This is a genomic window from Arhodomonas aquaeolei DSM 8974, assembly GCF_000374645.1.
Taxonomy (GTDB): domain Bacteria; phylum Pseudomonadota; class Gammaproteobacteria; order Nitrococcales; family Nitrococcaceae; genus Arhodomonas; species Arhodomonas aquaeolei.
Genome location: NZ_KB894801.1, coordinates 166,665 through 224,335 on the forward strand (window position 1 = coordinate 166,665; position 57,671 = coordinate 224,335).

The 57,671-nt window shown below is 68.9% G+C and carries 48 protein-coding genes (2 of these 48 cut by a window edge); 17 read left to right on the forward strand and 31 right to left on the reverse strand.

Annotation, left to right across the window (positions count from 1 at the left end; translation table 11 throughout):
* Both xerD and C516_RS0103095 read right to left on the reverse strand, forming a co-directional pair.
* Nucleotides 1–62 carry the start of a site-specific tyrosine recombinase XerD gene (gene xerD, locus C516_RS0103090; RefSeq protein ID WP_425386804.1) on the reverse strand. It extends 871 nt beyond the left edge of the window, so only the first 62 of its 933 coding nucleotides appear in the window; the start codon lies at nucleotides 60–62; its stop codon lies beyond the left edge, outside the window.
* A complete protein-coding gene (locus C516_RS0103095; RefSeq protein WP_018716901.1) occupies nucleotides 59–832 on the reverse strand; it encodes a slipin family protein in 774 nt (257 codons plus the stop codon). Before C516_RS0103095 ends, xerD begins: the two co-directional genes overlap by 4 nt.
* A 216-nt stretch (nucleotides 833–1,048) precedes the next feature.
* Between C516_RS0103095 and rlmM the strand changes: the two genes are divergently transcribed.
* Entirely contained in the window at nucleotides 1,049–2,116 is a 1,068-nt protein-coding gene (gene rlmM, locus C516_RS0103100; protein WP_018716902.1) for a 23S rRNA (cytidine(2498)-2'-O)-methyltransferase RlmM, read from the forward strand.
* Here the strand turns inward: rlmM and C516_RS0103105 are convergent.
* A complete protein-coding gene (locus tag C516_RS0103105; protein WP_018716903.1) occupies nucleotides 2,108–3,916 on the reverse strand; it encodes a cation:proton antiporter in 1,809 nt (602 codons plus the stop codon). The two genes, rlmM and C516_RS0103105, sit on opposite strands and share 9 nt — an antisense overlap.
* 316 nt (nucleotides 3,917–4,232) lie before the next feature.
* Between C516_RS0103105 and hisC the strand changes: the two genes are divergently transcribed.
* The 3 genes from hisC to C516_RS20315 all read left to right on the forward strand — a co-directional run bounded on the left by hisC (nucleotide 4,233) and on the right by C516_RS20315 (nucleotide 8,672).
* A complete protein-coding gene (hisC, locus tag C516_RS0103110; protein ID WP_018716904.1) occupies nucleotides 4,233–5,312 on the forward strand; it encodes a histidinol-phosphate transaminase in 1,080 nt (359 codons plus the stop codon).
* A 92-nt stretch (nucleotides 5,313–5,404) separates the two neighbouring features.
* The gene (locus C516_RS0103115) at nucleotides 5,405–7,843 is read left to right on the forward strand and encodes a Lon protease family protein (protein ID WP_018716905.1); all 2,439 of its coding nucleotides are present in this window, start codon (nucleotides 5,405–5,407) and stop codon (nucleotides 7,841–7,843) included.
* Nucleotides 7,833–8,672, forward strand: coding sequence for a universal stress protein (locus C516_RS20315; RefSeq protein ID WP_018716906.1), 840 nt, complete (start codon nucleotides 7,833–7,835; stop codon nucleotides 8,670–8,672). Before C516_RS0103115 ends, C516_RS20315 begins: the two co-directional genes overlap by 11 nt.
* Here the strand turns inward: C516_RS20315 and C516_RS0103125 are convergent, their stop codons facing one another.
* From C516_RS0103125 to ccoN, 10 genes are all read right to left on the reverse strand, one after another.
* Nucleotides 8,673–9,386, reverse strand: coding sequence for a sulfite exporter TauE/SafE family protein (locus C516_RS0103125; protein WP_018716907.1), 714 nt, complete (start codon nucleotides 9,384–9,386; stop codon nucleotides 8,673–8,675).
* Nucleotides 9,383–9,634 carry a cbb3-type cytochrome oxidase assembly protein CcoS gene (gene ccoS / locus C516_RS0103130; protein WP_018716908.1) on the reverse strand — a complete coding sequence of 84 codons (252 nt, stop codon included), beginning with the start codon at nucleotides 9,632–9,634 and terminating at the stop codon, nucleotides 9,383–9,385. Before ccoS ends, C516_RS0103125 begins: the two co-directional genes overlap by 4 nt.
* Nucleotides 9,635–9,653: 19 nt before the next feature.
* Nucleotides 9,654–12,083, reverse strand: coding sequence for a heavy metal translocating P-type ATPase (locus tag C516_RS0103135; RefSeq protein WP_084594056.1), 2,430 nt, complete (start codon nucleotides 12,081–12,083; stop codon nucleotides 9,654–9,656).
* 10 nt (nucleotides 12,084–12,093) lie between these two features.
* Nucleotides 12,094–12,606: a FixH family protein gene (locus C516_RS20320; RefSeq protein ID WP_018716910.1), complete on the reverse strand. Its 513-nt coding sequence runs from the start codon at nucleotides 12,604–12,606 to the stop codon at nucleotides 12,094–12,096.
* Nucleotides 12,607–12,624: 18 nt separating this feature from the next.
* Nucleotides 12,625–13,983 carry a cytochrome c oxidase accessory protein CcoG gene (gene ccoG, locus C516_RS0103145; RefSeq protein WP_018716911.1) on the reverse strand — a complete coding sequence of 453 codons (1,359 nt, stop codon included), beginning with the start codon at nucleotides 13,981–13,983 and terminating at the stop codon, nucleotides 12,625–12,627.
* Between the two features lie 84 nt (nucleotides 13,984–14,067).
* Nucleotides 14,068–14,358 (reverse strand): hypothetical protein, encoded by a 291-nt coding sequence (locus C516_RS0103150; protein WP_018716912.1) that lies wholly within the window; start codon nucleotides 14,356–14,358, stop codon nucleotides 14,068–14,070.
* Nucleotides 14,351–15,268 carry a cytochrome-c oxidase, cbb3-type subunit III gene (ccoP, locus tag C516_RS0103155; RefSeq protein WP_018716913.1) on the reverse strand — a complete coding sequence of 306 codons (918 nt, stop codon included), beginning with the start codon at nucleotides 15,266–15,268 and terminating at the stop codon, nucleotides 14,351–14,353. Before ccoP ends, C516_RS0103150 begins: the two co-directional genes overlap by 8 nt.
* On the reverse strand, nucleotides 15,265–15,435 hold the full coding sequence (locus C516_RS0103160) for a CcoQ/FixQ family Cbb3-type cytochrome c oxidase assembly chaperone (RefSeq protein ID WP_018716914.1): 171 nt from the start codon (nucleotides 15,433–15,435) through the stop codon (nucleotides 15,265–15,267). The genes ccoP and C516_RS0103160 overlap by 4 nt, the downstream gene beginning before the upstream one ends.
* 13 nt (nucleotides 15,436–15,448) lie before the next feature.
* The gene (gene ccoO / locus C516_RS0103165; RefSeq protein ID WP_018716915.1) at nucleotides 15,449–16,054 is read right to left on the reverse strand and encodes a cytochrome-c oxidase, cbb3-type subunit II; all 606 of its coding nucleotides are present in this window, start codon (nucleotides 16,052–16,054) and stop codon (nucleotides 15,449–15,451) included.
* Between the two features lie 12 nt (nucleotides 16,055–16,066).
* Nucleotides 16,067–17,488 carry a cytochrome-c oxidase, cbb3-type subunit I gene (gene ccoN, locus C516_RS0103170; protein ID WP_018716916.1) on the reverse strand — a complete coding sequence of 474 codons (1,422 nt, stop codon included), beginning with the start codon at nucleotides 17,486–17,488 and terminating at the stop codon, nucleotides 16,067–16,069.
* 369 nt (nucleotides 17,489–17,857) lie between these two features.
* Here ccoN and C516_RS0103175 point away from each other — a divergent pair, with 369 nt between their 5' ends.
* The 3 genes from C516_RS0103175 (at nucleotide 17,858) to C516_RS0103185 (ending at nucleotide 22,276) form a co-directional block, all read left to right on the forward strand.
* The gene (locus C516_RS0103175; RefSeq protein WP_018716917.1) at nucleotides 17,858–18,439 is read left to right on the forward strand and encodes an LOG family protein; all 582 of its coding nucleotides are present in this window, start codon (nucleotides 17,858–17,860) and stop codon (nucleotides 18,437–18,439) included.
* Nucleotides 18,415–20,514: a tRNA(Met) cytidine acetyltransferase TmcA gene (locus C516_RS18410; protein ID WP_156831107.1), complete on the forward strand. Its 2,100-nt coding sequence runs from the start codon at nucleotides 18,415–18,417 to the stop codon at nucleotides 20,512–20,514. The genes C516_RS0103175 and C516_RS18410 overlap by 25 nt, the downstream gene beginning before the upstream one ends.
* A gap of 109 nt (nucleotides 20,515–20,623) precedes the next feature.
* A complete protein-coding gene (locus tag C516_RS0103185) occupies nucleotides 20,624–22,276 on the forward strand; it encodes an FMN-binding glutamate synthase family protein (RefSeq protein ID WP_018716919.1) in 1,653 nt (550 codons plus the stop codon).
* A gap of 13 nt (nucleotides 22,277–22,289) precedes the next feature.
* Here the strand turns inward: C516_RS0103185 and C516_RS0103190 are convergent, their stop codons facing one another.
* Complete coding sequence (locus C516_RS0103190) at nucleotides 22,290–23,348, reverse strand: phospholipase A (RefSeq protein ID WP_018716920.1); 1,059 nt, start codon at nucleotides 23,346–23,348, stop codon at nucleotides 22,290–22,292.
* A gap of 161 nt (nucleotides 23,349–23,509) precedes the next feature.
* Between C516_RS0103190 and C516_RS0103195 the strand changes: the two genes are divergently transcribed.
* Entirely contained in the window at nucleotides 23,510–24,139 is a 630-nt protein-coding gene (locus tag C516_RS0103195) for a class II aldolase/adducin family protein (protein ID WP_018716921.1), read from the forward strand.
* A gap of 31 nt (nucleotides 24,140–24,170) precedes the next feature.
* Nucleotides 24,171–29,690: an excinuclease ABC subunit UvrA gene (gene uvrA, locus C516_RS0103200; RefSeq protein WP_018716922.1), complete on the forward strand. Its 5,520-nt coding sequence runs from the start codon at nucleotides 24,171–24,173 to the stop codon at nucleotides 29,688–29,690.
* Between the two features lie 83 nt (nucleotides 29,691–29,773).
* On the opposite strand, the gene C516_RS0103205 is transcribed toward uvrA, so the two are convergent.
* The 3 genes from C516_RS0103205 to C516_RS0103215 form a co-directional block, all read right to left on the reverse strand.
* Entirely contained in the window at nucleotides 29,774–30,223 is a 450-nt protein-coding gene (locus tag C516_RS0103205) for an Hsp20/alpha crystallin family protein (RefSeq protein WP_018716923.1), read from the reverse strand.
* A gap of 153 nt (nucleotides 30,224–30,376) precedes the next feature.
* Nucleotides 30,377–31,057, reverse strand: coding sequence for a tRNA (adenosine(37)-N6)-threonylcarbamoyltransferase complex dimerization subunit type 1 TsaB (gene tsaB / locus C516_RS0103210; protein WP_018716924.1), 681 nt, complete (start codon nucleotides 31,055–31,057; stop codon nucleotides 30,377–30,379).
* Nucleotides 31,054–32,385 carry an MFS transporter gene (locus C516_RS0103215; protein ID WP_018716925.1) on the reverse strand — a complete coding sequence of 444 codons (1,332 nt, stop codon included), beginning with the start codon at nucleotides 32,383–32,385 and terminating at the stop codon, nucleotides 31,054–31,056. Before C516_RS0103215 ends, tsaB begins: the two co-directional genes overlap by 4 nt.
* 669 nt (nucleotides 32,386–33,054) lie before the next feature.
* Between C516_RS0103215 and ectA the strand changes: the two genes are divergently transcribed.
* The 4 genes from ectA to thpD all read left to right on the forward strand — a co-directional run bounded on the left by ectA (nucleotide 33,055) and on the right by thpD (nucleotide 36,594).
* Nucleotides 33,055–33,585: a diaminobutyrate acetyltransferase gene (gene ectA / locus C516_RS0103220; RefSeq protein ID WP_018716926.1), complete on the forward strand. Its 531-nt coding sequence runs from the start codon at nucleotides 33,055–33,057 to the stop codon at nucleotides 33,583–33,585.
* 20 nt (nucleotides 33,586–33,605) lie between these two features.
* On the forward strand, nucleotides 33,606–34,880 hold the full coding sequence (ectB, locus tag C516_RS0103225) for a diaminobutyrate--2-oxoglutarate transaminase (RefSeq protein ID WP_018716927.1): 1,275 nt from the start codon (nucleotides 33,606–33,608) through the stop codon (nucleotides 34,878–34,880).
* A 112-nt stretch (nucleotides 34,881–34,992) separates the two neighbouring features.
* Nucleotides 34,993–35,382, forward strand: coding sequence for an ectoine synthase (locus tag C516_RS0103230; RefSeq protein ID WP_018716928.1), 390 nt, complete (start codon nucleotides 34,993–34,995; stop codon nucleotides 35,380–35,382).
* A gap of 303 nt (nucleotides 35,383–35,685) precedes the next feature.
* A complete protein-coding gene (gene thpD / locus C516_RS0103235; RefSeq protein WP_018716929.1) occupies nucleotides 35,686–36,594 on the forward strand; it encodes an ectoine hydroxylase in 909 nt (302 codons plus the stop codon).
* An 18-nt stretch (nucleotides 36,595–36,612) separates the two neighbouring features.
* Here the strand turns inward: thpD and C516_RS0103240 are convergent, their stop codons facing one another.
* The 3 genes from C516_RS0103240 to rraA form a co-directional block, all read right to left on the reverse strand.
* A complete protein-coding gene (locus C516_RS0103240; protein ID WP_018716930.1) occupies nucleotides 36,613–37,017 on the reverse strand; it encodes an RNA-binding S4 domain-containing protein in 405 nt (134 codons plus the stop codon).
* Nucleotides 37,018–37,077: 60 nt separating this feature from the next.
* Nucleotides 37,078–37,518: a CBS domain-containing protein gene (locus tag C516_RS0103245; protein WP_026320900.1), complete on the reverse strand. Its 441-nt coding sequence runs from the start codon at nucleotides 37,516–37,518 to the stop codon at nucleotides 37,078–37,080.
* A 98-nt stretch (nucleotides 37,519–37,616) separates the two neighbouring features.
* Nucleotides 37,617–38,096, reverse strand: a complete 480-nt coding sequence (rraA, locus tag C516_RS0103250) for a ribonuclease E activity regulator RraA (protein ID WP_018716932.1) — start codon at nucleotides 38,094–38,096, stop codon at nucleotides 37,617–37,619.
* Nucleotides 38,097–38,219: 123 nt separating this feature from the next.
* On the opposite strand from rraA, the gene C516_RS0103255 reads away from it, so the two are divergent.
* Nucleotides 38,220–38,975: a UDP-2,3-diacylglucosamine diphosphatase gene (locus C516_RS0103255; protein WP_018716933.1), complete on the forward strand. Its 756-nt coding sequence runs from the start codon at nucleotides 38,220–38,222 to the stop codon at nucleotides 38,973–38,975.
* Here C516_RS0103255 and C516_RS0103260 read toward each other — a convergent pair.
* From C516_RS0103260 to proV, 5 genes are all read right to left on the reverse strand, one after another.
* Nucleotides 38,949–41,699: a DUF349 domain-containing protein gene (locus tag C516_RS0103260; protein ID WP_018716934.1), complete on the reverse strand. Its 2,751-nt coding sequence runs from the start codon at nucleotides 41,697–41,699 to the stop codon at nucleotides 38,949–38,951. The genes C516_RS0103255 and C516_RS0103260 overlap by 27 nt on opposite strands.
* A 62-nt stretch (nucleotides 41,700–41,761) precedes the next feature.
* Nucleotides 41,762–42,037 (reverse strand): Lrp/AsnC family transcriptional regulator, encoded by a 276-nt coding sequence (locus C516_RS0103265; protein ID WP_018716935.1) that lies wholly within the window; start codon nucleotides 42,035–42,037, stop codon nucleotides 41,762–41,764.
* Between the two features lie 182 nt (nucleotides 42,038–42,219).
* Nucleotides 42,220–43,104 carry a glycine betaine ABC transporter substrate-binding protein gene (locus C516_RS0103270; protein WP_018716936.1) on the reverse strand — a complete coding sequence of 295 codons (885 nt, stop codon included), beginning with the start codon at nucleotides 43,102–43,104 and terminating at the stop codon, nucleotides 42,220–42,222.
* Between the two features lie 81 nt (nucleotides 43,105–43,185).
* Nucleotides 43,186–44,034 carry an ABC transporter permease gene (locus C516_RS0103275; protein WP_018716937.1) on the reverse strand — a complete coding sequence of 283 codons (849 nt, stop codon included), beginning with the start codon at nucleotides 44,032–44,034 and terminating at the stop codon, nucleotides 43,186–43,188.
* Nucleotides 44,035–44,040: 6 nt separating this feature from the next.
* Nucleotides 44,041–45,234, reverse strand: coding sequence for a glycine betaine/L-proline ABC transporter ATP-binding protein ProV (gene proV, locus C516_RS0103280; RefSeq protein ID WP_018716938.1), 1,194 nt, complete (start codon nucleotides 45,232–45,234; stop codon nucleotides 44,041–44,043).
* 330 nt (nucleotides 45,235–45,564) lie between these two features.
* Between proV and rlmKL the strand changes: the two genes are divergently transcribed.
* The 3 genes from rlmKL (at nucleotide 45,565) to C516_RS0103295 (ending at nucleotide 50,071) form a co-directional block, all read left to right on the forward strand.
* A complete protein-coding gene (gene rlmKL, locus C516_RS0103285) occupies nucleotides 45,565–47,718 on the forward strand; it encodes a bifunctional 23S rRNA (guanine(2069)-N(7))-methyltransferase RlmK/23S rRNA (guanine(2445)-N(2))-methyltransferase RlmL (protein ID WP_018716939.1) in 2,154 nt (717 codons plus the stop codon).
* A gap of 231 nt (nucleotides 47,719–47,949) precedes the next feature.
* Nucleotides 47,950–48,381, forward strand: coding sequence for a universal stress protein (locus C516_RS0103290; RefSeq protein ID WP_018716940.1), 432 nt, complete (start codon nucleotides 47,950–47,952; stop codon nucleotides 48,379–48,381).
* 46 nt (nucleotides 48,382–48,427) lie between these two features.
* Entirely contained in the window at nucleotides 48,428–50,071 is a 1,644-nt protein-coding gene (locus C516_RS0103295) for a BCCT family transporter (protein WP_018716941.1), read from the forward strand.
* A 109-nt stretch (nucleotides 50,072–50,180) separates the two neighbouring features.
* Here C516_RS0103295 and C516_RS0103300 read toward each other — a convergent pair whose 3' ends face one another.
* From C516_RS0103300 to purF, 6 genes are all read right to left on the reverse strand, one after another.
* Nucleotides 50,181–50,909, reverse strand: coding sequence for a 3'-5' exonuclease (locus C516_RS0103300; protein WP_018716942.1), 729 nt, complete (start codon nucleotides 50,907–50,909; stop codon nucleotides 50,181–50,183).
* A gap of 3 nt (nucleotides 50,910–50,912) precedes the next feature.
* The gene (locus C516_RS0103305) at nucleotides 50,913–52,817 is read right to left on the reverse strand and encodes a DUF294 nucleotidyltransferase-like domain-containing protein (protein ID WP_018716943.1); all 1,905 of its coding nucleotides are present in this window, start codon (nucleotides 52,815–52,817) and stop codon (nucleotides 50,913–50,915) included.
* A gap of 103 nt (nucleotides 52,818–52,920) precedes the next feature.
* Nucleotides 52,921–53,751: a ferritin-like domain-containing protein gene (locus tag C516_RS0103310; RefSeq protein ID WP_156831109.1), complete on the reverse strand. Its 831-nt coding sequence runs from the start codon at nucleotides 53,749–53,751 to the stop codon at nucleotides 52,921–52,923.
* Nucleotides 53,748–54,977: a glycerate kinase type-2 family protein gene (locus C516_RS18415; RefSeq protein ID WP_040409168.1), complete on the reverse strand. Its 1,230-nt coding sequence runs from the start codon at nucleotides 54,975–54,977 to the stop codon at nucleotides 53,748–53,750. Before C516_RS18415 ends, C516_RS0103310 begins: the two co-directional genes overlap by 4 nt.
* The gene (locus tag C516_RS0103320; protein ID WP_018716946.1) at nucleotides 54,974–56,173 is read right to left on the reverse strand and encodes an O-succinylhomoserine sulfhydrylase; all 1,200 of its coding nucleotides are present in this window, start codon (nucleotides 56,171–56,173) and stop codon (nucleotides 54,974–54,976) included. The genes C516_RS18415 and C516_RS0103320 overlap by 4 nt, the downstream gene beginning before the upstream one ends.
* 207 nt (nucleotides 56,174–56,380) lie before the next feature.
* Nucleotides 56,381–57,671 carry the 3' portion of an amidophosphoribosyltransferase gene (gene purF / locus C516_RS0103325; RefSeq protein WP_018716947.1) on the reverse strand. It continues 230 nt past the right edge of the window, so the window shows 1,291 of its 1,521 coding nt (coding positions 231–1,521); its start codon lies off the right edge, out of view; the stop codon is at nucleotides 56,381–56,383.

The following is a 57,671-nucleotide window of genomic DNA, read 5'->3' on the forward strand; positions in this document are numbered from 1 at the left end:
ATCCGTGTGGCGTCCCCGCCGCCTTCGCCCGCCGTGTCCGACGCCGGTGCCGGTGCCATCACGACGCGCTATCGTTTCCCGGCGGCTTGAACGGCACCCCGCCGAAGACGCTGCGGAGTCCGTCCAGGGGGAGCGGGATCACCGTGCTCTGGCTCTGCGCCGAGATGTCCGAGAGCGTCTGGAGGTAGCGCAGCTGCAGGGCCTCCGGCTGGGTGGCGATGCGCGCCGCGGCGGCGACCAGCTGCTCGGCGGCCTGGTTCTCGCCCTCGGCGTTGATGATCTTCGCTCGCCGGTTGCGCTCCGCCTCGGCCTGCCGGGCGATGGCACGGATCATGGATTCGTCGATGTCCACGTGCTTGATCTCGACATTGGCAACCTTGATGCCCCAGGCGTCCGTCTGCTCGTCGAGGATCTCCTGGATGTCCGCGTTGAGCTTCTCGCGTTCGGCGAGCATCTCGTCGAGCTCGTGCTGGCCGAGTACCGAGCGCAGCGTGGTCTGGGCGAGCTGGCTGGTCGCGGCGAAGAAGTCCTCGACGTAGATCACCGCACGCTCCGGGTCGACCACCCGGAAGTAGAGTACGGCGTTGACCTTCACGGAGACGTTGTCCCGGGAGATGACGTCCTGGCTGGGTACGTCCATGGTGATCAGGCGCAGATCCACCTTCACCGCCTGCTGGATGACCGGGAAGACGAGCCGCAGACCGGGGCCCTTGACCTTCCAGAAACGGCCGAGCATGAACACGACGCCGCGCTCATACTCCCTGAACACGCGGAACGCGGAGATCACCACCGCGAGCACGATGGCGATTGCAATCAGCACGGGGATACCCATCGAGGCCTCCTTGACGGCATGGGCGTCGCTAGTGGTTCCGGCGGTCGTCTCCCTCCCGAGCGATTCGGATGCCGGACCGCACTGCTCACCGCACAGATAGCGCTGCTACACTGCGCGACTCGCATGCGGCCCTGAGGCACACGGTACGCTCGCCGCGGGACGCCGCCTCTGGGAAGATTAGTTCCTTCGCCGGCCGAAGCATAGCCACTGCACCCGATGACGGATACCACCTTTCTGCTCTACGTCCGCCCCGGTTTCGAGGGCGATCTCGCCGCGGAGCTCACCGATATGAGCGCCCGGATCGAGGCACCGGGCTACTGCGAGGCGCGGCCGGACACCGGCTTCGTGCTGTTTCACGCCGTGGACGCCGACGCGGCAGAGCGACTGTGGACCGCCCTGGACTGGCGCCGGCTGATCTTCGCGCGGCAGTGGCTGCGCCTTCATGCCACCATAACCGGCCTGCCCGGGAACGACCGTGCCGGTCCCATCGCCGAGGCGGCTGAGGATCTCCAGGCCGTCGGCGAGGTCTGGCTGGAATACCCGGACACCAACGCCGGCAAGGCGCTCTCCCGCCTGTGCCGCGGCCTGCGCGGGCCGCTTCAGCGTGCGCTGCGGGCACAGGGGGTGCGTACGGGCGTCGAGGGTGCGCCGCGGCTGCATGTCTTCCTCACCGAGGACCCGGCCCTGAGCGCCCGCGTCGCGCTCTCCCGGCCCGGGGACAGTGCGCCTTGGCCCCTGGGTATCCCCCGTCTGAGAATGCCCCGGGACGCGCCGTCGCGTTCCACCCTCAAGCTCGACGAGGCGATCCAGTCCCTGATGCGAGACGATGAGCGGGCCCGCTGGCTGCGCTCCGGCGCGCGCGCCGTCGATCTGGGTGCCGCCCCCGGCGGCTGGAGCTGGCAGCTCGCCCGCCGCGGGCTGCACGTGACCGCCGTGGACAACGGGCCAATGGCGCCGTCGCTGCTCGCCGACGGCATGGTCGAGCACGTTCGTGCCGACGGCTTCCGCTACCGCCCGGAGCGGGCCGTGGACTGGGTCGTCTGCGACATCGTCGAGCAGCCCCACCGCGTCGCCGCGCTGATGGCGGCGTGGCTGGACCGGGGCGACGCGCAGGCCGCGATCTTCAACCTCAAACTGCCGATGAAACGCCGCTATCAGGCGGTCACCGAGGCCCTCGCCACGCTGCGCGGCGGCGCCGGCCGCGAGCGGGACATCGCGGTGAAGCACCTCTATCACGACCGCGAGGAGGTCACCGTGCGCGTGCTCCCGGCACGCTCAATCTGATGCCTCGCCGTCCTCGACCAGCGAGAGCACCGACCACTCCGGTCGGGGCTCGGGATCGTCATCGCCGGTGAACACGTGGAGCGTGCCCGCCGGGTCCAGGACGCACAGGGGTGTCGCCCCGCCACCGTGGTGTTCGCGGTACGCCGCCCAGTCGAACTGCTCCGTGAGCCCGGTCACGTGCACACTCGCCCCGTGGCCGATCAGGCTGGCCAGGCGCCCGTAGGTGGCGTCCGCGCCGAACAGCGTGTTGTCGTGACGGTGCCGCTGACGCAGCGGCCCCGGCAGGCGCACGTCGCGCTCCCCCGGCGGCAGGCGGAATACCCGGTGGTGCCCCAGCTCCTTGGCAAAGTGCAGGCTCGCCAGGGTGTTGAGATCGCTGCGCGGGGACAGACCGAACAGGAAGCCGATCCCGGTCATGCTCAGATGCCGTTCCGCGTGCTCCGAGGTGGGGTTGCCATAGTACACGTCGAGCCCCTGCATGCGCGCGTCCTGGACGTTGTCCCAGTTGGCGTCCGCCAGGCGCACGGGCACATCCGCCGCGGCAAGCCCTGCGGCCACCATCCGGGCGACCCGGTTCGCGCCAACGATGAGCACACCCCGCGGCGCGGGCTCGCGGAGGTCCAGCCAGCCGGCGAGCGGCCGGGCCGTCGTGCTCTGGAGCACGACGGTGAACACGATCACCAGGAAGGTGAGGGGCACCAGCAGCTCAGCCCCCGCCACACCGGCGGCCTGCAGCCGCAGGGCGAACACCGCCGAGACCGCCGCGGCGACGATCCCGCGCGGCGCGATCCACGCGAGCAGCGCCCGCTCCCGCCAGTCCAGCGGCGTGCCGGCCGTGCTCACGAGCACGTTCAGCGGCCGCCCGATGAGCTGCATTACCAGCAGGACGCCCGCCGCGCCCCAGCCAAGGGCCGCCAGTGCCGACGGGTCCAGGCGGGCGGCAAGGAGGATGAACAGGCCCGAGATCAGGAGCACGCTCAGCGACTCCTTGAAGTTCAGGATATCGTCCAGCGGGACGCGGGGCATGTTCGCGAGCCAGATCCCCATCACCGTCACCGATAGCAGACCCGCCTCGTGGTGGATGCGGTTGCTGACGAAGTACACCGCGAACACCGCAACCAGCACGCCGACATTGTGGAGATAATCCGGCAGCCAGTACTCGCGAAGCGCGATCCCCAGGGCATGGCCGGCGAGCGCACCCGCAACGGTGCCGACCACGAGGACCGCCGCGAAGGTGAGCACCGTGGCCCCGAGGCTGCGCTCGCCGGCGCTCGCGAGGATGAACTCGAAGGCGAGTACCGCTATCAGCGCACCGATGGGATCGATCACGATCCCCTCCCAGCGCAGCACGTTGCCCACCCGCTCCCTGGGGCGGACGCTGCGCAGCAGGGGCACGATCACCGTCGGCCCGGTCACGACGGTGATGGCCCCGAAGAGCACCGCCATGGACCACGGCAGGGCCGTCAGCCACCACGCCGCGAGTGCCGTGCTCGCCCAGGTGATCGCCACCCCGACCGTGAGCAGCCGGTTGACCGGCCCTCCGAGACCGCGGATCTCGTGCCGGCGCAGGGTCAGGCCGCCCTCGAAGAGGATCACGGCCACCGCCAGGGAGATGATCGGGAAGAGCAGCTCACCGAACAGCGCATCGGGATCGATCCAGCCCAGCGCTCCCGGGCCGGCCAGCAGTCCGGCCGCGAGCAGGAAGAGGATCGCCGGCAGCTGCATGCGCCACGCCAGCCACTGGGCCAGGACCCCAAGCACCCCGATTCCCACCAGGGCCGCCGTGATGGTCTCGCTCATGCCGCATCTCCCCCGTGTCCGGCAACCGTTCGTGGCGCCGTTCCCCCGGATTAATGGTGGCCGGTCACCATGAGGGCGCAGGATGTATCCCCTCCTGCCCGGCCCCGGTAGGCGACAGTCCCATGTCCTTGGAGCTGTCGTGGGCGTGTCCCCCGATGCAGTGTACCGGAGCGCCGGCCATGGAGGTGACCCCGGGGCGGTGCCGCCGCGCCCTCACCGCGGACACCGCGTCCCTGAGCGGGCGCTCCCCCGCCCTGTCCTGGCCGTGCGGCGATCTAGTAAGCTGAACACCTGACCATCAGACAGTGCAGGGACGATGAGCTACGAACGCGACAACATCCGCCGGATGGCGGGCTACACGCCGGGGGAACAGCCGCAGAACCCCGACGCGGTGAAGCTCAACACCAACGAGAACCCTTACCCGCCGAGCCCGGCGGTGATGCGCGCACTCGCGGAAACGCCGGCGGACGCACTGCGGCGTTACCCCTCGCCCACGAGCGCGGCGTTCCGCCGTGCTGCCGCACGACAGCACGGCGTGGAACCGGAGCAGATCGTCGCGACCAATGGCGGTGACGAGCTGCTTCGGCTGGCGATCACGACGTTCGTCAATCCGGGCAGCCCGGTGGGTGTCGCCGAGCCGAGCTACTCCCTGTATCCCGTGCTTGCGGGGATTCACGGCTCGCCGGTGGTCCGCGTGGCCCTCGGCGAGGACTGGCGCCCGACGCCGGACTTCGCCGAGCGTATGAACCGCGAGCGCGTGCCACTGACCTTCCTGGTCAACCCGCATGCCCCGTCCGGCACGCTGCTGGACCCGGACGCCATCGCCACGCTGGCACGCAGCCTCGCCGGCGTGCTGGTGATCGATGAGGCCTACGTCGACTTCGTCGATCCCTCGCACGGGCACGACGTGATCGCGCTGACCCGCAGGCACGATAACCTCCTGATCCTGCGCACCCTGAGCAAGGGCTACTCGCTGGCCGGAATCCGGTTCGGCTACGGGATCGGCGCGCCCGGGCTGATCGAGCCCATCGCCGCCAAGACCCGGGACAGCTACAGTGTGGACGCCGTGGCGGAGCGCCTCGCGGTCGCGGCCCTGGAGGACCAGGCATATGCCACCTCCACCTGGGAGGCGGTCCGCGGCGAACGCGCGCGCCTCGCCTTACGGCTGGAGGGGCTGGGACTGAGCTGCGCGGCGAGCGAGTCGAACTTCGTCCTGGCACGGGTGCCCGAGGGGTTCGCCGGCGGTGCCTCGGCCGTGTACCGCTATCTGCGCGACCAGGGGATCTTCGTGCGCTACTTCGACCAGCCACGGCTGCGCGAGAGCCTGCGTATCACCGTCGGCACGCCGGAGCAGAATGACACCCTGCTGCGCGCCCTCGCCCGTATGAATCGCTGAGCGCCCCGGGGCCGGACTGGACACCGGTCCGGAGGCGCGCTAGACAGGGTGGCGACAGTTACCGGTATCGCATCACGCGAGGGAACCGCCGCATGACCATAACTCCACTCACCGCCGACCAGGTGTACCAGCGCTGCGACCCCGCGGCGCTGGATTTCGACACCACCGACGAGCTCCGGGGCGCAGGCACCATCATCGGCCAGGAGCGGGCCATCGAGGCGCTCAGGCTCGGCACCGGCGTGCGCAACAACGGCTTCAACCTGTTCGTACTCGGTCCCGGCGGCGTCGGCAAGCACGAGGTCGTCTCGCAGTTCCTGCACGAGCGGGCCTCCGGCGAGGCCACGCCGCCCGACTGGTGCCTCGTCCACGACTTCAATACCGGCAACCGGCCGCGTCTGATCCGACTGCCCCCCGGCGACGGCCGCCGCCTGTGCAAGGTCATCGAGGACCTGGTCCAGGAACTGCGCACCGCGTTGCCGGCCGCGTTCGAGAGCGACGAGTTCCAGCGCCGCATGCGCGAGCTGCAGCAGGAGATGGGTCAGCGCCACCAGCAGGCCTTTCGCGAGATCCAGGAGGCGGCGGACCAGCAGGGTATCGCCCTGCTCCAGACCCAGAACGGCTTTACCTTCGCGCCCAAGGACGAGAATGGCGAGGTCATGGATCCGGAGCGTTTCCGGGAGCTGCCGGAGGAGCGGCGCGAGGCCATCGAGAAGGCCGTGGGCGAGCTCCAGGAACGGCTCCAGGCCGTCATCCAGCAGATGCCGCGCTGGCGCAAGGAGGCCCAGGAGAAGATCCGCTCGCTCCACGAGGAGATGGCGGTATTCGCCGTCGGCCACCTGCTGGAGGACCTGCACGGGAAATGGGCGGACTATCCCGGTGTGATCGGGCACCTCGACGCGATCCGCGAGGACGTCACCGCCAACGTCGAGGCCCTGATCGGCCAGGGCGGTGAACAGGGCCAGTCGCTGCAGGCGTTCTTCCGGCGCTATGAGGTGAACCTGCTCGTCGACAACGCGGAGCAGCAGGGCGCGCGGGTTGTCTACGAGGACATGCCGAGCCACCAGCGGCTCGTCGGCCGCGTCGAGCACCAGGTCCACCAGGGCGCGCTGGTCACCGACCACCACCTCGTGCGCGCCGGCGCGCTGCACCGCGCCAACGGCGGCTACCTGATCCTCGACGCACGCAAGGTCCTGACCCAGCCGCTGGCCTGGGAAAGCCTCAAACGGGCACTGTTTTCCCGGCGGGTGCATACGGAGCCGCCGGAGCAGTACTTCAGCCTGATCAGCACGGTCACGCTGGAGCCCGAACCGATGCCGCTGGACGTCAAGGTGATCCTGCTCGGTGAGCGCAGCCTCTACTACCTGCTCACTGCCTACGATCCGGACTTCGCCGAGCTGTTCAAGATCGAGGCGGATTTCGAGGAGGACCTCGCACGCACCGACGAGAGCATCCACGACTACGCGAGGCTCGTCGCTACCCTGGCGGGCGAGCGCGAGGTCCGCCCTCTGGACCGCCAGGCCGTGGCCCGGGTTATCGAACACGCCAGCCGGATGGCCGACGACAGCGAGCGCCTGTCGATCCACAACCGCGCGATCGGCGACCTGCTCGTCGAGGCAAACCAGTGGGCGATCCGCGACGACAGTCGGAATATCCGTGCGGACGACATCCAGCAGGCCATCGACCACCAGGTCTACCGGGCCTCCCGGGTGCGCGAGAATATCGACCGCGCCATCCAGCGCGAGACACTGCTCATCGACACGGCCGGTTCCGCGGTGGGTCAGGTCAACGGCCTGTCGGTCATGCAGCTCGGCGGCCAGGCCTTCGGGCGGCCCGCGCGGATCACCGCCACCGCCCGGCTCGGGCGTGGTCACATGGTGGACATCGAGCGCGAGGCGAAGCTCGGCGGCAATATCCACTCCAAGGGGATGATGATCCTCTCCAACCTCCTCGCCTCGCGTTTCGCCGGAGAAGCGCCGCTGTCGCTGGCGGCGAGCATCGCCTTCGAGCAGTCGTACGGCGGCATCGACGGCGACAGCGCCTCAGTGGCCGAATACTGCGTCCTCTGCTCGGTGCTCTCCGGCCACGGCCTCGCCCAGGGCATCGCCGTTACCGGCTCGGTGAACCAGCACGGTCAGGTGCAGGCGGTAGGGGGCGTCAACGAGAAGATCGAGGGTTTCTTCGACGTCTGCAGCCAGCGCGGCCTGGACGGCAGACAGGGCGTCGCCCTGCCCCGGGCCAACATCGCCAACCTCATGCTCCATCCCCGTGTCGTCGACGCGGTCGCCGCCGGCCGCTTCCACATCTGGCCCCTTTCCCACGTGGACGATGCGCTGACCCTGCTGACCGGAACCGAGGCCGGTGTGGTCGATGCTGACGGCCACTTCCCGGACGGCACCGTCAATCGTGCAGTTGCGGACCGGCTCCGGCATTTCGCCAAGCTGGCCGAGCGGCGCAGTGGCGGCGACGGCGCCGCTGTAAAGAGCGATAATGGCGATAACGTCGGTGACGGGGAAGACGGCCGTGAAGAGTGAACCGGCGGTGACGCGTATCCTGGTCCTGCTCGACGATACCCGCGGCGCCCGGGCTGCGCTGGAGACCGCGGCCGACCTCGCCGCGCATCAGCACGCCGAGCTGGTCGGTCTGTTCGTCGAGGACACCGACCTGCTGCGCTCCGCCGGCCTGCCGTTCAGCCACGAGATCAGCATGACCTCCGGCCAGACGCGCCCGCTGGAGGCGGCTCTGGTCGAGCGCGAGCTGCGGGAACGGGCCCGCCTCCTGGAGCAGGCACTGGCCAGTGCGGGCACACGGCGGGCGCTGCGGTGGCGCTTCGAGGTCGGTCGGGACCGGCTTGAGCGCGCTGCCGACACGGCCGCCGAGCCCCGGGACACACTGGTCGTGGGCCGCAACGGCTGGCGCCGGCACTACGGCCCGGCGATGGGGAGCGTCGCCTCGCGCCTCGCCCGTGCCACCCGTTGCAGTGTGCTGGTGGTGGGTGAGGAACGCCCGCGCCATGACCGCCCGGTGGTGGTCCTCCAGCCCGGCGGCGACGATCCGAGCCCTACCCTGGACACGGCGATTCGTCTGGCGCGGGACCGCAGCCGGCCGCTCTGTATCCTGTTGCGGCCGGGCAGCGGCCCGTCGGCGGAGCTGGAGAGGCTGGCGGGCGAGTGGTCCCGACGGGTTGGGACGCCGATCCGCTTCGAGCATATCGCCGATACCCGCGCGCCCACGCTGGTCGAGGCCCTGCACCGGGCCGAAGGCCAGGCATTGGTGATATCACGGGCGAGCGAGCCGCTCGCCACCGCAGAGGGCTACCGGCTGCTCGACGAGCTCGACGTGCCCGTACTCGTCATCGACTGATCACACCGGGGCGCAGTAGAGGGCGTTCAGCCCGGAGTAGATCGGGACCGACGCCGTCCACACGCCCATCACCAGGATCGTCATGCCGAGCGCGAGCCGCACCCGCCCCCGGGCGAGCAGGCGGCCCGTCACCGCCGCCGCCGTACCGGTCAGGACCATCGCCGGCATCGTTCCCAGACCGAAGGCCACCATCACCGCTGCCCCGTCCCCGGCGCCGCCCGCCAGCGCCGCGGCCACGAGCATGCCGTAGACCAGGCCGCAGGGCAGCCAGCCCCACAGCCCGCCGAGCAGCAACGCCTTGCCGGGGCTGCGTACCGGCATGAGCCCGCGGGCCAGCGGCGCGATACGGGCCCACACCCGCATGCCGCTGCGCTCCAGGGGGGCAAGCAGCCGCCAGTTGAAGGCGACCTGAACGCCGATTGCGGCCATGACCAGCCCCATCGCGACTCGCAGGCCGCTGGTCCATGCGCCGAGGCTGATCAGGCTCGCCAGCCACAGGCCAACACCGCCGGCAACGGCACCGGCCACGGCATAGCTGGTCACACGACCGGCGTTGTAGGCAAGCGCATACCCGAACAGCCGCCACGGTGTCCGCCGCTCCGGCGCCACCCCCATGCCGAGCGCGGAGGCGATGCCGCCGCACATGCCCAGGCAGTGGGTGCTGCCCACCAGGCCGGCGAGCAACGCCCCGATAAGGGTGATGTCCCCCATCATTGGCCGCGGTCCTCATCGTCGGCGTCTTCATCTGCCCCCGGATCCGCGTTGGTACGCTCCTGACCGGTCGTTGCCTCGCCTCCCTCCTCCGGCGGTGTCTTCGACGGGCCTTCGTCGTCCATGAGGATCCGATAGGCCGGGCTGTCCAGGTCGTCGAACTGACCGTTGCCCACGGCCCAGAAGAACGCTCCGACAAAGACCACCAGGAGCATGAGGGCCAGCGGGATGAGGACGTAAAGAATCGTCATGGCAGCCTCCGGAAAACGATCAGGGCGTCGCGGTGGGTATCGCCGCCGGGTCATGCCCGTCGGGCCCGAACCGGGGGGCGCGCCAGCGGTTCGCGCGCAGGGCGTTGCCCACCACCACCAGCGAACTCAGCGACATGCCGACGGCGGCCATCCACGGCGTGAGCATGCCCGTCGCCGCCAGCGGGAGCGCGGTGAGGTTGTACAGTGCCGCCCAGATCAGATTCTCCCGGATGATCCGGACCGCACGTCGGGCGCCGTCGGCGGCTTCCACCAGCGCGGAGAGATCATCCCGCATCAGGACCATGTCCGCGCTGTTGCGCGCTAGCGCGCTGCCCCGGCCCATCGCAACGGAGACATCCGCCCCGGCAAGGACCGGGGCGTCATTGATGCCGTCGCCCACCATCACAACGCGTTCCCCCGCGCTCTGGGCCTCGCACATGCGCGCGAGCTTATCCTCCGGACGCATGCGCGCCCGCCAGTCGCCGACACCGACCGCGGCGGCCACCTCGGCCACGGCCGCGGGATCATCGCCGCTGGCGATCTCCACCGTCAGCCCCCGTGCCTGCAGTGCCTGTATAGCGGGGACCGCCTCGGGGCGGAGCTGGTCGGCCAGCTCGAAGGTCGCCAGCCAGCCGTCGCCGTCGGCGAGGACAATCCCGCCCGCCGGCGCCGTCGTGCCCTCCGGCAGCGCCCACCCCGGCCGGCCGAGACGCACCGCCCGGCCATCGACGTTGCCCGCAAGCCCTGCGCCCGGCTCTACCGTGACCTCCCCCGCCCGGGGCAGATGTTCGCCGGGCGGGAACGCCCCGGCGATCGGGTGCTCGGAGTGTGCCTCGAGCGCGGCCGCCAAGGCATAGGCCTCGTCCCGGCCGATACGCCCTGCGACCCGGATGCGCCGGATACCCGGGGTGCCGGTGGTCAGCGTGCCGGTCTTGTCGAGGATCAGCCGCGAGGCACGGGCCAGCCCTTCGACCGCGTCCGTGCGGGTCACGAGTAGTCCTCGCCGCGCGAGCGCGCTGGTCGACGCAACCAGCGCCGTGGGCGTCGCCAGCGACAGCGCGCAGGGACAGGTCGCGACCAGCACTGCCAGCGTGATCTCAAAGGCCGCGCCCGGCTCCAGCCACCACCATACGCCGGCGATGACCGCCGTGCCGGCCAGCACGGCCGAGACGAACCACCCCGCGACCCGGTCGGCCACCCTCGCCAGTCTCGGGCGCCGGGTCTGTGCGCGCTCGAGCAGGCCCACGATGGCGGAAACGAGGGTTTGGCGCCCGATCCGCTCGACACGGATGTCGAGCACGCCGCCGGTATTGCCGCTACCGGCGAGGACCGCGTCGCCCTCGCCCCGCGGCACCGGCTCGAATTCGCCGGTGATGAGGGACTCGTCCACCGCACTGCGCCCGGCGACGACCGTGCCGTCCGCGGGGACGGTATCCCCGGGCCGGATCCGGACTCGGTCCCCGGGCTGGAGCTCGCGCAGGGCCACGCGCTCCGGGCGCTCCCCGGCCAGGCGCAACGCCGTGGTCGGCAGGGTCTGGGCCAGGGACTCGGTGGTCTGGCCGGCCCGGTGGCGCGCCACCATCTCCAGCGCCCGGGCGACCGTGAGGAAGAACACGAACATGGTCGCGGAGTCGAAGTAGACCTCGCCACCGGCGACCAGGGTGTTCCACACGCTGGCGGCGAAGGCGCCGCCCACGGCCAGCGCCACCGGCACGTCCATGCCGGGACGCCCGCTGCGCACGTCGCGCCAGGCACCGCGGAAGAACGGCGCGCCGGCGTAGATGACCACGGGGGTCGCCACGAGGAGGCTGACGAGGCGCAGAAAGGTCGCGATCTGGGGATCCATGTCGTTGTGGATCGCCCCGGCGTACAGGCCCACCGCGTACATCATGACCTGCATCATGCCGAGCCCGGCAACCGCGAGCCGCCGCAACATCGCCCGGCGCTCGCGGATGATGCCGGGAACGGCCTCGCCCGCCTCCAGCGGGTGTGCCCGATAGCCAATACCGGCGAGCCGCCGCAGCAGCGTGCTCAGGGGCGTCGTCGCGGTATCCCAGCCCAGCAGCAGGCGGCCGGTGGCGGGATTGACCTGCACGGTCTCCACGCCGGGCTCGCGTTCCAGCACCCGCTCGATGAGCCAGGCACAGGCCGCGCAGGTGATCCCCTCCAGCACGAACACCGCCTCACGGGCGTGTTCGCCGACGGACCGGCTGACCTCGTCGAGCAGTGCCTGGCGGTCGTAGGCGGTCCACTCGTCCGCCTCCGGCTCCGGTCGGCTGGACGGTGCCGTGCGATAGCGGTAGAAATCGCTCAGGCCGCTACCGGCGATCAGGCTGGCGACGGCCTCGCAGCCGGCACAGCAGACCGGGCGGTCCTCGCCGTCGACCCGGACCACACGGCGTTCCCCGGGCGGTACCGGGTCGCCGCAGTGGAAGCAACGTTCCGCCATCGCCGGCCGGTCAGGCCCCGCTGTCGTCGCCCGATCCCCCGAGCCGCAGGTCCCCGGCCTGCGCCTTGAGCTCGCCGCGCAGGAGCCACGAGCCGTCCCCCGGTTCCACCAGCACGTATCGGCGACTGTCGATCGCCACGCCGGTGCCGCCACGGTACAGCCCGGTGCCATCACGCTTGAGCTCGACCCCGAGGTCCTGCTTGGCGGCAGTCGGGTGCACCAGCTTCATCCTGAGGATATCCGGCGGGTTGTCGATGCCGTCGAGCGCGAGCGTGACGCGGCCGCTGTCACGCTGGACGTGCACCCGCACGCCCACACCGAGCTCGTCCGCCCGGTCGTAGGCGGCACGCTCCTGGATGTAGGTCTTGCCCAGCTGGGAGTAGTCGTCCACGACCAGATCGACCATGTTGTCATTGAGCACCACGACGGTGCCGATCATGGCGATCACCCATATGCCCAGCGGGGCGAAAACGAACCAGCACCAGAACTGCCGGTACCAGGGCTTTTGATCTTCAGTGCTCATTACACTCGCGCTCATCGCTCATTCACCACGGTTGTAGGGACCGTGGAAACGGGTGGTCTCCGTGACAGACAGGGTGCCGTCCTCGGAAGTGACCGTCAGCTCCACGTCGGTACCCGGCGTACTCATTACCGACGCATCCACTCTCAGACGCACCGGCACGTTCCGTTGTTCCCCGGCGGCGATCTCGATACGGTCCGGATCGGTATCGGCCGTGATCCCGGGCAGCCCCGAGGCGGACACCGTATAGGTGTGCGCCTGCTGGGACATGTTCAGCACCTTGACGTCGTAGACGTTCTCGATGCGGCCGCCGTCGAGCTCGCGGTACAGGGCGTTACGGTCGGGCAGGATATCCACGCGCATGGGCGTGCGCATCGCCACGGCCGTGAGCGTGCCCGCGATCAGCGCGAGCAGCAGCACCGAGTAGACGATCACCCGGGGACGGAAGATACGCGTCGGCTTGCCCTCGAGCGTGTTCTCGGTCGTATACCGGATCAATCCGCGAGGATAACCCATCTTGTCCATGACCTGATCGCAGGCGTCGATGCAGGCCCCACAGGCGATGCACTCGTACTGCAGGCCGTCACGGATGTCGATCCCGGTGGGACAGACCTGCACGCACATCGTGCAGTCGATGCAGTCACCGAGGCCGAGCTCGGCCGGATCGGCGCCGCGCTTGCGGGGGCCGCGCGGCTCGCCCCGCGCCTCGTCGTAGGAGATGATGAGCGTGTCCCGGTCGAACATCGCGCTCTGGAAGCGCGCGTACGGACACATGTACAGGCAGACGTTCTCCCGCATGAACCCGGCGTTGCCCCAGGTGGCGAAGCCGTAGAAGATCAGCCAGAACGTCTCCCACGGACCGAGATCCAGGGTGAAGACGCGCACACCGAGCTCGCGTATCGGCGTGAAGAAGCCCACGAAGGTGAACCCGGTCCACGCGGCGAGCAGGATCCAGATGCCGTGTTTGGAGAACTTGCGGACGATCTTCTCGCGGTTCCACGGTCCGCGGTCGAGCTTCATCCGCCTCGGGCGGTCGCCCTCCGTCCAGTGCTCGATCCAGAGGAATACCTCCGTCCACACCGTCTGGGGACAGGCGTAGCCGCACCAGACACGTCCGGCGAGGGCGGTGACGAAGAACAGGCTGAGCGCGCAGATAATCAGCAGCAGCGCCAGGAAAAAGAAGTCCTGGGGCCAGAAGGTCAGTCCGAAGATGTGGAACTCGCGGGCGGGGAGATCCAGCAGGATCGCCTGCCGCCCGTTCCAGGTCACCCAGGGGAGGAGGTAGTACAGGCCCAGCAGGGCGAACACCGCGAACTTGCGCAGGCTCTGGAAACGCCCCTTGATCCCGCGGGGATAGACCTTCTCCCGCGACTGGTACATCGAGACTGCCTCGGATGCCGCGGCATCCTCCTGCTTAGCGCCGCGTCCCCGGCGGTTGCGCGCCTCACTCATTCATCTGCCTCTCTAACTCTCCTTTCGACCCGCTTTCGCGGCCCTACGGGCGGGACTGAACAGCCATACGCTCAGCGCGCTCGAGGCGGCACACACCGCCCAGAACATGAAAAAGCCGAGCGTGTAGCCCAGCTTCCGGCCGATCTCCCAGTCCGGCAGGGTCTCGTAGCGCAGCGTCTCCGGATCGACGTTGGCGAAAAAGACCATCGTGGCGACTCCGGCCGTCAGGAACGACGGCCAGAGTATGGCCCCGAGCCAGCGCAGGCGGCTGCTCGCCGCCTGCGTCGCCGACGCATCACTCACTGCTCGCGCTCCGCTGCCCGGCCTGGCCGGAGAGCTGGTAGACGTAGGCCGCCAGCACGTGGATCTGCTCGGGGGTGAGCAGCTCCTTCTGAGCCGGCATCTGGCCATTACGCCCGTTAAGGATGGTCTCCTTGATGGTCTCCAGCGAGCCACCGTAGCGCCAGGTGTCGTCCGTCAGGTTGAGCGCACCGATCTGGGGGTTGCCCTTGGCATCGGCCCCGTGGCAGGCAACGCACTGGGTCATGAACACGTCCTTGCCGCGATCGACGAGCTCCTGCGGCGCATTGCGGCCATTGAGGCTGTAGACGTACGCGGCCACGGCCTCGAGCTTGGACTGACCCAGGCTCGCACCGAGCGCCGGCATCACGCCGTTACGGCCGTTGGTGATCGTCTGCTTGAGCGTCTCGGGCTCACCGCCGTACTGCCAGGAAGCGTCCGCCAGGTTCGGGAAGCCCTTGGCGCCGCGTCCGTCCGAACCGTGGCACACGGAGCAGTTGTTGGCGAACAGCCGCCGACCCGTGTCCATGGCCTCCGGGTCATTGGCCAGCACCGGCACGGGCTTGGCCGCATAGGACTCGTACAGCGACGCGGTACGCTCGTGCATCTGCTTGACCTCCTGCTGGTAGGCCGAGTACTGGCTCCAGTTCAGGACGCCGTCGAACCGGCCCAGCCCCGGGTAAAGCACCAGGTAGATCAGGCCGAACACGATGGTGATGTAGAACAGCCACAGCCACCACCGCGGCATGGGCTGGTTGTACTCGCTCAGGTCACCGTCCCAGACGTGACCGGTGGTCTCGGTGGCACTCGCCTCGCCGGGGCGCGGCTTCGCCGTCCAGCGGATGAGCCAGTAGCACGCTGCGATGTTGCCCAGCGTCAAGACGATGATGTACCAGTGCCAGAAGCTACTCATTGCCCGTTCCTTCCCTTTTCCGCATCCCGCCGTTCGGCATCCAGGGGCAGCTGCGCGGCTTGATCGAAGTCTTTCTTGCGCCGCTTGCTGTAGGCCCAGATGACGATCCCGATGAACGCCGCCATCGACAGGGCGGTGATGATTCCACTCAGGGTTCCACTATCCATTGCCGGCTCCCGATCAGCGGCCGATCTCTGTCCCCATTCCCTGGAGGTAGGCGATGACTGCATCCATTTCCGTCTTGCCCTTCAGCTTGTCGGCCGCGTTGTCGAGCTGCGTCTCGGTGTAAGGCACCCCGAGGAGATTCTTCTGCTCGCGCATGCGGTGCACCACCGACTGCGGGTCCAGCTCGTTTTCGGCGAGCCACGGGAAGCCCGGCATGTTCGACTGCGGAACCACGTCACGCGGATTCATCAGGTGACGGTAATGCCACTCGTCGGAGTACTTGCCGCCGACGCGGGCAAGGTCCGGGCCGGTACGCTTGGAGCCCCACTGGAACGGGCGGTCATAGACGTACTCCCCCGCCACCGAGTAGTGACCGTAGCGCTCCGTCTCCGCACGGAAGGGCCGGATCTGCTGCGAGTGGCAGTTGTAGCAGCCCTCGCGGACATAGACGTCCCGCCCGGCGAACTCCAGAGCGGGATAGGGCTCGACGCCCTCGGCCGGCTCCGTGGTCTTCGCCTGGAACATCAGCGGGACGATCTCCACCAGGCCACCGATGCTGACCACCAGCAGGATCAGCATGGCCATCAGCCCGACGTTCTTCTCTACGACCTCATGTGACATTCGCTGATCTCCTTAAGCGGTCGCTTCCGGGGCGGATTCGGTCGCCACGCGCTCCTGCGGGCGAATGGTCATCCACACGTTCCAGGCCATGATCAGCATGCCTGCGAGGAACAGGAAGCCGCCGAACATGCGCACCGCGTAGTACGGATAGGTAGCCTGCAGGGACTGCACGAAGCTGTAGGTCAGCGTGCCGTCCGGGTTGGTGGCCCGCCACATGAGGCCCTGCATCACGCCCGCGATCCACATCGAGGCGATGTAGAGGACCACGCCGATGGTCGCCACCCAGAAGTGGGCACCGATGGCCTTGACACTGTACATCTGCTCCCGGCCCCACAGCTTGGGGATCAGCGCGTACATGGAACCGATGGTGATGAACGCCACCCACCCGAGCGCACCCGAGTGCACGTGACCGATGGTCCAGTCCGTGTAGTGGGACAGGGCGTTGACGGTCTTGATGGACATCATCGGGCCCTCGAACGTGGACATACCGTAGAACGACAGGCTCACGATGAGGAAGCGGATGATCGGGTCGTCGCGCAGCTTATGCCAGGCACCGGAGAGCGTCATGATGCCGTTGATCATGCCGCCCCACGAGGGCGCCAGCAGGATCAGCGAGAACACCATGCCCAGCGACTGCACCCACTCCGGCAGCGACGTCCAGTGGAGATGGTGGGGACCCGCCCACATGTACACCGAGATCAGTGCCCAGAAGTGCACCACGGAAAGGCGGTAGGAGTAGATCGGACGCCCGGCCTGCTTGGGGACGAAGTAGTACATCATCCCGAGGAAGCCGGCGGTGAGGAAGAAGCCGACCGCGTTATGGCCGTACCACCACTGCACCATCGCGTCGACGGCGCCGGAGTAGACCGGGTAGGACTTGGTCAGCGACACCGGGATCGCGAGGTTGTTCACCACGTGCAGCAGCGCGATGGTGATGATAAACGCACCGTAGAACCAGTTCGCCACGTAGATGTGCTTTTCGCGACGCTTCATGATCGTCCCGAAGAACACAACCGCGTAGCTGACCCACACCAGGGTGATCAGGATGTCGATGGGCCACTCGAGCTCGGCGTACTCCTTGCTCTGGGTGATGCCCAGCGGCAGCGTGATCGCCGCGGCGACGATGACCACCTGCCAGCCCCAGAACGTAAACGCCGTGAGCTTGTCAGAGAGCAGGCGGGTGCCGCAGGTTCGCTGGACCACGTAGTAGGAGGTCCCGATGAGGGCGCTGCCGCCGAAGGCGAAGATAACGGCGTTGGTATGCAGCGGGCGGAGGCGGCTGAATGTCAGCCACGGCACGTCGAAGTTGAGAGCGGGCCAGAGCAGCTGGGCGGCGATAAACACCCCCACCGCCATGCCCACGATCCCCCAGATGACAGTCGCCAGGGCGAACTGGCGCACTACCTTGTCGTTGTAGGCGGGTGTCGCGTCCATAGGTCGGTTTCCATCTCAGATATGGATTGCGGGTTAACCGAGTGCAGCACCGGCGGATACCGGCGACGGCGATTCTCCTTTTCGGTCCACTCGCCATTGCCCGACGAGCAAACCTGACCGCGGGGTCATTATCCTTGAGGCGGTATTGAAGGTCTTGACCTGCATCAATTCAGTGCGGCCATGCCGGACACCGACCCCCGCCACCCGGGCGTGCCGCTCGCGATTCTACTGTGCCCAATCCATATATGGACAATATCGCGGCGTCATGCCGCCCGCGATGGCGTGCTCATCCGGTACAATCGGATGTCGGGCGCACGGCGGCGCCGATACGGCCGGCGCGCCCGCCGCGCACTGAATTATGGAGGATCCATGCAACGCATTTGCATCTATTGCGGCTCCGCCGCCGGGCGCGACCCGCGCTACCGTGAGGCCGCGAGCGCCTTCGGCGCCGCCGTGGCCGCCCGGGGGCTCGGCGTCGTCTACGGCGGCGGCGCGACAGGGATGATGGGCGCCGTCGCCGACGCCGCTCTCGCCGAGGGCGGCGAAGTCGTCGGCGTCATTCCCGAAACCCTGCTCGCCCGCGAAGTCGGCCACCGGGAGGTCACGCGGCTGGAGGTCGTGACCTCCATGCACGAGCGCAAGGCGCGCATGGCCGAGCTCGCCGACGGATTCATCGCCCTGCCCGGGGGGCTGGGTACCTTCGAGGAGATCTTCGAGATCCTCACCTGGGCGCAGCTCGGCTTCCATCGCAAGCCCTGCGGACTGATCAACATGGCAGGCTACTACGACCATCTGGTGACCTTCCTGGACCATGCCGTGGACACCGGCTTCCTGCGCCGGAGCAACCGGGACATGCTGCTCGTGGACGACGACGGCGAGCGGCTGCTCGAGCGTTTCGCCGAATACCGCGCGCCCCGCGTGACCCAGTGGATCGACAAGAGCAGTACATAGACGGCGGCGTCGACGCCCTGCGGCGCTATCTCGCGGGTGTCCGGGATCCGGCGGGGCGTTATCGCCGGCTCGTAGTGTTACCGCCGCCCACGGACGCGGCCACGGCGATGGCGGCGGTAACCGCCCCGGCGGTACTGGTCAGCGATGCGCCGCCCGACGGCGAGGACGCGGTCCCGCTGCGCCGGGCCGCAACACTGCTCGGCAGCGAATACCGGGACGTCGTCGTCGATGTCCGTGCCGGTCTCGACGTCGACGCCCTGGCCGCCGTCGCCGGCGCCGTGATCGCCGGTGGCGTCATGGTCGTAATCACCCCGGCGCTCGAGGACTGGCCGGGCTCTGCAGACCCGGCACTTGCAGGCCGCCTGTCCTGGCCGGCCGAACCCGCCGACGCCGCCGGTCATTTCCGCGACCGCCTGGTCCGCTGCCTGCGCGAAGACCCCCAGGTCGCGATATATCCCGCCGCCCCCGGGGCAGCATTGCCCCGGCCGGCCGCCGGCACGGCGGGCGACGACCCCGCCTGTCTCACCAGCGATCAGGCCGCAGCGGTGGCCGCCGTCATTGCCGGCGCCGGTGGGGCGCCCCACCGTCCGTGCGTGCTCATCGCTGACCGGGGGCGGGGCAAGAGCACCGCACTCGGGATCGCGGCCCGTCGCCTGCTGGAGGCCGGTTCCGGGCCGGTGCTCGTAACCGCGCCGCGCCGGCGTGCCGCCGAGGCGCTGATCGCCGCCGCCACGGTGGACGGCTGCCCGGGGCCGCGTTACCTCCCGCCGGACCAGCTCATCCGCGAGCCCCGCCCCGCCGGGATGCTCCTCGTCGACGAGGCCGCGGGCCTGCCGGCCCCCATGCTCGATGGGCTGTTGGCGCGTTATCCGCGCATCGCATTCGCGACCACCGTGCACGGCTACGAGGGTACCGGTGCAGGCTTTCGCGTGCGCTTTCTCGCCTCCCTCGACCGGCGTACACCGCAATGGCAGGAACACCGCCTGACCCAGCCCGTGCGCTGGGCGGACGGCGACCCCCTGGAGGCACTGCTCTTCCGCGCCCTGCTCCTGGACGCCGAGCCCGCTGATCTCGCCGCCATGCCCGCGACCGGCCAGATCACCACCGGTCGTGAGCCGGCGGCCGCCCTGGCCCGGGATGAGAGCGCCCTGCGCGAGTTCTACGGACTACTGGTCGATGCCCACTACCAGACCCGCCCGGACGATCTGCGGCGCAGCCTCGAGGCCCCGGGTGCGGGGCTGTGGGCCGCGCGGGACGACGACGGCCACATCGTCGCCGCCGCGGTAACCCTGGACGAGGGCGAGCTCCCGCAGGCACTTCATACCGATATCCTCGCCGGGCGACGACGCCTGCAGGGTCACCTCCTGCCCCAGTCCCTCGCCGGCCACGGCGGCCTGGGCCAGGCACTCGCCCTGCGTCACCGGCGCGTGCACCGTATCGCCGTCCACCCGGCACTGCGCGGGCATGGCACTGGGCAGCGGCTGATGGCGACCATGGCGCGCGCTGCCCGGGAGGACGGGCTGGACACCCTGGGCACTGTCTTCGGCGCCACGCCCGCCCTGTTGCGCTTCTACCGGCGCTGCGGCCTGGCTGCCGTACAGCTCGGTCATCGCCGGGACGCGGCCAGTGCCAGCCACGCGGCGTTCATGCTCCGCCCTCTCTCCGGCGACGGCGCCACCCTGACCGAGACCGCCCGCGCCCGCTTCGCCCGGGACATACCCTGGCGTCTTGCCGGGCCGCTCACGGCCCTCGATCCCGGCGTTGTGGCCGCCCTGATGCCGGGCCTCGACTTCGGCGCAGCGGACGATGCCGACGGCACCACGATCGCCGCGTTCTCCCACGGCCACCGCGGCCCGGACGACGCCGGTCCAGCGGTACAGCGCAAGCTGCTGCACCATCTCGCCGCGTCCTCCGGCAATGCCGACGACGATGACGGCGCACAGCTGCTGGTGGCGCGTTTCCTCCAGCATCGGCCGTGGGACGAGCTGGCGGCCCGGGCCGGCGTGAGCGGCCGACGCGCCGTCATCGGGGCACTGCGCGCCGCCGCGGCGGTGCTGATCGCCGCGGATACCTGAACGCGGCCGGACACTCGGCGCCCTCACCCGGCGCCCCGCGGGCCGAGGGTGGCGTTACCGGTCATCCGGTTAGTAAGCTCCCGCCACCCGGACCGGAGGAGACCGTCCCATGAATGCCCGCCCCACCCTGTTCCGTATGCCGTCGCGCTACAACGCCTATGCGGCGAGTATCGCCGGGCTCGCGGTATCCCTGACCGGTCTGGTATTCAACCCGCTGTGGGGATGGCCGGCCGCGGTGTTTGCCGCGCTCACGGCGCTCGGCACCTGGGATCTGCTGCAGCGCCGGCATACCGTGAGCCGCAACTACCCGGTCCTCGCCCACCTGCGCTACTGCCTGGAGTCCATCGGCCCGGAGATCCGCCAGTACTTCATCCAGGCCGACACCGAGGAGCGGCCGTTCTCCCGCGAGCAGCGCGCGGTCGTCTACCAGCGCGCCAAGAACGTCCATGACAAGAAACCCTTCGGCTCCCTGCTCGACATGTACACCGAGGGCTATGAGTGGATCAGCCCCTCCCTCGCGCCTGCCCCGGTGGCGGACGGCGACTTCCGTATCACCGTCGGCGAGGACCGCGCGCAGCCTTACTCCGCGAGTGTCCTGAATATATCGGCGATGAGCTTCGGTGCGCTGTCCGCCAACGCCATCACCGCACTGAACGCCGGTGCCAGGGAGGGCGGCTTTTACCACGACACCGGCGAGGGCTCGATATCCCGCTACCACCTCAGCCACGGCGCGGACCTGGTCTGGGAAATCGGTTCCGGTTACTTCGGCTGCCGGACGGACGACGGCCGGTTCAACCCGGAGCGCTTCCGCGAGAACGCCCGCCGGGAATCGGTGCGGATGATCGAGATCAAGCTCTCCCAGGGCGCCAAGCCCGGGCACGGCGGTATCCTGCCTGCCGCCAAGGTAAGCCCCGAGATCGCCGCCGCACGGGAAGTCCCGGCCGGTCGGGACGTGGTCTCGCCCGCCGCGCACTCGGCGTTCCGCACCCCCCTGGAGATGATGGACTTCATCGCCACGCTCCGGCACCTCTGCGGTGATAAACCGGTGGGCATCAAGCTTGCTCTCGGACACCCGTGGGAGTGGTTCGCCATCGTCAAGGCGATGCTGGAGACCGGCGAGCGCCCGGACTTCGTGGTGGTGGACGGCGGCGAGGGCGGCACCGGCGCGGCCCCGCTGGAATTCGTCAACCGCCTTGGCATGCCGCTCACCGACGCCCTGCTGCTCGTGCACAACACCCTGGTCGGAACCGGCCTGCGTCCCCACATCCGGGTGGCCGCGGCCGGCAAGATCACCTCCGCATTCCACATCGCGCGCACCCTCGCCCTCGGTGCCGACTGGTGCAACGCGGCACGGGGATTCATGTTCTCGCTGGGCTGCATCCAGGCCCTGTCCTGCCATACCGACCGCTGCCCCAGCGGTGTGGCCACGCAGGACCCGCGCCGCGGCGCCAACCTGGATGTCACCGACAAGTCCCGGCGGGTGGCCCGCTTCCACCGCAACACACTCCATGCCCTCGCGGAGATGATCGCGGCCACGGGCCTGCAAGACACCGCCGAGCTCGGCCCGGAGCATATCGTCCGGCGGATCTCGCGCAGCGAGGTGCGCTCGTACCGTGAACTCTACCCGTTCATGGAACCCGGGGCGCTGCTCGACGGCGCGCCCGACGCGGCCGTGTTCGCCACGTACTGGCCGCAGGCGCGGGCGGATACGTTCCAGCCGCCGCCGGCGGACGCCGCGCTGCGCACGACGAAGCTGCGCTGACGGACGCCGGCGCCTACATCCAGTCGATGAGCATGATCCCGGCGCTCGCCCGGGTGGTGATGTTGTCGTAGTTGATCAGCCCGTCACCGTAGCCGTGAAAGAGCTGTATGTAGCCCTTCATGCCCCCCCAGAACGGAAACGTATAGTCAAGCTGCAATGCACCGCGCACCGGCTCCCCGCCTATACCGAGGTTGCTGCGCAGCATCACGGAATAGGTCTGATCGCCATCCTTGAGGTGCGCCCAGACCTGGGCGCGGCCGTAATAGTCGCTGATATTGGGGTTGTCGTCGTCGCCCTCGGATTCCGGCAGGCGCCACCATCCACGTGCGCGCAGCGCCCACTTGCCCTCGTCGAAGAGAACACCGGCGGTCATGCGGTTCCAGCTTCGCGACTGCGGGTCCGAACGGCCGTTGGACATGTGGTTCACCCCCACGGTGAACAAACGCCCGTGGAGGCCGAAGAGGTTATATTTCGTGCGGTACGAGTAGATCAGCTCCGGCTCGTAGTTGGTCTCGCGGAACGGCGCGGATTCCTCGCTGTTGTAGGCCTGCCAGTAGGACTGCTGCGTGTACGCCAGCCACAGGTCCCCCCGCCGCGTGCCGAGCTCCGGCCATATCTTGGTCTTGAAGCTGATCTGGAACTTGACCTCGGTGTGGTCCACCGACTCCATGTCATCGCTACGGTAGGCTGCCTCGTTGGGATTGAAATCGTAGGAGAACGGCAACAGATAGGTCGGACGGTAAGGCGTCACCACGAACGGTCCGCGGTCCGCCTGGGCAACGAGTTCCCAGCGCTCGGCCAGTGCCGAGGGTGCCGGCGGCGGCGTCTTCTCGGCCACCTTCTCCTCCGGCGTCTTCGCCCGGTTCTCCGGCAACAGCTCATCGGCGGAGCGGCCGGTGGGCGTGCGTCCCAGCGTCGTGTCGTAACACGTGAGTCGTTCCTGGGCGCTCTTGAGCTCCATGCAGCCTTGCAGCGCCTGGCCGGGCTCCACCGTGGCATTCGTTTCCGCGGCGCCGGCGCGGACCGCGACCAGACCGGCGCACAGGGCGATACTCAGGTGTCGGTGGGTCAACCGTCCCTCCATGCGCGAGACGCTACCGCTTGCAGGATGGCGTAGTCTGCCCGACCGGCGTTATGCTCGCTACCCCGTCCCGCGAACCGCGGCCCGCCTGTGTGCCGGATGGCCGCGTGCCGCCCGTCCCCAACGAATCAGTGTGCCAGCGACACAGGCGGATGGAACGAGAAGGCGTCATCAAATTCGATCTGTGCCACGAGCACGGCGCGCCCCCGGACGCGGCGTCGGTCGCGGTGCTGGATGCGTGGCGGGACGTGCTCCGCCGCCTCGGGCTGATCGGCCGAAGCCCCCGGCGTTACGGCGGCCTCGGCTTCGGCAACGTCAGCCACCGCGCCGCAGGCGGTGCATTCGTGGTATCCGGCAGCCAGACCGGCGGCCTGGATGCGCCGGGTCCCGCGGGCTACTGCGAGGTCACGGCGTGGGACGTGGAACACAACACGATCCGCTCCCGCGGACCGGTGCGGCCGTCATCGGAGTCCCTGACCCACGGCGCGGTGTATGCAGCCGACGACACCGTGGCCTGGGTCTTTCACGGCCATTCGCCCGAGATCTGGTCCCGGCGCCGTGTCCTCGGACTGCCGGAGACACCCGCCGACGTCCCCTACGGGACACCGGCGATGGCCCGCGCGGTGGCCTTGCTGGTCCGGCGCGCCGGCCCCCAGGCGGTATTCGCCATGGCCGGCCACCGTGACGGCGTCATCGCCTACGGCCGCGACAGCGACGCCACCGGCGGCGCGCTGGTCCGGACCCTGGCGGCGGCACTGGCCGCCGCCCACGCCGGCCGCTGAATCCTGATTCCCCGACGGGAGAGACGACACTGTGAGCGACGAGCGCATCCGCATCCGCGGCGCACGGCAGAACAACCTGCGCAACCTGGACCTCGACATCCCCCTCGGCGAGATGGTGGTGGTCACCGGCGTGTCCGGGTCCGGCAAGTCCTCCCTCGCCTTCGACACCGTGTACTCCGAGGGCCAGCGCCGCTACGTCGAGACCTTCTCGCCCTATGCACGGCAGTTCCTCGATCGCATGGACAAGCCCGCGACGGACCGCATCGAGGGCATCCCGCCGGCGATCGCCATCGACCAGACCAACCCGGTGCGGACGTCGCGCTCCACCGTCGGCACCATGACCGAGCTCAACGACCACCTCAAGCTGCTGTTCGCCCGCGCCGCGGCGTTGTTTTGCAACGGCTGCGGCCGGCGGGTGACACGGGATACCCCGGGCAGCATCGCCGAGCGCCTGCTCCGGCGCGCCCCCGACGAGCGCGCCGTGATCCGCTTCCACGTCGCGGTGCCCGAGAACTTCGGCGACGATGAGGTCCGGGCCATGCTCCAGCGCCAGGGTTACACCCGGGTGACCGCCGAGGACGGCGGCTTCGACGTCGTCCAGGACCGTGTACGCCTGAGCGGGGAACGCCGGGAGCGTATCGTCGAGGCCGTCGAAGCGGCGCTGCAGCACGGCCGTGGCCGGGTCCGCGTGGACGTGCTCGACGACGAACGCACGGTCACTGCGAGCCACCGTTTCTCCTCCGCCCTGCACTGCCCGGACTGCGACCTCGCCTATCGCGACCCGCAGCCCAACCTGTTCTCGTTCAACTCCCCTATCGGCGCCTGCAGCGAGTGCCGCGGCTTCGGACGGGTCATGGGCATCGACTACGCCCTGGTGATACCGGACGACCGGCTGAGCCTCGCCGAGGGGGCGATACGGCCGTGGCAGTCCGGCCAGTCCGCCGAGTGCCAGCGCGACCTCCTGCGCTACGCCCGCGCCCGCGGCGTGCCCACGGACGTGCCCTGGCGGGAGATGCGCGAGGCCGACCGCGACTGGGTCATCCACGGCGAGGGCGGCTGGGACGCGCCGGATACCTGGTACGGCGTCCAGCGCTACTTCGACTGGCTCGAGTCCCGTGCCTACCGCATGCACGTCCGCGTGCTGCTGTCGAAGTACCGCAGCTACGACCTCTGCCCGGCCTGCCGCGGGGCACGGCTGGCGCCGGAGTCCCTGGCCTGGCGCCTCGGCACCGCGGCCGACACGGACGCCGTCCTCGACCCGGACACCCGGTTCCGCCCGAGCGGCGCCACGATTCCCGCAGAGCGGCTGGCCGCCCTGCCCGGGCTGTGCATCCACGACCTCATGTGCCTGCCCCTGGAGCGCCTGGCCGGCTTCTTCGAGGGCCTGGCGCTGCCCGCCCCGCTGGACGAGGCCGCGACCCTGCTGCTCGACGCCATCCGCTCACGCCTCGACTACCTGAACCGGGTCGGCCTCGGCTACCTGGCGCTGGACCGGCAGTCGCGCACCCTCTCCGGCGGCGAGGTCCAGCGCATCAACCTGACCACCGCCCTGGGCACCTCGCTGGTCAACACCCTGTTCGTCCTCGACGAGCCCAGCATCGGCCTGCACCCGCGGGACATCCGGCGCATCGTCTCGGTCATGCACCGCCTGCGCGACGCCGGCAACTCCCTGCTCGTGGTCGAGCACGATCCGGACGTCATCCGCGCCGCGGACCGCATCATCGACATCGGCCCGGGGCCCGGCGAGCACGGCGGCCGGATCGTCTTCGAGGGGGCGCCGCAGGCACTCCTCGAGGACCGCGGCTCGCTAACGGCCGACTACCTTACGGGCCGGCGCCAGGTCGGCGACGCCCGGGACACCGCGCGCCCCGAGCCGTCGTCGTGGCTGACCGTGGTGGGCGCGAGCGAGCACAACCTGAAGGACATCACCGTGTCCCTGCCGCTGGAGCGGTTGACGGTGCTCACCGGCGTGTCCGGCTCCGGCAAGTCAACGCTCATGGGCAGCATCCTCTACAACGGCCTGCGCAAACTGAAGGGCCAGCCCGCGGATGCGGCCGGGGCCCACCGACGCATCGACGGCGGGGAGCACGTCGACGACGTGGTGCTCGTGGATCAATCCCCCATCGGGCGCACCACGCGCTCCAACCCGGCCAGCTACGTCGGTGCCTTCGATCCCATCCGCAAGGCCTTCGCCGCCCAGCCGCTGGCGCGCGAGCGCGGCTACACCAAGGGGATGTTCAGCTTCAACTCCGGGCGCGGACGCTGCCCCGCGTGCGGCGGCAACGGCTTCGAGCACGTCGAGATGCAGTTCCTCTCCGACGTCTACCTCCGCTGCCCGGACTGCGACGGCCGCCGCTATCGCTCCGAGATGCTGGAGGTCACCCTGCCGCCGGCTGCGGGGGACGACGACCGCCCCCGCTCCATCGCCGAGGTGCTGGACCTCACCGTCACCGAGGCCCTGGACTTCTTCGCCGACGCCCCGGACGTCCTGCGGGCCCTGGAGCCCCTCGCCGCCGTCGGGCTCGGCTACCTGCGCCTCGGCCAGCCGGTACCCACACTCTCCGGGGGCGAGTCCCAGCGCCTCAAGCTCGCCGGCCACCTGGCGAAGAACAGCGGCCGCCGCCGCAGCGGCGAGCGGCTGCTGTTCCTCTTCGACGAGCCCACCACCGGGCTGCACTTCGACGACGTCGCGGTGCTCCTGCGCGCCTTCGAGCGGCTGATCGAGGCCGGCCACTCGCTGGTGGTCATCGAGCACAACCTCGACGTCATCCGCAGCGCCGACTGGATCGTCGACCTCGGCCCCGAAGGCGGGGACCGCGGCGGCGAGCTTATCGCCCACGGCCCGCCGGCCACGGTCATGACCTCCCCGGACAGCCACACCGGCGCGGCGCTGCGCGCCTACGGCGACGGCACCGGGACCGGCGGGGCCGACGCCGCGGCAGCGGCGGTGGCGGACGTCGCCGCACCCGCCTACCGGCGCGACGCCATCCACGTCCATCACGCCCGGGAGCATAACCTCAAGGGCATCGACGTGGACGTGCCCCACAACCGGCTGACGGTGATTACCGGGATCTCGGGGTCCGGCAAGTCCACCGTGGCCTTCGACATCCTCTTCAACGAGGGCCAGCGGCGCTACCTGGAGTCCCTGAACGCCTACGCCCGCCAGTTCGTCCAGCCCGCCTCGCGCCCGGACGTGGACGCGATCTTCGGCATTCCCCCGACCGTGGCCATCGAGCAACGCACCAGCCGCGGCGGGCGCAAGTCCACGGTCGCCACCATGACGGAGATCTACCACTTCCTGCGGCTGCTCTTCGTCAAGCTCGGCACCCAGCACTGCCCGGACTGCGACATCCCCATCCGCGCGCAGACCGCGGACGCCATCGTCGCGCAGCTCCTCGACGAGCACCGCGGCGCCCGCCTGCGCCTGCTGGCGCCGCTGGTGATCGCCCGCAAGGGCTACTACACGGACCTCGCCAAGTGGGCCGCGGGCAAGGGCTTCACCCACCTGCGCGTGGACGGCAGCGACATGCCCACCGGCGACTGGCCGCGTCTGGACCGCTACCAGGAACACGACATCGATCTCCCGGTCGCCGAGGTCGACGCCGAGCCGGGCAACGAGGACGGGCTCCGCGAGGCCCTGGAGCACGCCCTCGCCCACGGCCACGGCACGGTGCGCGTCGTCCACGACGGCGGCGAGGCCCTGCTGTCCACGGAGCGCGCCTGCCCCGGCTGCGGCCAGAGCTTCGCGCCCCTGGACCCGCGGCTGTTCTCGTACAACTCACGCCACGGCTGGTGCCCGGAATGCTACGGTACCGGCGAAATGCTCGCCGGCTTCGACGCGGAACAGACCGGCGAGGAGCGCTCGTGGCGGAACGTGGACGAGGGCGAGGTCACCGTCTGCCCCGCCTGCGACGGCCGGCGCCTCAACCCCACCGCCCTCGCCGTGCGGTTCACCGGCCGGAGCATCGCGGCCTTCACCGGGGAGTCGGTGACCGATGCCCGCGAGACCTTCGGGACCCTCACCCTGGACGAGCGCGAGGGCGAGATCGCCCGGGACATCCTCCCGGAGATCCGCAACCGCCTGGACTTCCTCCGCGAGGTCGGCCTCGGCTACCTCACCCTCGACCGGGCGGCGCCCACCCTCTCCGGCGGCGAGGCCCAGCGCATCCGGCTCGCCGCACAGCTCGGGTCCAACCTCCAGGGCGTGTGCTACATCATGGACGAGCCGACCATCGGGCTGCACCCGCGGGACAACCGCATGCTCCTCGACACCCTCGGCCGCCTGGAGGGCAAGGGCAACACTATCGTCGTGGTGGAGCACGACGAGGAGACCATACGCCGCGCCGAGCACGTCATCGACCTCGGGCCCGGCGCCGGCGTCCATGGCGGCCGGGTCGTGGCCGCGGGACCTGTTGACACCCTCCTCGCGAACCCCGACTCGGTGACCGGCCGCGCCCTCGCCGAGCCCCTGCGCCATCCCCTGCGCGGCAGCCGCCGCACCGACGAGCCGGAGGCCGAGGTCCAGGTGCGCGGGGCGCACCGGCACAACCTCCACTACGTGGACGCCCGGGTGCCGCTGTCGCGGCTGGTGGCGGTCACCGGCGTGTCCGGTTCGGGTAAGTCCACGCTGGTACGCGACGTCCTCCACGGCAACCTGCGCCGCCTGGTCGCCACGCGGCGCGGCGAGACACCGCCGGCACCGCAGGGCTGCGAGGCGGTGACGGGCTGGGAGTCGGTGGAACGGGTACTGGAAGTGGACCAGACGCCCATCGGCAAGACGCCCCGCTCCTGCCCCGCCACGTATGTGGGCATCTGGGACGATATCCGGCGGCTGTTCGCCGAGACGGAGGAGGCACGCATCCGCGGCTACGACCCGGGGCGCTTCTCCTTCAACACCACCGACGGCCGCTGTCCGGAATGCGACGGTCAGGGCATCAAGCGCATCGAGATGAACTTCCTCCCGGACGTGACCATGCCCTGCGACGTCTGCCACGGCCTGCGCTTCACGCCGGAGACCCTGGCCGTGACCTGGCGCGGGCTCTCCGCCGGGGACGTGCTGGCCCTGAGCGTGGACGAGGCGGTGGACCTGTTCACCGCGCAGCCCCGCATCCACCATGCCCTGCGCCTGCTCCAGGACACCGGTCTGGGCTACCTCACACTGGGCCAGCCCAGTCCTACCCTGTCAGGAGGCGAGGCGCAGCGGCTCAAGCTGGTCACCGAGCTCGCCAAGGCGCGGCCATCGAATACCCGGCGCCGCGCGCCGCACACGCTGTACGTGCTCGACGAGCCGACGGTGGGACTCCACATGGCGGACGTGGAGCGGCTCATTCACGTCCTGCACCGGCTGGTGGAGGCCGGCAACACCGTGGTGGTGATCGAGCACAACCTGGATGTGATCGCCGAGGCGGACTGGCTGCTGGACCTCGGCCCGGAGGGTGGCGACGGGGGCGGCCGGCTGGTGGCCCAGGGCCCGCCGGAGGCCGTGGGTACGGCGGACACCCCGACGGGACGGATCCTCGGGGAGTTCCTGGCCGAGCGCACCCGGACCTGACACGGCCGCAACCAAAAACGGCGGCCCCAGGGACCGCCGTCGGGATCGGGGTGACGTCGCCGGCGTCACCGTTCAGGGATGGCTCACTGCTCCACCGGGATCCGTCGGGACACGGCGGTCTCGCGCTTGCCGATCTCGATGCGGAGCACGCCCTGATCCCCGCGGGCGCGAACCGACTCCGGGTCGGCGCTGTCCGGCAGCGCGAAGCGCCGGTAGAACACCCCATAGGCGCGTTCCCTGCGGCGTACGCCGCCCTCGTCGGTATCACGCTCGCTGGTCCGCTCACCCCGGATGGAGAGCACCCCGTTCTCCATGGTCACCTCGATATCCTCCGGCGTCACGCCGGGGATATCGGCCTCGACCACGAACTTGTCCTTCTCCTCGCGGATGTCCACCGCCGGGGTCCACTGACTGGTCTCCACGGTGGAAAAATCACGCACCGCATCGAGCAGCGGCGAAGAAGAGAAGAACCGGCTGAACTCGTCGCTCAGGTTGGCCACGCCACGGCCCGGGCGATAACGCGTCATGTCCATATCCATCACCTCCCTGCATTGTTCCCGTATTTCCCGTCGCGGACGCACCGCGATCCTGCATTCCGGTATATCGGGAACATCGAGTTCAATTTCAAGTGATTGGGGGTTACTGTCGACAAACGGGACGAACGGAATTCGTACCGCCCGCCAACCCTACCCCTGGGTGACGCGGTTGCGCCGGTAGGTGGGCACGACATCCTCCGCAGCCACACCGCGCGCCCCCGCCGCCAGCCGCACCTCGGCCAGGGCGAGACAGTCCCGGGCGTCCGGCAGGCGTTCCGGATCGACCACCGTAACCGCCTCGCCTAGCCGTTCCGCGAGGACCTCGGCGTAGGCGCCGTAGCCCGTACCGCAACCGAGCCAGGCGTCGCCGGTGCCCGGCAGCACCACGGAATCCGGCGACACCACCGCCTCCTCCCCCGCGGTGACGACGCCCGCGCCACGGCGCCGATAGCAGCCCCAGTAAACCTCGCCCATGCGGGCGTCCATGGCGACTGCAACTGCCGCCGCACCGTGGGTGCGGCAGGCCCCCTGCGCCACGGTGGCCAGGGTGGACACCGGGATCACTGGCAGGTCCGCACCGAGGGCGAGCCCCTGGGTCACACCAATACCGATCCGCACCCCGGTGAACGAACCCGGACCGCTGCAGCAGGCCAGCGCCCCGAGGTCGGTCATCTCCAGGCCCGCCTCGTCGAGGACCGCACGGACCATGGCGAGGACGGTCCGCGAATGCCCCTGCCCGACGGCCTCGTACCGGCACAGCACCGCCTTTCCGGCCCGTAGGGCGACCGAGCAGGCGGTGGTGGTCGTATCGATGGCGAGCAGCCCGCTCATGACCGGTGGTCCCCCTCCCCTGGGCCGGCATCCGGGGCCGCCGCTTCCTCGTCGGCCGTCCCGGCGCCGTCGTCACCGTCGAAATCGAATTCCATCTGTATGCCACTCTCCGCGTAAGGATCGAAGGTACCCGTGTAAGGCGTGCTGCTCGGTCCCATCTGGTAACCGGAGGTCTCGCTGATCGACAGCGGCGGTCCGACACGCTGGCGCAGCAGCGCGAAACCGGCGAGCGCCAGCGCCGTGGCGCCCAGCGTCCAGAACAGTCCCGTCGGGCCGACCAGGCCCATGAGCTGCGACGTCGCCACGGGACCGGCGATCATCCCCGCACCGTGCACGAGAAGCAGGCCGGCGCTGGCACCGAGCATCCGGCTGGCGTCCATGAAATCGTTGGTCAGCGATACCGACAGCGGGTAGAGCGTGAATGCGAGCCCGCCCCACAGGACCGACAACCCGACGACGGCCCCGGTACTGTGCGCGGTCAGCGCCACCATGGCGCCGCTGACGATCGCGACCGCCGCGGCGACCGTGGCGATCACGTCACGGCGATTGTACAGGTCCGACAGCCTGCCTATGGGATACTGGAGCAGGAAACCGCCGACGATGGTCACGCCCATCAGGATCGCGATCATCGACTGGCTGAACCCGGCGCCCTTGGCATACACTGGCCCCATGCCCAGGAACGAGCCGTTGATCACCCCCGCCGCCGCGCACCCCACAACCCCCAACGGCGACGCCGCGTAGAGCTCGCGCAGCCGCACCGGCACCACCTCGCGCAGCTCCGGGGAGGAGGTGCGGGTGATCGTCACCGGCACCAGCGCAAGGCCGATCAGCGCGGCGGACAGGCTGAACAGCTCGAATCCGGCGGGATCGGAGAACACCAGCAGGAACTGGCCGCCCCCGAGCCCCACGTAGGTCACGACGCTGTAGACGCCGAAAACCTGGCCCCGGTACTCCGGCGGCGTGCGGTCGTTGAGCCAGCTCTCCACCACCATGTACAGGCCGGCGATGGCGAAACCGTAGACCAGCCGCATGCCGCCCCACACCACCGGCTCGATGAAGATGGGGTACGCCAGCGTGCTGGTCGCCGCGATCACCGCCAGCGCGGCAAACGTCCGGATGTGGCCGACACGCGCGATCACCCGGCCGCATATGCGAGTGGCGAGCACGAAGCCGACCGAGTAGCTCGCCGCCACCAGACCGATAACCTGGGTCGGGAACCACTCCATCGTCATCCGCACGCCCACCAGCGTGCCCAACAGGCCCCCGCCGACGAGCAGCAGCCCGAACGACAGGAACAGCGCGACGAAGGGGGATACGATTCGGGTCATACCGCCCCCTCCTTCCAGTAACGCGCCCGTCCTGCACCGCCGGCCGGGGTGCGCCTGCCGGCGGCCCCGCCGGGATCGCGGATGGGCACTGTCCGGACGGCCACGCGTCCAAGGCGGGCAACGCCATCCGGCGTCCACGGCCGGTGACGATAACAGTCCCGCCGTCCACGCCGCGGCCCGCACTGGCCGCCGGCAGGGCCGTGCGCTGATGATCCGGATAGTAACGTCTGACGCATGGATGCCCGTGATGCGACCGGCCCGGAAGACCGGCCGGTTGATTGTTGTTCGGCGGTGGTGAGCATAGCCGAGATGCGGCGGACCTGACCATTCCACGACCGGGGTGAGTGCCGGCACCACCGCGGCCGGCGGGCCGCGTCACGCTTGACACGGACTATCGTGTAGTGCATTAATGATAGGCCAATCTAAACGACGGAGAAGAAATCCGTTGATGATGGATTTCACCGCCTGCCGGATTATCCCCACGACCCCTGCATCCACCACCAGTCATGTCGCCGGGGCCTGAGAACACCCCATAACCGTGCCGCACACGACACCATGCCTAGACCGTCACGAACCCGGAACGGGTACGTGTCAGACATGTCGTGTCCGGCGGTCCGGAAGGCGTGAACGCCGCACAGCGACCGAATAACCCTGAGCGAGGAGTGCGCAATGGCCAGCAGACCCAGTGAGGACGGCATCATTCTGAGACAGCCGGCGATCGCCGATGGTGGCGGCATGTGGCGGGTTGTCCGTGACGCCGGGGTGCTCGACGAGAACTCCAGCTACCTGTACCTGCTCATGGCCCGCGACTTCTCGGAGACCTGCGTGGTCGCGGAGCGCGACGGCCGCACGATTGGCTTCGTCACCGGCTACCGCCGGCCACAGCGCCCGGACACCGCGTTCCTCTGGCAGGTGGGGCTGCTGCCCGAGGCTCAGGGCCTGGGTCTCGGCAAGCGCCTGGTCGCCGCCTTCCTGCGCGCCCCCGGGTGTCAGGGGGCAACCCGGCTGGAGACCACCATCACGCCGGATAACGCCGCATCGCGGGCGCTGTTCCGCGCCGTGGCCCGGGACCTGGGTGCCGAATGCGCCGTCAGCCCGTGCTTCACCGCCGCGGACTTCCCCGAGGCCGGGCATGATGACGAGGAACTCTTCTCTATCGGCCCGTTCACGGCGGACGCGCCGAACACACTCAACTACTAGATCCAGAGAGGGAATCAGCCATGGATTACATGGAGGCGATCAACCGGTACGAGTCCGAGGTGCGCAGCTACGTGCGCAGCTTCCCCACGGTCTTCGAGAAGGCGCGGGGCTCGTATCTCTACAACACCGAGGGGACCGCCTACCTGGACTTCTTCGCCGGGGCGAGCGTGATGAACTACGGTCACAATCACCCCGACATCAAGAAGGCCCTCACCGACTACATGGCGGATGACAACATCATCCACAGCCTGGACATGGCGAGCGTGGCGCGGGCGCAGTTCCTGCAGGCCTACCACGACATCATCCTCGCCCCGCGTGGCATGAACCACCGTATCCAGCTGCCCGGCCCGACCGGCACCAACGCGGTGGAGAGCGCCCTGAAGATCGCGCGCAAGGCCAAGGGCCGCGAGGGATTCGTGGCGTTCACCAACGCCTTCCACGGCATGACCCTCGGTGCACTGTCGGTCACGGGTAACCAGTTCAAGCGCGACGGCGCCGGGGTGCCGCTGCTCAACACCGCCTCGATGCCGTACGACAGCTACTTCGGCGACGAATTCGACACCATCGACTACTTCGAGAAGATGTTGGCCGACGGCGGCAGCGGTGTCGGCATCCCCGCCGGCGTGATCGTCGAGACGGTGCAGGCCGAGGGCGGCGTGCGCGTGGCGAGCGGCGAGTGGCTGCGCAAGCTGCAGGACCTGTGCCGCGAGCACGACATGCTGTTCATCATCGACGATATTCAGACCGGAAACGGGCGCACCGGCAACTACTTCTCCTTCGAGGAGTTCGATCTCGATCCGGACGTCGTCACCGTCTCCAAGTCCCTGTCCGGTTTCGGCATGCCGCTGTCCATCGTACTGGTCAAACCGGAATTCGATATCTGGGAGCCCGGCGAGCACAACGGCACCTTCCGCGGCTTCAACCCCGCACTGGTCACCGCGCGCCGCACCCTGGAACTGTTCTGGCAGGACGACGCCTTCGCCGGCGAGGTCAAGCGCAAGGGCGAGAAGATCCGCGAGTGGCTGCAGGGCCTCGCCGCGCGCCACCCGCAGGCCAAGGGCGAGGTCCGCGGCCGCGGCATGATGCAGGCGGTGGAGTTCGAGAATCAGGAGCTCGCCGGCAAGGTCTCCGAGAAGGCCTTCGGCCACCGACTGATCATCGAGACCGCCGGTCCGAACGACGAGGTGCTCAAGCTCCTGCCGCCGCTGACCATCGAGGACGAGGTTCTCGACCAGGGCCTGGAGATCATCGAAAGGGCCCTCACCGAGGCCATGGCCGAACTCGGTATTGCGTGAGCCGTGTCGCGGCATGAATAATCGTTAGCGTCCCATCCGGTTCCGGATGGGCGCTGCGACCACGCCCGAGGGGCGGCCTCCCGCCCCTTTCGCTTTTCAAGGAGACCAGCGGATGAAGATCGTCAGGCTCGAAGAGATCATCGGGACCGACCGCGACGTGGAGGGTCCGGACTGGAAGAGCCGCCGCCTGCTGCTGAAGAAGGACGGCATGGGTTTTTCCTTCCACGAAACCATCATCCCGGCCGGGACCGAACACACGTTCTGGTACAAGAACCACCTCGAGGCGGTGTATTGCGTGGCCGGTAACGGCACCATCGAGGACCTGGCCACCGGTGAGGTTCACGAGATCCGGGACGGCACGCTCTACGCCCTGGACAAGCATGACCGGCACGTGCTGCGCGGCGGCACAGAAGACATGCGCCTGGTCTGTGCCTTCAACCCACCGGTCACCGGCCGCGAGGTTCACGACGAGGACGGCTCGTACACCCTCGTCGAGGACTGACCCCGTCCCGGGCGCCCGGGTTGACGCCCGGGCGCCTGCATTCGTAACTTTCCCACCACAACACAGGGTCTCCCCGCTGCAGGGGACGCCGGTGTTTCCTTTGCACGTCCGACCTTCCGGTGCCACCAGCACCGGTGCCCCGCATGGACGTGCCGGATAGTACGCACGGCATGTGCCGGTGCCGGGGCTCCGCCCGGCCCCGCGCCACGAGCCCGGCGACTGGCATGCACGGGTCGCGTGGCAGCGTTCGCTGCGCGCAGCAGGGTTCTTTCCGTATCGCTGGCGATTCAGGGAGGTGCCGACATGCTGAACAGCAAGGATCTCTATCCCACCCGCACCGAGGAACCCGTGGGCATGATTCCGCGGCTCGACCCGGTGATCCATTCGGACGAGCACGGCCACTGGTCGGGCCCGCTGACCGACGAGGAGCTCCGAGGCTTCGAGCGCGACGGCTATCTCTTCTTCGACGGGCTCTTCCCGCCGGAGGAAGTCGAAGCTTTCCGCGAGGAGCTGCGCCGCCTGGAGGCCGATCCAGATCTGAATGACTGGGACGGCATGATCCGCGAGCCCGAGAGCAACGAGGTGCGCTCGGTCTTCGGCATTCACCGCGCAGACATCTCCGACCGGTTCAACCGCCTGGCCCGGGACCCGCGCCTGCTCGACCGCGTCCGCCAGCTCCTGGCGAGCGAGGTCTACATCCACCAGTCCCGCATCAACTACAAGCCCGGCTTCCGTGGCACGGGCTTCAACTGGCACTCGGACTTCGAAACCTGGCACGCCGAGGACGGCATGCCGCGGATGCGGGCCGTGAGCTGCTCGATCATCCTCACCGACAATCACGCCCTCAATGGGCCGCTAATGCTCATCCCCGGCTCGCACAAACACTTCGTCTCCTGCGTGGGGGCCACACCGGAAGACAACTACAGGCGTTCGCTCAAGGTCCAGGAGTTCGGCGTGCCCGACGAGGACGCGATCCGCACCCTCGCGCGGGAACGCGGTATCGACGCAGCCACCGGCCCGGCGGGCTCGCTGTTGATCTTTGAGTGCAATACCCTGCACGCCTCCAACGCCAATATGTCGCCGGACCCGCGCAGCAACGTGTTCTTCGTCTACAACAGCGTGCGCAACCGCCCGCAGCAGCCCTACGGCGCCCCCGGGGTGCGGCCCGCGTTCCTCGGCGAACGCGAGGACTTCACACCGCTGGAACGATAACGCGGCGCGACCGCCCCGTCAGCCGCCGCCGCGCTTGAACGCCGCAAGTTCGCGGCGGTTGCGCCGGTCCGGGCGATGATCGGGCCGCGGCGTCGCCGCGGCCACCGCGCGCCGTTCCACGCGCACTGCCTCGCGCCGTTCGATGCTTTCCCCGGTTTCGGTGTAGAGGGTCTGCGCTTCGGTAGCCGGACCGCGTTTGTCCGAGAGATCGTCGACCGTGACCTCGAAGGTCACGGGCCCCTTGGTGATCGCGAGCCGCTGGCCGACGCGTACGTCGCGGGCGGGCTTCGCCCGCACCCCGTCCACCTCGACCTTGCCACCCTTGACCGCCTCTGCCGCGAGGCGCCGTGTCTTGAAAAATCGCGCCGCCCATAGCCACTTGTCCAGGCGCACGCCGTCCGCGTTGCGGGACCCATCGGTCATGCCGCGTCTCCCCGGCCGCCGTCCACGGCCGCCGCCGGGGCGGCGGCCGTGCGACCGGCCTCAGTAACTGCCTGCAATATATCCGGTAAGATGCTGAATTTCCGTGTCACGATCCGCCATGACCGCCGCTGTGAGGTCGCGTATGGAGATCATCCCGAGCAGCTGGCCACCCTCCATCACCGGCAAGTGCCGGCAGGCACGCTCGTTGACCATCGTCAGTGCCTCCTCGACGGAGGTGTCGGGCTCGATGTAGAAGACCTTGCGGGTCATCACCTGTTCGATAGGCGTACGGTCGTAGTCCAGGCGGCCGTCGATAACCCGGCGGAGGACGTCACGCTCGGTGAAAATACCGAGCAGCGCCTGCTCCGGGTCGACGACCAGTACCGCACCGATGTTGTGCCGGTTCATCATCTGCACGGCATCCGCCACCGAGGCGTCGGGACCGAGCACGTACATCTGAGAGCTCTTGCGATCGAGGATCCTGCGTACCGGTTGCCGCATGGCCGTTCCCTCCTCCAGGGCAGATCCGTTCCCTTCATTTCCGGTTTTATACCCGAAGAACCGCTTTGGGAAGGCACGCGAGGCGGCCGCGAAGTCCGTTAATCGAGGCGTTCGTCGGCCACCACGATGCCGTCCTCGTCCGCGTACAGCCAGTCCTCCGGACGGATGGTCACCCCCGCGAAACTCACGGGGATACCGCGCTCCCCTTCACCGCGTTTTTCACTGCGCCGCGGGTGAACGTTCAACGCCTTTACCCCGATATCCAGTCCGCCGATCTCGCCGGAATCGCGGATACAGCCGTAGACCACGATACCGCTCCAGCCGTTGTCCCGCGCCATCGCGGCGAGGTTGTCGCCAAGCAGCGCACAGCGCAGCGAGCCGCCGCCGTCGACCACCAGCACCCGCCCCTCCCCGGGCTCGGAGAGCGCATCCCGCACGAACGAGTTGTCCTCGAACACCTTGACCGTCAGGACCGGTCCGGAGAAACTCCGGCGACCGCCGTAGTCCGAGAAGATCGGCGTGAGGATGCGAAGACGTCCCTCGTGGGCATCGCACAGATCGGTGGTCGGCGTTGTCATTCCGTGTTCTCCGTGTGTGTCCGTCGGCGACGGCTGCCAAGTTAACCAGCCGCCAACGCGGAGACAAGAGAACCGGTCACGCGCCAGTACCCACGCGGTCGAAACCGGCAACAGAGGTCAAGCATGACGCGGCCACAGCACGACAGTCACGACGCGCCCATCCTGTTCATCTCCGATCTGCACCTGGATCCCGCACGGCCGGCAATCGTGCGCCTGTTCCTGGACTTCCTCGCGGGGGAGGCGCGCAACGCCGGGGCCCTCTACATCCTTGGCGACCTGTTCGAGGCCTGGATCGGGGATGACGCGGTCAGCGCCGACGAGCCGGTCATCGCGGCGATGCGCGCCCTGGTGGAACACCGCGTGCCAGTGCGGGTGATGCGCGGGAATCGTGACTTCCTCCTGGGCGAGACGTTCGCACGCATGACCGGTGCCGGAATGCTCGCAGACCCCTGCACGATCGAGATCGACGGCGAGCCGGTGCTCCTCGCCCATGGCGACGCCCTGTGCACGGATGACGCGGATTATCAGCGTTTCCGCGCCATGGTCCGCGACCCAGAGTGGCAACGGCAGTTCCTCGCCCGCTCCATCGATGAGCGCAAGACCTACGCCGCGGAGGCGCGCTCGCAGAGCAGCGAGCGCAACCAGCGCCTCGACGACACCATCATGGATGTCAACGACGCCGCCGTGGCCGCGACCATGCGGGATCATGGCGTACAGCGGCTGGTCCACGGCCATACTCACCGGCCGGCAGTGCACCGCTTCGAGCTCGACGGCGCCCCTGCCGAACGCATCGTGCTCGGCGACTGGTTCGACCAGGGCAGCGTATTGCGCTGGCACCGGGGCGAGTACGCGCTAAGCGGGCTGCCCCTCAGCGAGTGACCTGACCGCGGCCTCCGCCGCCCGGCGGAAGCGGGCCTGGAGCGCGGGATCCGTCGCCGGGCGCGCATACCACTCGGCGACCAGCGCCCAGATCCGCGCCTCTCGCGGACGCTCGTCCGTCCCCGCCCCGAAGCCGTCGGAGAGCCGCTCCACCTGGAGCTCCATGCGCCGGCGCCGATCCGCTTCCGGCGACCCCAGCCCCGCCAGGATCTCCATGCGCAGACACAGGTCACGCTGGGACGGGTCGTCGTGGGGTGCCGGCGGCTGCGGGGCCAGACGCCCGGCCACCGCCTCGCGCAACGGCTCCAGCAGCGGTTCGTCCTCCGGTAGTCCTTCCAGGGCGTCAGTGTGCCCGGTACCATCCAGGACCGCCTCAAGCCGCGGCAGCAACGCAACGCGCGCCTGCGCCCGCTGCTCGCCGGCGAGGGCGTCGAGCGTCGCACAGGCCCGCTCGAAGCGGCGTCGCACACCGTGACCGCGACGGCTGTCCGGAAGACCGGCGGCCTCCAGCCGCGCGCGGGCATCCGCCACGGCGGCCGCGATTTCTCCGTCGGCGGGCCGCTCTCCCCCTTCGGACGGGATCAGTGCCTCCACCGCCTCGCAGACGCGCTCCCCCTGGGCAATCCGGTCGTCACCTTCCGCACGGCGCGTGCGGCGCGCGGCGTCCCGCCGCTCGAAGATCCGGTCACACGCGGCACGAAAGGCCCGCCAGAGCGCGCGCTCGTCCTTCGGCCGTGCCGATTCCGAGGCCTTCCACCGTTCCTGGAGGGCCTTGGCGTGCTCAGCGGCACGCTCGGGATCATCCGCCTCGGCCAAGGCTTCCGCCTCCGCGACGAGTGCCGTCTTCGCCTCGCGGGCCTGCTCGCGCCGCGCATCGATCCGCTCGGAGAGCGTGTTCATCAATCCCTCGAAACGGCGGGTCAGACCGCGGGTACCGCGGCGATCCACGGGCGCGAAGCCCCGCCAGTCATCACGGGCCGTTCGGCGGATCCGTTCCAGCTCCGCGAGTGCCAGCGTGTCCGTGTCGGTCTCGTCGAGGAACCGTTCGAGCTGGCCGCACACCGTCTGCCGGCCTTCACGATTGGCCTCACGCCGTGCCGCTTCGGCCTCCTGCCATTCCCGGCAACTCTCCCGCGCCTGCTCCGCGGCGGTCTGAAAGCGCTGCCACAGCGCACGTGTGCCGGCGGAATCGGATCCCCCAGTGGCCTTCCATTCCTCGAACAGCTCGCCTATACGGGCCAGGCGCGCCTCCGGCTCCAGGCCGTCACCCTGACCGAGGGCTTCCATTGCCTCGCACAGGCCTTCCTGCTTGGGCGCGACCGCGAAGTGGCGCCAGTCGCGCAGCTCGGCCAGACGTGCCCGGACCCTTGCGACCCGGCGGTCGCGGCCGGGATCCAGCGACCCCGGAACGTCCTCGAGTGCGCGGCGGACCTGCCCCACCGCCCGGCGCGAACGACGCAGTTCACCGGCGGACAACGCCTCGTCGGCGGCGTCCAGCGCCGCGTCCAGGGCCTCCAGCGCGGCCGAGCGTTCGTTGTCCGCGCGCTCGTCCTTACGCGCCTCGTCCGCCGCCTGCCGGCGTTCCCGGATCGCCCCGTGCAGCGCCGTCACCTCCGGAGGTGACGGCAGCTCTTCCGGCCAATTCAGCCGCTCAGCCAGCTCGGTGAGCGAATGGAGGTCGCCGCCTGGATCGGAGAGCCGCTCGGCCAGCGTTACGTAACGCCGGCCGGCCTCGAGCCACAGGCGTGCCCGCCGGGCCTCGTCGCCGTCAGCGTATCGTCCTTCCCCGACCGCCCGTTCCAGGCGGTTGAGCCGTTCCATGGACGGCGCACCCGCGGCCTCCAGCTCCGCCATCACCTCGCCGGCACCCACCGCTGCCGGCGCGTTCGCCGCGGCCCCGGCAGGAGGCGCTTCCGCGTCGCCGGCGGCCGCCTCACGGCCCGCCCGCTCAAGCGCTTCGCCGATCGCCGCCCACGCCCGCTCAAAGCGCTCAATCAGATCGGGGACATCAAGCGGCGGCAGTGCGTCATAGCGGTTTCCGATACGCTCGCGCTCGGCGGCCGTTTCCCGTCCGGCCGGCACCTCGGCGAGCCCCTCCAGGCGCCGGCACAGGTCCTCCAGTACCGCGCGGGCATCCCGCTCGGCCTCCCGTGCCTCCATGATTGCGTCCAGGCGCTGACGCGCCAGGCGCACTATGCGGCGGTCCAGCGCCCGGCCACGGTCGGCGATCTCACGGAGCGTGGGCTCGTCGTCGATCCGCTCCAGCGCCAGTTGGCGCAGGCGAGCGACCGGATCGTGGAGTGCCGCCTCCGCCAGCACGCCGGGGTCCGTCGTCCTTTCCAGGGCAAGACGCCGAAGACCTTCTTCACGCGCCCCGCGCGCCACGTGAGCGACGATCTGGGGATCCGCGCAGGCCTGCAGCGCGGACTCCCGGTGCGCCATGGACAGGGTGTCGCCCCCGGTCAGCAGCTGACAGTAGCGTGCCCGGGCGCATTCCCGCACCGGCGCCTCCGGGTCGCCATCAAGGGCGCGCTCGAGCAGCGCCAGGTCATCCAGTCGTCGCACCGCCGCGGCACGGACGCCCGCATCCGGATCGTCCTCCGCCAGACGGGCAAGCGTTCCGCCCTGTTCCTCATCCGCGATATCGAGCGCGATTACCGCCGCGCGGCGCACCTCCGGATCCCGGTGCGCCCAGCGGGGCCGTCGAAAGCGTTCAAACAGCATGCCGTCTCCTGTATTGCTGCGTCACAGCGCCGCCCCGTCATCCCCCGGCAGCCGGTCCGCACTCACAGGCCGATGCTGAACATGCTCTCCAGGTCGTGACGGCTCTGGGCGCGGAAAGCGATCAGCGTCTCGGTCTCCTCGATGTCGGAGAGGGTCTGCATACGTTCGGTGACCAGTTCGGCAAGCGCCTCATTGCTGGGCACACGGATGATAACAACGAGATCGTAGCGGCCACCGACGGAGTACACCTCGGAGATGCCGTCGATATCGGCAAGGGTGCCGGCGACCTCGTTGACACGACCACGGGCGGCGTTGAGCAGGACGATTGCGGTTACCATTGCCAGGTTCTCCCTGTTGGCTGGGGCCCTCCGCCCCGGAAAGCCGCATTCTAATGCGCGCTGGCGGGCGCCGCCTACCGTCATGACGGCGCGGACGGTGGCCGCACACGAAAAAACCCCCGCCCGAAGGCGGGGGTTTACAGCGGGCCCCGTCGCGCGGAGCCCTGCGGACCGGGACGTACTTACTTGACGTCGCCGGTGACCCAGTAGTCGACCCGGGCCTTGTTGTTGTCGATGTACTTCTGCACCGCCTTCTCGTAGGAGGTCTGCTGCGCGTCGTACATCGCCGCCTCGAGCTCGTCCAGCGGGATCTGCATGCGCGAGAGGAACATCGCGACCTCGGGGTCACGCTGGTAGAAGCCCACGTTCGCGAACGCGTGGATCCGCTCGTAGCTGCCGAGCGTGCCCTTCGGGTCCTTCAGATAACGCATGTCGTAGGCGCCGAACAGCCAGTGCGGGCTCCAGGCGGTCACGACGATCCAGTTGTCACGCTTGACCGCGCGATCCAGGGCCGCGGTCATGCCGGCACCACTGGAGGTCTGCAGGTTGTAGTCATCGAGGCCGTAATCCTCGATCGTCTTCTTCGACAGGCGCGTCAGGCCGGCACCCGGGTCGATACCCGTGATGGTCCCGTCGAGCTTCTCGCGGACGCTGTCCTTCTTGAGATCCTCGATGGAGTTGAGCTCGCTCTTCGGGATGTAATTCGGCACCGCCCAGCCCAGACGCGCATAGCCGTACAGCAGACCCAGGTTGATCGCCTTGACGCCGTCGCTGTTGACCTTGTCCAGGTAGTCCGCGTGCGTGCCCGGCTGCCAGGACATGAGCATCACGTCGATATCGCCGTTGGCGACACCCTGGTACTGCGGGGCGATATCGGTCTGAACCAGCTCGACGTCGCGGTCGAGGCGATTCTCGATGAGGTTCGAGGCCAGCTTGGTCACGAACTCCGCGTCGGACCAGGCGGTCCAGCCGATGCGCACCGGCTCGTTGGACTGCGCCTGGGCGCCGGTAACCATGCCGAGTCCGAGGACTGCGGACAGTACGATTTTCGAGGTCTTTCCGAGCATGTTCTGCTCTCCTCTGTTGCTACATTAGTCGACGCCTATTCGTACGAGCGAACGGCGCCGATTGCCGACTGGCGGCGCCCGCTACTTGCGCGAGCGCTGCCCGAAACTCTGGGTGATACGGTCAAGCAGGATGGCGAGGATGACCACGCCGAGCCCGCCCTCGAAACCGAGCCCCACATTCAGGCGCTGTATACCGGTAAGCACCGTGTTGCCAAGGCCGCCGGCACCGATCATCGAGGCGATGACCACCATCGACAGCGCCAGCATGATGGTCTGGTTGATGCCCGCCATGATCGAGGGCATCGCCAGCGGCACCTGAACCTTGAACAGCAGCTGCCGGTCGGTACAGCCGAACGCGAGCCCCGCCTCGACCTTCTCCTTGCTCACCTGCCGGATACCGAGGTTGGTCAGACGCACCACCGGCGGCATCGCGAAGATCACCGTGGCGATGGTGCCCGGCACCTTCCCGAGGCCGAAGAAGATCGCCGCGGGGATGAGATACACGAATGCCGGCATCGTCTGCATGAAGTCCAGTATCGGGCGCACGATATGCTCGACGATCTCGTTGCGCGCCATCCAGATCCCCACAGGTATCCCGACGACCAGCGCCACGAAGCTCGAAGCGAGCACCAGCGCCAGCGTCTGCACGGTTTCGTCCCACAGGTTCATGCCCAGGATGACCAGCATCGCGAGCAGGGCGAACACCCCGAAACGCCAGCCCACGCGCCAGAAGGCGATGCCGACGATGATCAGCGCCAGCACCTCCGGCGGCAGGAAACTCAGGATCCCCTCGAGACCGTCCGCGACGAACCCGATCACCGCCGCGATGCCGTCCAGCATGCCGGTGAGGTTGTTCTGGACCCAGTCGACGCCGAGCTCGACGTACTCGCCGATCGGTAGCTGGTAGTTGTCTGGGAAGATACTCGCCATGTCTGATTACCCCGTCCGGTCCAGCGTCCGCAGAATGGAGGTCTTGGAGATGCTCCCAAGGTACTTGCCGTCAGCATCCACCACCGGCAGCGGCCAGCGGCTGCCCGCCACCTTGCCGACGACCTCCTGCATGGGCGTGTCGTCCGGTATGGGTTCGACCTCCTCGAGGAACGCGTCCGCGTACTCGGGCTCGCCACCCTTGTCGAGCAGGGCGTTCAGCGAGTCCATGCTCACCGTGCCCTGGTACTGGCGACCCCGGTCGATCACGACCGCGACGTCGCGGTCGTGCTGGCGCATGCGCTCCAGCGCCGCATTGACGCTCATCCCCGGGCGCTCGATGACCGTGACCTGCTTACGGTTGGCGATGTCGCCGGCGGTGTAGACCTGGCTGACGTCCACCCCATAGAAGAACGAGCGGACGTAGTCGTTTGCCGGGTTGCTCACGATCTCCTCGGGGGTGCCGACCTGCACCACGAAGCCGCCCTGCATGATGGCGATGCGATCACCGATGCGCATGGCCTCATCCAGGTCGTGGGAGATGAACACCACGGTGCGCTTGTGCTTCTGCTGCAGCGCCAGCAGCTCGTCCTGCATCTCCGTGCGGATCAGCGGGTCGAGTGCCGAGAACGCCTCGTCCATGAGCATGATCGACGGCCCCACGGCCAGCGCGCGGGCAAGGCCAACGCGCTGCTGCATGCCGCCGGAGAGCTCGTCCGGGTAGCTGTTGGCGTTGGCCTTCAGGCCCACCTGCTCGAGCGCCTCCAGCGCCTTGTTCTCGCGCTCGCCACGCTCGGTACCCGCAACCTCCAGGCCGAAGGCGGCGTTCTCGAGGACAGTCCGGTGCGGCATCAGCGCGAAAGACTGGAACACCATGCTCATGTCATGGCGGCGCAGGTTGATCAGCTCCGACTTGCTCATCGACGTCACGTCCTGGCCGTCTATGTAGACACTGCCCCGCGTGGGCTCGATGAGGCGGTTGAGCATGCGCACCATGGTCGACTTGCCCGAACCGGACAGCCCCATAATCACGAATATCTCACCTTCCTGGATAGAGAAGCTGGCCTGCTGGACGCCGACCGTGTTGCCGGTTTTTTCGAAGATCTCGTCCTTGTTGAGCCCCTGCTCCAGAAGGCGTAGCGCCTCATCCGGATCGGGGCCGAAGACCTTGTAGAGATCCTCGACGACTATCTTGTCAGTCATGCGGAGTGTAGCCCTTCGTCTGCTTTCAGTTCATCTTGATCGATCAGCACGCAAGCGCGTCCGGATAACCGCCGCAAAGCGACCGCGGCCGGGCCGGACGTGGGAAATCCCGTTAGTTTTCATCCTCCGCCTATCGTGATCTTGCCCCGTCCACGCAATAGGCGGCATCTATGAAAACTCAGGAAAACCTTAAGGCCCACTTATTTCAACCTACCATGCCATGCCGCGACTGGCTAGTCGGCGCCCGTTCCGGGCCACGCGACTGGTATAGTCACGCACCGGCCGATTCGCAACACGGGCGCGTCTCCAACCCGTCTTCACAGGGACAGAATGAGCGATACAGATCACGCTTTTTTCGCCGCCGTTCCCCGCAATCTCGAGGGCCTTCTCCGCGACGAGCTGACCGCGCTCGGTGTCGTCGGTGCCCGCGAGACCCGTGCCGGCGTGACCTGGCAGGGCGACGTCGCCACGGCGTTGCGGGCGTGTCTGTGGTCGCGTCTCGCCTCGCGGGTATTGCTGACTCTCGGCAGCGGCGACGCGGCGGACGAGCAGGCCCTGCTCGCGTGCGTGCGCGCCCTGCCCTGGGAAGCGCACCTCACGGCGGACACGCCTTTCGTGGTGGACTTCACCGGCCATAACGCCTCGCTGCGCGACAGCCGGCACAGCGCCCGCGTGACCAAGGATGGCATACGTGCGCGCTTTCACGACCTCGGCCTCGAGGCACCGACGGCGAACCCCGGCGGTGAAGCCCTGCGCTGCAACGTCCGCTTGTCCGGGTCCCACGCGAGCGTCTACATCGATATCGGCGGTGGCGCACTGCACCGCCGCGGATACCGTCGCGCCGCCCGCGAGGCGCCGCTCAAGGAGAACCTCGCCGCCGCGCTGCTCGTGCGCGCGGGCTGGCCTGCCGTCGCGGAGCGCGGCGGCGCCTTCGCCGACCCGTTCTGCGGGGCCGGCACACTGGTGGTCGAGGCGGCCATGATGGCCGCGGACATCGCCCCCGGGCTTCATCGCGAGCCCTCTGGCACCCGCTTCTGGCGGGGGTTCCCAGCGGACACCTGGCGGGCCCTGCTCGAGGAAGCGCGGGAGCGCGCCCGCGACGGCCTTCACCGTCTGCCGCCGCTTTTTGCCGGAGACATCGATCCGGAGGCGATCCGGGTCGCCCGCGAGAACGCCGTTCGTGCCGGCCTCGAGGGCCGCATCACGTTCCGCACCGGCGATGTGCAGGACTGGGCTGGCCCCGGCGACGTGACGGCCGGCCTGCTGATCACCAATCCGCCCTGGGGCCAGCGCCTGGAGACCAACCGGCCGGTGGAACGGCTGTACATGGCCCTGGGGGACTGGGCGCGCACCGCCGTTCCGGGATGGCGGATGGCGGTGTTCACCGGCCACTCCCAGCTGCTTGCCGCCCTGGGCCTGCGGGCGGACCGGGTCTATCGCTTTCACAACGCACGGCTGCCGGCGCGGCTCGGCCTCTATACCCTCGCGGCCGAGCCGGCGGCGCCACAACGGACGGCGACCGCGGACGCCCCCGCGGACCTCGTCAACCGGCTGCGCAAGAACCTCCGTCACCGCCGCCGCTGGGCGCGGCGCGAGGGCGTCGACGCGTTTCGCGTTTACGACGCCGACCTGCCCGAGTACGCCTTCGCAGTGGATGTCTACAACGGCGAGGAAGGCGTCTGCGCCCACGTCGCGGAATACGCGCCGCCGGAGAAGATCGCCCCGCGCAAGGCCGAGCGGCGGCGGCGTGCCGCAATCGCCGCTGTCGCCGAGGTGCTGGAACTCGCCCCGGAGGCGGTCGTACTCAAGATCCGGCGGCGCCGGCGCACGGGCAGTCAGTACGAGCGCCAGGGCGAGCACGCGCTGGAGCGTATCGTTCACGAAGGCGGTGCCCGGCTGCGGGTGAACCTGACAGAGCGCCTCGACACGGGGCTGTTCCTGGACTCCCGCGGGATCCGCCGCCGCCTCGCGGACGGCGCAGACGGCCTGCAGGTGCTGAACCTCTACTGCTATACGGGCAGCGCCACCGTGCAGGCCGCGATGGCCGGTGCTCACACCACCAGCGTGGACCTGTCACGCACGTACCTTGCCTGGCTACGCGGCAACATGGGTCTCAACGGTATCGATCCTGCCTCCCACCGGATCTTCCGGGCCGACTGCAGGGAATGGCTCACCGAGGCGGCCGAGCGCGGCGAGCGCTTCGACCGCGTCCTGCTGGATCCGCCGTCGGTCTCACGTTCACGCCACGGCGGCACGTCCCTCGACATCCAGCGGGACCACGTCGAGCTGATCGAGGCCGCGTCGGCGTTGCTCGCCCCCGCGGGAGTGCTGTACTTCGTCACCAACCGCGTCCGCTTCAGCCTGGACGGGCCACGGCTCGGGACGCTCGGCCTCGTGACCCGCGAGATCACCTCCGAGACCGTTCCGGCCGACTTCCCGCGCCGCCCGCCTCCCCACCGGAGCTGGCTGGTCAGCCGCGCCTGACCGCCTGTCCGGCGCGCCGGCATTGGGCTGCGGCGCGTCTGTCTGTAGACTCCGCGCGACGTACGGTGATGCCGCACGCGTGGCACTTCGCGCCACGCCAAGGTACCGTGACGAGAAAAAGAAGAGGCAGGCCCTCCAAAAAGCCGGGGGCCGACGGCCCTGCCGACTCCGAGCCGGGCCGGCTCCAGGCGCTTGCAATACAGTCGAAAGCAGCACTGGGAGACAGGCAGAATGTACTCGAAGATCATGGTGCCGGTGGACCTGGCACACCTGGAAGTCCTACAACCCGCACTCAAGACGGCCTCGGATCTGGCGCGTCACTATGGCGCCGAAGTCTGCTACGTGGGCGTGACTGCCACCACACCCGGCAGCGTGGCCCGCACGCCCGAGGAGTACCAGCAGAAGCTCGAGGCGTTCGCACGGGAACAGGCCGGTGATCACGGCCAGCGGGCGAGCGCACGCATGATCACCTCACCGGATCCGATCGCCGATCTCGACGACGTCCTTCTCCAGGCGATCGAGGACACCGGCGCGGACCTGGTGGTCATGGCCACTCACCTGCCGCGTCATCTCGACGCCGTCATGCCCTCCCACGGCGACAGGATCGCCGCGCACACGGAACAGTCGGTGTTCCTCGTACGCGTACACAACCGCGACGGATAACCGACGGCCCACACCCACTCCAATTTCTCCGAAAGGGGTCACTACCGTGGATAAGCAGTCAAACGACAACAACGCACAGGAGCCGGACAACGGCTCGGTCGGCGTGCCCGCACCGGAGGGGCCGGCCAATCTCATCGATACCGATTACGTCATCGGGCAGGACAACGTCGCCACCACCAAGTTCGGCCTGGAAATCGACCTGCACGGCAAGGTGTTCAGCATCTCCGCGCTGATCATCCTGTTCTTCGTAATCATCACGCTCGCGCTGCAGGACCAGGTCGGCCCGGCATTCACGGCGCTGCGGCCGTGGCTGACCAACAACATGGCGTGGTTCTTCCTGTTCTCCGCGAACATCTTCGTCCTACTCGCCGTAGTGCTGATATTCACGCCCCTCGGGCGGGTCCGACTGGGCGGCATGCACGCGAAGCCCGACTTCAGCTACATGGGCTGGTTCGCGATGCTCTTCGCCGCCGGCATGGGCATCGGCCTGATGTTCTACGGCGTGGCCGAGCCCATGACGCACTTCGGCACGTCGCTGAGCGGCAGTGACTGGGCCCCGCTGGGCGGTGCACCGGGCAACGAGCAGGCAGCTCTGAACCTCGGCATGGCGGCCACGATCTTCCATTGGGGCCTGCACCCCTGGGGTATCTACGCCATCGTCGCCCTCGCTCTGGCGTTGTTCTCGTTCAACAAGGGCCTGCCGCTGACGATGCGCTCCATCTTCTACCCGATCCTCGGCGAGCGGGTCTGGGGCTGGCCCGGGCACGTTATCGACATCGTCGCGGTGTTCGCCACTCTGTTCGGTCTCGCCACCTCCCTCGGTCTCGGCGCCAAACAGGCGGCCGCCGGCCTGGAGTACCTGTTCGGCATCCCGGGTGGCGAGGTGACGATGGTGCTGCTGATCACCGGCATCACCTGCGTCGCGCTGACCTCCGTGCTGCTCGGCGTGGACAAGGGCGTGCAGCGGCTCTCGCAGATCAACATGGTGCTTGCCGCCCTGCTGCTGCTGTTCATCATCATCGTCGGGCCGACCATGCTGATCCTTTCCGGGTTCTTCGAGAACCTGTGGAACTACGCCGCGGACCTGCCGGCACTGGCGAATCCGTTCGGCCGCCAGGATTCGAACTTCATGGAGGGCTGGACCTCCTTCTACTGGGCCTGGTGGATCTCCTGGTCGCCCTTCGTCGGCATGTTCATCGCGCGCGTAAGCCGCGGCCGCACCGTGCGCGAGTTCATCATCGCCGTCCTGCTCGTGCCGACCGTGATCTCGGTGCTGTGGATGACGGCCTTCGGTGGCGCGGCGATTGACCAGTTCGTCAGCAATGGCTTCCAGGGCGTGAAGGAGGCGGCTCTGGAGCTTAAGCTGTTCGCGATGCTGGGGCAGATGCCGCTGACCACCATCACCTCCTTCATCGGCATCGTCCTGGTGATCGTGTTCTTCGTGACGTCCTCGGACTCCGGCTCGCTCGTGATCGACTCCATCACCGCCGGTGGCAAGGTGGACGCGCCCAAGCCCCAGCGTGTGTTCTGGGCGGTCATCGAGGGCGCCATCGCCATCGCACTGCTCGTCGGTGGCGGGGCCGAGGCCCTGCAGGCCATGGTGATCTCCACCGGCCTGCCGTTCACACTGGTCCTGCTCGCGGCGTGCTACGCCATCATCGTAGGCCTCAAGGACGAGCCCAGGGGCTGACGCCCCGAACCGCAGGGGGCGCCGCCGGCGCCCCCTGCGCCCTCCCCACCGTTATCCCGTTCCCGGAAAACCATCGCTCCACCGGTGGTGACCGGAGTGGCCGTCCTGCCTAGCTCCAGAGTCGACCCACGGGCATGTCCCGCCGGAGGTGGGTGGCCACCTGCGCCTGGAACAACTCCGCGGTGGCGAGCGCGTCCACCAGAGCGTGGTGCCCCTGGTAAACCGGCAGGCCGTAACGCTGGCGACTGTCATTGAGGCGTATGGACACCGGCGGGTGGCCCAGCCACCGCCGGAAACGGGCCCACAGGGACAGCCGGTGGCGATGGGCCTCGATGGCCATCGTGTCGACCACGGGGAACAACAGGTGCTCGCCGACTCGGGCCTTCGCCGCAGCGTCCAGGAACGAGCGCTCGATGTTGCGGTAGTGCACGACCACCACGCGGCCGGCCATCGCCTCCAGCAGTGACGGGAGCACCTCCACGAAATCCGGCGCGTTCTCGATATCCGTGTGGGTAATGTGGTGGAAGGTAACGGAGAGGCTGCTCAACGCCCGGGGCGGATGCACCACCCAGTAGTGGCGGTCTGCCAGGCGGATGCGGTCGAGATCGAAAGGCACGACCCCGACGCTCACGATGGCGTGGCGGGCCTCGTCCAGGCCGGTGGTTTCGATATCCAGGGCCAGGAAGGACACCTCCCCGATCGGCGTGTCCGCCGACGGCAGGCCGGCGCCATAGTACCGCGCCAGGGCCGGGACCCGGGACCCGGCGGCGCGGGCGGCGATGTACGGCCCCCACTGGTTCGCCCCGGAGCGGCTATGTGACCGCCAGCGCCCGCGCACGGGTTAACGCCCCCGCGTCGGCGCCGGGTAGCGGAACTTCAGGAACTTCTGGGCATTGCTCAGGGCCTGGAAGGCCTCCTTGAGATTGTGGCGCTCGCTGTCCGGGACGTTTTCCGGCTCGATGTTGTTGTCCGGCTCGCGCTCCTGCTCGAGGTCGATCACCTGGTGGCGAATGCGCGACATCGTCAGGAACTCCAGCGCGTAACGCAGCCGGTCCGCCACGCCCGGACCCAGAAGCTGGGTACGCCCGATCTGATCCAGTCGGTCAAAGGAGTTCTGCGCGCGGGCGCCGCACGCGAGCGCGTGGACGCGGATGAGGTCCACCAGTGGCGCTGTTCCGCGGCGCTTGAGGTTGATGGAGTTGTTGTGGCGGCCGTCGTGTTCCATGACGAAGTTGCGGAAGAAACCGAGTGGCGGCGTGCGATTGAGCGCGTTTCGCGCCATCGCCGCGAGGAAGCGTTCGTTGCCCTTCGCGCGTTCCGCGACGAGGTCCTGTAGTGCCTCCACGAACCGGTTCTCACCGTACACCGCGTCCAGGTCGAAAAAGATGGAGCTGTGCAGCAGGCGCTCCGGCGTCGGCTCGTCGATCCAGTTCCGGAAGTACGCCTTCCACTGCGACAGGGGCTGGCGCCAGCGCGGGTTGGTCGCCATGATGTCGCCCTTGCAGTAGCTGTAGCCGCAGGCGGCCAGACCGTCGCTCACGTAGCGCGCCAACGCCTCGAAATAGGCGTCGTGACTGTCCGGATCGAAGTCGTCGCTCAGCACCAGGGCATTGTCCTGATCGCTGACGATGGTCTGCTCGTCACGGGCCATCGAGCCCATGACCATGAAGCAGTAAGGCACGGGCGGCGGCCCGAGCACCTGTTCTGCGAGCTCCAGCAGCCGCCGGGTGAAGCTGCGACCGATCGTCGACAGGGCGCTACCGATCATTCGCGAGTCCGCGCCATCGTTGACCATGCGTACCAGCGCCGCGCGCACGTCCGGCAACAGCCGCGCGAGTCCCACGGGCGTGGGCTGATTGAAGATGCTGTCGACCAGGTAGAGGCTGCTCTGGGTCTCGTAGCGGATGATGTCCGAGAGGTGAACAATGCCTACGGGACGCCGGCGGTGCACGACCGGCAGATGGTGGACGTTATTGCGGAGCATGCACAGCATCGCCTCGTAGACGGACTCGTCCGACTGGATCGCGATCAGCCGGTCGCCGACCACCTCGCCCACCGGGGTGTCCGGCGAGCGCCCCTCCGCCACCACCCGGGTACGGAAATCGCTGTCGGTGAGGATGCCGCGGACCTGCCACTGCTGGCCCTCACGGTCGGTGTAGGTATAGCGCGGGTCCGCGACGGCGGCGTCCACCACCAGCACCGCCGAGGCCTGGGAGGCGGTGATCCGCTGCGCCGCCTGCTGTACGGACACGGTCGACTCGACCATCTGCGGCGCCCGGGTCAGGAGCTTGCGGACCCGGGTGACCATCATCTCGTTGTTCTTGCGCTGCTCCTCCACCGCCGCCTCCAGACGGGGCCGGCCCAGCTCGACGAAGTCGGCGAACTGGTCGTCGGATTCGCACAGCCGCCAGAACGCTGTCTCGGGGATGAAGTAGATCAGGCTGTCTTCCAGGGCGGTCGCCGGGAAGCGCACGCGGTGATTGCGCAACAGGCTGAAGTGCCCGAAGACGTCGCCCTCGCCGAGGCGGTCGAACAGGGTCCCGCTGCGGCGGTAGACTTCCACCGCGCCGCTGCGCACGTAGCAGAGACGCTCGATCGGCTGATCGAGCTCCAGGATGGGCGTACCCGCCTTGTAGTAGGCGACCTCGACCTGCCCGGCCACTTCGTCCAGGAGGTCGTCGGAGATCCGGTCGAACGGGGGGAAACGCCCCATGTGCTGGCGGATCTCGAGGAGTTCAACGTCCATGGCTAGCGCTCCCGTGTCGCCTGCTCCCGCGCGGGCGCCGCCGGCCGATGACGGCGCCCGCCGACTGTAGCATCCCGCCGCACCCCCCTGGGCAGACGCCCCGCTATGCGCGGCCCCGCGCCGCGTCAGCATCGCGTTCCAGGGCCTCGATCTCCCGGTCGGAGAACCCCGCAGCCCGGCGTGCGTCGACATTGAACGGGCCGCGGAGAGCACCGCGCATGTAGGTGTCCAGCAGCTCGGGGAAAAGCGCCTCGGCATCGAGCCCGCGCCCCGCACAGGCCCAGGTGAACCAGCGGGACCCGATCGCCACATGGGCGACCTCCTCGTCCAGGATCGTCCGCAGGATGTCGGCCGAGACGGTATCGCCGGCCTGCTCCAGACGGTCGATCATGCCGGGCGTGACGTCCAGGCCGCGCGCCTCCAGCACCCGGGGCACCAGCGCCATGCGCACCATGACGTCGTGGGCGGTCTTCTCCGCCATCTCCCAGAGGCCGTTGTGTGCGGGGAAATCGCCGTAGCCGTAGCCCAGATCGCCGAGGCGGTTCGCGACCATCCGGAAGTGCCGTGCCTCATCCGCGGCGACACGCAGCCAGTCGCCGTAGTAATCCGCCGGCATGCCCCGGAAACGGTAGGCGGCATCCAGGGCCAGGTTGATGGCGTTGAATTCGATGTGTGCCACCGCATGAAGCAATGCCGCGCGGCCGGCGGCACTGCCCAGCCGCCGTCTCGGCACGTCGGCCGGCGAAACCAGCTGCGGGCGTGGCGGCCTTCCCGGCGCGGCGATGGGCCCCGGCGTGCTGTCATCCGGCGGCGCCAGCCGCCCACCTTCCCAGTCGGCGTGAAGCACCTTCGCCGCCTCGGCCTTCATTCCGGGATCAGACTCATCGAGGCACGCCCGCAGCCGGCGGGCCGTATCCGCAGACCGCGCCGTCATTCCGCCTCGCGCAACCCGATCACCAGGTCCATGACGTTCGTGCCCGTCGGCCCGGTCTCGATGAGATCACCGCTGCAGGAGAGAAAGCCGCCCGCGTCCGCCCGCCTCAGCGCCGTCTCGGCATCGGCCCCGTAAGCCGCACCCCGCCTGAGCGTGCCCCCGTCGACCAGGGCGCCGGCCGCCTCCGACGCGCCGTCCGCGCCGTCCGTGCCGCCGGCTAGCAGGCCTGTCCCGGCACTGCCGGCCAGCTCACAGGCCGCCGCTAGCGCGAGCGCCTGCATACGCCCGCCCCGGCCGGGATTCTCAGGCAATACCACGGTGGGCTCACCACCGCGCAGATGGACGCCGGGCGGCGCATCGCGCAGGCCCGCACCGATACGGTGACCGAGCGCGACCGCATCCCCTTCGAGGGGGTCGTCGGCATGATCGTGCACCGCGTAGCCGAGCCGGCGCGCCTCGGCGGCCGCCGCCTCCACCGCGTGGCGATTGGTCGCGACCAGATGGGTGTCGAGCCCGCCGAGTCCGGGGTCATCCGGCGTCGGCGACGGGTCAGCCACCGGCATGAGCTCGTCGTAGCCCTCGGGCAGCGCGCCGGCGTCGGACGCCGGCGCCGCGACGAAAGGACCGGAGCCGATCACCGCCGGGTCGTCCCCGGGGACATCGGAGATGATCAGCTGGCAGGCCGTTCGCCCGGCGAGTCGGACACCGAGCCGCCCCCCTTTTACCGTGGAGAAGCGCCGGCGGATCCGGTTCATGTCGCCGATGGCGAGCCCGCCCGCCAGCATGCGGCGGTTGAGGGCCGCAAGCTCCGCCTCGCCGGCGCCGCCGGGCAGGCGCTCCATCAGTGCCGAGGCACCGCCCGAGATCAGCACGAGGAAGCGGGCGTCCGCCGGCGCCTCCTCCAGCAGCGTCACCGCGGCGTCACCGGCGGCGAGGCTACGCGCATCCGGCACGGGATGGGCGGAACTGATCATGCGCAGCCCCGGCACACCGTCCAGCGCCGGATCTTCATAGCCTTCCCGGGTGATGACCAGCCCGCCGAGCAGGCGCTCACCGAGAACGTCCCTTGCACCCAGGGTCATGGCGGCGGCGGCCTTGCCGACCGCGATGAGGTGCCACTGGCCGGACAGCGGGTGGGCCCGCAGCCATTCGCGCACGGCGGGCCGGCCGGCGACGGCCCTGATACCGGCACGGTACATCGCCTCCAGGTCCCCGCATGCACTCATGTCCGCCCCCCGGCGGAGAGCCCGCGATCCAGGTCCGCCCTGATGTCGTCAACGTCCTCCAGGCCCACCGACATCCGCAGCAGGCCGTCGCCGATGCCCGCGACGTCCCGCTGGGCCTGGGTATTTCGGCCATGGGTGGTGGTCGCCGGGTGGGTGATGGTCGAGCGGGTATCGCCCAGGTTGGCGGTAATGGAAAGCAGCCGCGTGGCATCGACCACTCGCCACGCCGCCTCGCGTCCACCGACCACGTCGAACGAGACAATTCCGCCGAAACCCCGCTGTTGACGGGCGGCAAGCGCATGCTGGGAATGCCCGGGAAGCCCCGGATAGTACACGTGTGCCACCGCCGGGTGCGCGTCCAGCCACTCTGCAACCGCCTGGGCGGCCTCGCAGTGCGCGCGCATGCGGACCGCCAGTGTTTCCAGGCCCTTCAGGAAGACCCAGGCGTTGAACGGGCTCATCGACGGCCCGGCAGTGCGCAGGAACCCGTGCACCTTGCGGCCGACCCGTTCGGAATCGCCGACGACCGCGCCGCCCACACAGCGGCCCTGGCCATCGAGATACTTGGTCGCCGAGTGCACGACGATGTCCGCCCCCAGGTCGAGCGGTCGCTGGAGCGCCGGTGTACAGAAGCAGTTGTCCACCACCAGAACGGCGTGATTGGCGTGGGCGATCTCCGCCACGGCGGGGATGTCGGCAAGCTCCGTGAGCGGGTTGGAGGGCGTCTCCAGGAAGAACATCCGCGTGTTGGACTGGACCGCGGCGGCCCAGGCCTCAGTATCCGCGAGGGGGACGAAGGTGGTCTCGATGCCGAACCGCGCCAGGTGGTTGGTAAGCAGCGAGACGGTGGAGCCGAACAGGCTGTCCGAGGCGACGATGTGATCCCCGCTGTCCAGCAGCGACATGACCGTGGACAGGATGGCCGCCATGCCGGAGGCCGTGCCACGCGCGCACTCGCCGCCCTCCATCGCCGCGAGGCGGCGCTCGAAGGTTCGGACGGTGGGGTTGGTGAAGCGCGAATAGATATTGCCGGGCTCACGCTCGGCGAACTTCTCGGCGGCCTCCGCCGCGCTGGAGAACACGAAACTCGAGGTCGGGAAAATCGCCTCGGCGTGCTCCTGCTCGGGAGTCCGGTCGTGACCGGCGCGAACGCCCAGGGTGGCAAGCCCCCAGGCGTCGGTGTCGCTGTCGCTCATAGCGCCCTCTTCAACTGGATTTCGACGGGGCGGGCGGAGGGAGACGAGCGAACCAGGCCGCTGCTCCACGCTTTAGCCGTATTTGCTGACCGGTCTCCGAAGAAGGCCGGCACGCGGCGCCCGCAAGCTGGGGATCAAATCGGCGCCCCAATCCGCGGCCACAGTGGCGGCAGATTGACGTGACGTTATGTCCCGGCCCCGGGCATGTCAATCCGCGTTGCCGAGGACCCGGTCCAGGTTGGCGGCCGCGCCCTGGCCCTCGGTGGCCGCCTTGGCCTCGTCCGAGCGCGCGTTCTCGAGGTCCTGGAGATAGCCCTCGGTGACGTCACCCGTGACGTAGCGGCCGTCGAAGCAGGAGCAGTCGAAGCCCGTAAGCGCGGGATTGCCCTCGCGCACGGCGGTCGCGAGGTCTTCCAGATCCTGGTAGATCACCCCGTCCGCCCCGATCACCCGCGCGATCTCGTCCTCGTCGCGGTTATGGGCAAGGAGCTCGTGGGCGGCCGGCATATCGATGCCATAGACGTTCGGGTAGCGCACCGGCGGCGCCGCGGAGGCAAAATAGACCTTGTTCGCGCCGACCTCGCGGGTCATCTGGATGATCTGCTGGCTGGTCGTGCCGCGCACCACCGAGTCGTCCACGAGCAGGACGTTCTTGCCGTGAAACTCCAGTTCGATGGGGTTCAGCTTCTGGCGCACGGACTTCTGGCGCACCGCCTGGCCCGGCATGATGAACGTCCGGCCGATGTAACGGTTCTTGATGAAGCCCTCGCGGTAGGTCAGGCCGAGCTCATTGGCCATATCCAGCGCTGCCGTGCGGCTGGTGTCCGGCACCGGGATGACCACGTCGATGTCATGATCGGGCCACTCGCGCATGATCTTGTGGGCAAGCATCCGCCCCATGCGCAGACGCGACTTGTACACCGAGACGTCGTCGATGATCGAATCCGGGCGCGCCAGGTAGACGTACTCGAAGATGCACGGGTTGAGCTGCGGGTTCTCCGCGCACTGCCGACTGTGGAGCTGCCCTTCGAGGTCGATGAACACCGCCTCGCCGGGGGCGACGTCACGTACCCGCTCGAAGCCCAGCACGCTCAGGGCGACGCTCTCGGAGGCGATCATGTACTCCGTGCCCGCCTCCGTCTCCCGGCGACCGAAGCACAACGGCCGGATGCCGTAGGGATCGCGGAACCCGAGCACGCCGTAGCCATTGATCATCGCCACTGCGGCGAAGCCGCCGCGGCAACGGCGCTGGATGCCCGCGACGGCGTCGAAGATCTCGTCCGGCCCGATGCGCAGCTTGCGCATCTCGCCGAGCTCGTGGGCGAAGACGTTGAGCAGGATCTCCGAGTCGGAGTTGGTGTTGATGTGGCGCAGATCCTGGAGATAGAGATCGCGCTTGATCTCCTCGGCGTTGGTGAGGTTGCCGTTATGGGCAAGGCTGATCCCGTAGGGGGAATTCACGTAGAACGGCTGCGCCTCCGCCGAGCTCGAACACCCC

Coding starts and splice junctions, on each gene's coding strand:
- hisC (WP_018716904.1), top strand. CDS start 4,233: ATGAGCTACGAACGCGACAACATCCGCCGGATGGCGGGCTACACGCCG.
- C516_RS0103095 (WP_018716901.1), bottom strand. CDS start 832: ATGGGTATCCCCGTGCTGATTGCAATCGCCATCGTGCTCGCGGTGGTG.
- C516_RS0103320 (WP_018716946.1), bottom strand. CDS start 56,173: ATGAGCGACAGCGACACCGACGCCTGGGGGCTTGCCACCCTGGGCGTT.
- thpD (WP_018716929.1), top strand. CDS start 35,686: ATGCTGAACAGCAAGGATCTCTATCCCACCCGCACCGAGGAACCCGTG.
- C516_RS0103195 (WP_018716921.1), top strand. CDS start 23,510: ATGGAACGAGAAGGCGTCATCAAATTCGATCTGTGCCACGAGCACGGC.
- C516_RS18415 (WP_040409168.1), bottom strand. CDS start 54,977: ATGAGTGCATGCGGGGACCTGGAGGCGATGTACCGTGCCGGTATCAGG.
- C516_RS0103275 (WP_018716937.1), bottom strand. CDS start 44,034: ATGGCGAGTATCTTCCCAGACAACTACCAGCTACCGATCGGCGAGTAC.
- ectB (WP_018716927.1), top strand. CDS start 33,606: ATGGATTACATGGAGGCGATCAACCGGTACGAGTCCGAGGTGCGCAGC.
- C516_RS0103160 (WP_018716914.1), bottom strand. CDS start 15,435: ATGGATAGTGGAACCCTGAGTGGAATCATCACCGCCCTGTCGATGGCG.
- C516_RS0103310 (WP_156831109.1), bottom strand. CDS start 53,751: ATGACGGCGCGGTCTGCGGATACGGCCCGCCGGCTGCGGGCGTGCCTC.
- C516_RS0103105 (WP_018716903.1), bottom strand. CDS start 3,916: ATGAGCGAGACCATCACGGCGGCCCTGGTGGGAATCGGGGTGCTTGGG.
- C516_RS0103260 (WP_018716934.1), bottom strand. CDS start 41,699: ATGCTGTTTGAACGCTTTCGACGGCCCCGCTGGGCGCACCGGGATCCG.
- C516_RS0103175 (WP_018716917.1), top strand. CDS start 17,858: ATGCAACGCATTTGCATCTATTGCGGCTCCGCCGCCGGGCGCGACCCG.
- C516_RS20320 (WP_018716910.1), bottom strand. CDS start 12,606: ATGAGCACTGAAGATCAAAAGCCCTGGTACCGGCAGTTCTGGTGCTGG.
- C516_RS0103205 (WP_018716923.1), bottom strand. CDS start 30,223: ATGGACATGACGCGTTATCGCCCGGGCCGTGGCGTGGCCAACCTGAGC.
- C516_RS0103115 (WP_018716905.1), top strand. CDS start 5,405: ATGACCATAACTCCACTCACCGCCGACCAGGTGTACCAGCGCTGCGAC.
- ectA (WP_018716926.1), top strand. CDS start 33,055: ATGGCCAGCAGACCCAGTGAGGACGGCATCATTCTGAGACAGCCGGCG.
- C516_RS0103305 (WP_018716943.1), bottom strand. CDS start 52,817: ATGGACGTTGAACTCCTCGAGATCCGCCAGCACATGGGGCGTTTCCCC.
- C516_RS0103215 (WP_018716925.1), bottom strand. CDS start 32,385: ATGACCCGAATCGTATCCCCCTTCGTCGCGCTGTTCCTGTCGTTCGGG.
- ccoG (WP_018716911.1), bottom strand. CDS start 13,983: ATGTACCAGTCGCGGGAGAAGGTCTATCCCCGCGGGATCAAGGGGCGT.
- ccoP (WP_018716913.1), bottom strand. CDS start 15,268: ATGAGTAGCTTCTGGCACTGGTACATCATCGTCTTGACGCTGGGCAAC.
- C516_RS0103255 (WP_018716933.1), top strand. CDS start 38,220: ATGACGCGGCCACAGCACGACAGTCACGACGCGCCCATCCTGTTCATC.
- C516_RS0103135 (WP_084594056.1), bottom strand. CDS start 12,083: ATGGCGGAACGTTGCTTCCACTGCGGCGACCCGGTACCGCCCGGGGAA.
- ccoN (WP_018716916.1), bottom strand. CDS start 17,488: ATGGACGCGACACCCGCCTACAACGACAAGGTAGTGCGCCAGTTCGCC.
- ccoO (WP_018716915.1), bottom strand. CDS start 16,054: ATGTCACATGAGGTCGTAGAGAAGAACGTCGGGCTGATGGCCATGCTG.
- rlmKL (WP_018716939.1), top strand. CDS start 45,565: ATGAGCGATACAGATCACGCTTTTTTCGCCGCCGTTCCCCGCAATCTC.
- proV (WP_018716938.1), bottom strand. CDS start 45,234: ATGACTGACAAGATAGTCGTCGAGGATCTCTACAAGGTCTTCGGCCCC.
- rraA (WP_018716932.1), bottom strand. CDS start 38,096: ATGACAACGCCGACCACCGATCTGTGCGATGCCCACGAGGGACGTCTT.
- ccoS (WP_018716908.1), bottom strand. CDS start 9,634: ATGACGATTCTTTACGTCCTCATCCCGCTGGCCCTCATGCTCCTGGTG.
- rlmM (WP_018716902.1), top strand. CDS start 1,049: ATGACGGATACCACCTTTCTGCTCTACGTCCGCCCCGGTTTCGAGGGC.
- C516_RS0103185 (WP_018716919.1), top strand. CDS start 20,624: ATGAATGCCCGCCCCACCCTGTTCCGTATGCCGTCGCGCTACAACGCC.
- C516_RS0103290 (WP_018716940.1), top strand. CDS start 47,950: ATGTACTCGAAGATCATGGTGCCGGTGGACCTGGCACACCTGGAAGTC.
- C516_RS0103270 (WP_018716936.1), bottom strand. CDS start 43,104: ATGCTCGGAAAGACCTCGAAAATCGTACTGTCCGCAGTCCTCGGACTC.
- C516_RS0103230 (WP_018716928.1), top strand. CDS start 34,993: ATGAAGATCGTCAGGCTCGAAGAGATCATCGGGACCGACCGCGACGTG.
- C516_RS0103125 (WP_018716907.1), bottom strand. CDS start 9,386: ATGATGGGGGACATCACCCTTATCGGGGCGTTGCTCGCCGGCCTGGTG.
- tsaB (WP_018716924.1), bottom strand. CDS start 31,057: ATGAGCGGGCTGCTCGCCATCGATACGACCACCACCGCCTGCTCGGTC.
- C516_RS0103265 (WP_018716935.1), bottom strand. CDS start 42,037: ATGGTAACCGCAATCGTCCTGCTCAACGCCGCCCGTGGTCGTGTCAAC.
- C516_RS0103245 (WP_026320900.1), bottom strand. CDS start 37,518: ATGCGGCAACCGGTACGCAGGATCCTCGATCGCAAGAGCTCTCAGATG.
- C516_RS0103240 (WP_018716930.1), bottom strand. CDS start 37,017: ATGACCGATGGGTCCCGCAACGCGGACGGCGTGCGCCTGGACAAGTGG.